The organism is Paenibacillus sp. FSL R5-0490, assembly GCF_001956215.1.
Taxonomy (GTDB): domain Bacteria; phylum Bacillota; class Bacilli; order Bacillales; family Cytobacillaceae; genus Cytobacillus.
This window is the reverse complement of the sequence record NZ_MRTQ01000014.1, coordinates 57,672-115,342: the sequence shown is the minus strand read 5'-3', so window position 1 is coordinate 115,342 and position 57,671 is coordinate 57,672. Positions and strand designations below refer to the sequence as shown.

General features: G+C 39.0%; 46 protein-coding genes and 2 pseudogenes (1 of these 48 only partly in view). 4 read left to right on the top strand and 44 right to left on the bottom strand.

Annotated elements, in window-relative coordinates; genetic code table 11:
• Positions 1-107: 107 nt before the first annotated feature.
• From BK139_RS13325 to BK139_RS13120, 40 genes and pseudogenes are all read right to left on the bottom strand, one after another.
• Positions 108-587, bottom strand: a complete 480-nt coding sequence (locus tag BK139_RS13325; RefSeq protein WP_076259522.1) for a PAS domain-containing protein — start codon at positions 585-587, stop codon at positions 108-110.
• Positions 588-1,084: 497 nt separating this feature from the next.
• Positions 1,085-1,384 (bottom strand): VOC family protein, encoded by a 300-nt coding sequence (locus BK139_RS13320; RefSeq protein WP_286148762.1) that lies wholly within the window; start codon positions 1,382-1,384, stop codon positions 1,085-1,087.
• Positions 1,385-1,391: 7 nt separating this feature from the next.
• A complete protein-coding gene (gene istB / locus BK139_RS13315) occupies positions 1,392-2,156 on the bottom strand; it encodes an IS21-like element helper ATPase IstB (RefSeq protein WP_076259518.1) in 765 nt (254 codons plus the stop codon).
• Positions 2,156-3,700, bottom strand: coding sequence for an IS21 family transposase (istA, locus tag BK139_RS13310; RefSeq protein WP_139325630.1), 1,545 nt, complete (start codon positions 3,698-3,700; stop codon positions 2,156-2,158). Before istA ends, istB begins: the two co-directional genes overlap by 1 nt.
• A gap of 144 nt (positions 3,701-3,844) precedes the next feature.
• Positions 3,845-4,138, bottom strand: a pseudogene (locus BK139_RS13305) (ATP-binding protein); the annotation flags it as partial.
• A 230-nt stretch (positions 4,139-4,368) separates the two neighbouring features.
• Positions 4,369-5,484 carry a hypothetical protein gene (locus BK139_RS13300; protein WP_076259514.1) on the bottom strand — a complete coding sequence of 372 codons (1,116 nt, stop codon included), beginning with the start codon at positions 5,482-5,484 and terminating at the stop codon, positions 4,369-4,371.
• A 13-nt stretch (positions 5,485-5,497) separates the two neighbouring features.
• Positions 5,498-6,181: a hypothetical protein gene (locus BK139_RS13295; protein WP_076259512.1), complete on the bottom strand. Its 684-nt coding sequence runs from the start codon at positions 6,179-6,181 to the stop codon at positions 5,498-5,500.
• Between the two features lie 13 nt (positions 6,182-6,194).
• A complete protein-coding gene (locus tag BK139_RS13290; RefSeq protein WP_076259510.1) occupies positions 6,195-6,728 on the bottom strand; it encodes a hypothetical protein in 534 nt (177 codons plus the stop codon).
• A gap of 212 nt (positions 6,729-6,940) precedes the next feature.
• Positions 6,941-7,327: a hypothetical protein gene (locus BK139_RS24395; protein ID WP_286148759.1), complete on the bottom strand. Its 387-nt coding sequence runs from the start codon at positions 7,325-7,327 to the stop codon at positions 6,941-6,943.
• Positions 7,328-7,353: 26 nt separating this feature from the next.
• Positions 7,354-10,260 carry a recombinase family protein gene (locus BK139_RS24390; protein ID WP_286148757.1) on the bottom strand — a complete coding sequence of 969 codons (2,907 nt, stop codon included), beginning with the start codon at positions 10,258-10,260 and terminating at the stop codon, positions 7,354-7,356.
• A gap of 112 nt (positions 10,261-10,372) precedes the next feature.
• Positions 10,373-12,034 carry a recombinase family protein gene (locus BK139_RS13265; protein WP_076259508.1) on the bottom strand — a complete coding sequence of 554 codons (1,662 nt, stop codon included), beginning with the start codon at positions 12,032-12,034 and terminating at the stop codon, positions 10,373-10,375.
• A gap of 6 nt (positions 12,035-12,040) precedes the next feature.
• Entirely contained in the window at positions 12,041-13,318 is a 1,278-nt protein-coding gene (locus BK139_RS13260) for a recombinase family protein (RefSeq protein WP_286148776.1), read from the bottom strand.
• A gap of 141 nt (positions 13,319-13,459) precedes the next feature.
• Positions 13,460-14,449 (bottom strand): UDP-glucose 4-epimerase GalE, encoded by a 990-nt coding sequence (galE, locus tag BK139_RS13255; protein ID WP_076259504.1) that lies wholly within the window; start codon positions 14,447-14,449, stop codon positions 13,460-13,462.
• A gap of 15 nt (positions 14,450-14,464) precedes the next feature.
• The gene (wecB, locus tag BK139_RS13250) at positions 14,465-15,559 is read right to left on the bottom strand and encodes a non-hydrolyzing UDP-N-acetylglucosamine 2-epimerase (RefSeq protein ID WP_076259502.1); all 1,095 of its coding nucleotides are present in this window, start codon (positions 15,557-15,559) and stop codon (positions 14,465-14,467) included.
• A 176-nt stretch (positions 15,560-15,735) separates the two neighbouring features.
• Positions 15,736-16,899: a hypothetical protein gene (locus BK139_RS13245; RefSeq protein WP_076259501.1), complete on the bottom strand. Its 1,164-nt coding sequence runs from the start codon at positions 16,897-16,899 to the stop codon at positions 15,736-15,738.
• A 95-nt stretch (positions 16,900-16,994) separates the two neighbouring features.
• Positions 16,995-18,140: a polysaccharide pyruvyl transferase family protein gene (locus BK139_RS13240; protein ID WP_076259500.1), complete on the bottom strand. Its 1,146-nt coding sequence runs from the start codon at positions 18,138-18,140 to the stop codon at positions 16,995-16,997.
• A gap of 25 nt (positions 18,141-18,165) precedes the next feature.
• A complete protein-coding gene (locus tag BK139_RS13235; RefSeq protein ID WP_076259499.1) occupies positions 18,166-19,422 on the bottom strand; it encodes a flippase in 1,257 nt (418 codons plus the stop codon).
• 80 nt (positions 19,423-19,502) lie between these two features.
• Positions 19,503-20,618, bottom strand: coding sequence for a glycosyltransferase family protein (locus tag BK139_RS13230; protein WP_076259498.1), 1,116 nt, complete (start codon positions 20,616-20,618; stop codon positions 19,503-19,505).
• Positions 20,619-20,830: 212 nt separating this feature from the next.
• The gene (locus BK139_RS13225) at positions 20,831-21,958 is read right to left on the bottom strand and encodes a glycosyltransferase family 4 protein (protein ID WP_076259496.1); all 1,128 of its coding nucleotides are present in this window, start codon (positions 21,956-21,958) and stop codon (positions 20,831-20,833) included.
• Positions 21,959-21,990: 32 nt separating this feature from the next.
• A complete protein-coding gene (locus tag BK139_RS13220; RefSeq protein WP_076259494.1) occupies positions 21,991-22,611 on the bottom strand; it encodes an acetyltransferase in 621 nt (206 codons plus the stop codon).
• Positions 22,608-23,252: a sugar transferase gene (locus BK139_RS13215; protein WP_076259492.1), complete on the bottom strand. Its 645-nt coding sequence runs from the start codon at positions 23,250-23,252 to the stop codon at positions 22,608-22,610. Before BK139_RS13215 ends, BK139_RS13220 begins: the two co-directional genes overlap by 4 nt.
• Positions 23,252-24,367 carry a DegT/DnrJ/EryC1/StrS family aminotransferase gene (locus BK139_RS13210; RefSeq protein WP_076259563.1) on the bottom strand — a complete coding sequence of 372 codons (1,116 nt, stop codon included), beginning with the start codon at positions 24,365-24,367 and terminating at the stop codon, positions 23,252-23,254. Before BK139_RS13210 ends, BK139_RS13215 begins: the two co-directional genes overlap by 1 nt.
• A gap of 533 nt (positions 24,368-24,900) precedes the next feature.
• Positions 24,901-25,284, bottom strand: coding sequence for a prepilin-type N-terminal cleavage/methylation domain-containing protein (locus tag BK139_RS24605; protein ID WP_083675368.1), 384 nt, complete (start codon positions 25,282-25,284; stop codon positions 24,901-24,903).
• A 111-nt stretch (positions 25,285-25,395) separates the two neighbouring features.
• Positions 25,396-26,280 carry a UTP--glucose-1-phosphate uridylyltransferase GalU gene (galU, locus tag BK139_RS13200; protein WP_076259488.1) on the bottom strand — a complete coding sequence of 295 codons (885 nt, stop codon included), beginning with the start codon at positions 26,278-26,280 and terminating at the stop codon, positions 25,396-25,398.
• 186 nt (positions 26,281-26,466) lie between these two features.
• Positions 26,467-28,287: a polysaccharide biosynthesis protein gene (locus tag BK139_RS13195; protein WP_076259486.1), complete on the bottom strand. Its 1,821-nt coding sequence runs from the start codon at positions 28,285-28,287 to the stop codon at positions 26,467-26,469.
• A gap of 691 nt (positions 28,288-28,978) precedes the next feature.
• Entirely contained in the window at positions 28,979-29,746 is a 768-nt protein-coding gene (locus tag BK139_RS13190; protein WP_076259484.1) for a tyrosine-protein phosphatase, read from the bottom strand.
• 102 nt (positions 29,747-29,848) lie between these two features.
• Complete coding sequence (locus BK139_RS13185; protein ID WP_076259482.1) at positions 29,849-30,550, bottom strand: CpsD/CapB family tyrosine-protein kinase; 702 nt, start codon at positions 30,548-30,550, stop codon at positions 29,849-29,851.
• Positions 30,534-31,283: a YveK family protein gene (locus BK139_RS13180; protein WP_076259480.1), complete on the bottom strand. Its 750-nt coding sequence runs from the start codon at positions 31,281-31,283 to the stop codon at positions 30,534-30,536. The genes BK139_RS13185 and BK139_RS13180 overlap by 17 nt, the downstream gene beginning before the upstream one ends.
• Positions 31,284-31,626: 343 nt before the next feature.
• Positions 31,627-32,811, bottom strand: a complete 1,185-nt coding sequence (locus BK139_RS13175; RefSeq protein ID WP_076259478.1) for a M24 family metallopeptidase — start codon at positions 32,809-32,811, stop codon at positions 31,627-31,629.
• 17 nt (positions 32,812-32,828) lie between these two features.
• Positions 32,829-33,815, bottom strand: coding sequence for an ABC transporter ATP-binding protein (locus tag BK139_RS13170; protein WP_076259476.1), 987 nt, complete (start codon positions 33,813-33,815; stop codon positions 32,829-32,831).
• A complete protein-coding gene (locus BK139_RS13165) occupies positions 33,790-34,800 on the bottom strand; it encodes an ABC transporter ATP-binding protein (RefSeq protein ID WP_076259474.1) in 1,011 nt (336 codons plus the stop codon). Before BK139_RS13165 ends, BK139_RS13170 begins: the two co-directional genes overlap by 26 nt.
• A 13-nt stretch (positions 34,801-34,813) precedes the next feature.
• Positions 34,814-36,133 carry an aspartate aminotransferase family protein gene (locus BK139_RS13160; protein ID WP_076259472.1) on the bottom strand — a complete coding sequence of 440 codons (1,320 nt, stop codon included), beginning with the start codon at positions 36,131-36,133 and terminating at the stop codon, positions 34,814-34,816.
• Between the two features lie 11 nt (positions 36,134-36,144).
• Positions 36,145-37,344 (bottom strand): hypothetical protein, encoded by a 1,200-nt coding sequence (locus tag BK139_RS13155; protein WP_076259470.1) that lies wholly within the window; start codon positions 37,342-37,344, stop codon positions 36,145-36,147.
• Entirely contained in the window at positions 37,344-38,282 is a 939-nt protein-coding gene (locus tag BK139_RS13150) for a succinylglutamate desuccinylase/aspartoacylase family protein (protein WP_076259468.1), read from the bottom strand. The genes BK139_RS13155 and BK139_RS13150 overlap by 1 nt, the downstream gene beginning before the upstream one ends.
• Positions 38,283-38,299: 17 nt before the next feature.
• The gene (gene nikC, locus BK139_RS13145) at positions 38,300-39,202 is read right to left on the bottom strand and encodes a nickel transporter permease (RefSeq protein ID WP_076259466.1); all 903 of its coding nucleotides are present in this window, start codon (positions 39,200-39,202) and stop codon (positions 38,300-38,302) included.
• Between the two features lie 11 nt (positions 39,203-39,213).
• A complete protein-coding gene (locus BK139_RS13140) occupies positions 39,214-40,197 on the bottom strand; it encodes an ABC transporter permease (RefSeq protein ID WP_035331008.1) in 984 nt (327 codons plus the stop codon).
• A gap of 63 nt (positions 40,198-40,260) precedes the next feature.
• Entirely contained in the window at positions 40,261-41,865 is a 1,605-nt protein-coding gene (locus BK139_RS13135) for an ABC transporter substrate-binding protein (RefSeq protein ID WP_083675364.1), read from the bottom strand.
• A 46-nt stretch (positions 41,866-41,911) separates the two neighbouring features.
• Complete coding sequence (locus tag BK139_RS13130; protein ID WP_139325628.1) at positions 41,912-43,009, bottom strand: M24 family metallopeptidase; 1,098 nt, start codon at positions 43,007-43,009, stop codon at positions 41,912-41,914.
• A gap of 228 nt (positions 43,010-43,237) precedes the next feature.
• Entirely contained in the window at positions 43,238-43,570 is a 333-nt protein-coding gene (locus BK139_RS13125; RefSeq protein ID WP_035331011.1) for a DUF3870 domain-containing protein, read from the bottom strand.
• A 299-nt stretch (positions 43,571-43,869) separates the two neighbouring features.
• On the bottom strand, positions 43,870-48,534 hold the full coding sequence (locus tag BK139_RS13120; protein WP_076259462.1) for an Ig-like domain-containing protein: 4,665 nt from the start codon (positions 48,532-48,534) through the stop codon (positions 43,870-43,872).
• A gap of 262 nt (positions 48,535-48,796) precedes the next feature.
• Between BK139_RS13120 and BK139_RS24380 the strand changes: the two are divergent.
• Positions 48,797-49,513: pseudogene (locus BK139_RS24380) on the top strand (SGNH/GDSL hydrolase family protein); the annotation flags it as partial.
• The gene (locus BK139_RS24375) at positions 49,514-49,870 is read left to right on the top strand and encodes a hypothetical protein (protein ID WP_286148774.1); all 357 of its coding nucleotides are present in this window, start codon (positions 49,514-49,516) and stop codon (positions 49,868-49,870) included.
• A gap of 58 nt (positions 49,871-49,928) precedes the next feature.
• Here the strand turns inward: BK139_RS24375 and BK139_RS13110 are convergent, their stop codons facing one another.
• Positions 49,929-50,705, bottom strand: a complete 777-nt coding sequence (locus BK139_RS13110; protein WP_076259458.1) for a DUF4309 domain-containing protein — start codon at positions 50,703-50,705, stop codon at positions 49,929-49,931.
• Between the two features lie 162 nt (positions 50,706-50,867).
• On the opposite strand from BK139_RS13110, the gene BK139_RS24370 reads away from it, so the two are divergent.
• Positions 50,868-51,815: a L,D-transpeptidase family protein gene (locus tag BK139_RS24370; protein ID WP_286148743.1), complete on the top strand. Its 948-nt coding sequence runs from the start codon at positions 50,868-50,870 to the stop codon at positions 51,813-51,815.
• Between the two features lie 33 nt (positions 51,816-51,848).
• Here the strand turns inward: BK139_RS24370 and BK139_RS13100 are convergent, their stop codons facing one another.
• On the bottom strand, positions 51,849-52,622 hold the full coding sequence (locus BK139_RS13100; RefSeq protein ID WP_076259456.1) for a hypothetical protein: 774 nt from the start codon (positions 52,620-52,622) through the stop codon (positions 51,849-51,851).
• A 206-nt stretch (positions 52,623-52,828) separates the two neighbouring features.
• Between BK139_RS13100 and BK139_RS13095 the strand changes: the two genes are divergently transcribed.
• Positions 52,829-54,355: a polysaccharide deacetylase family protein gene (locus tag BK139_RS13095; RefSeq protein ID WP_076259454.1), complete on the top strand. Its 1,527-nt coding sequence runs from the start codon at positions 52,829-52,831 to the stop codon at positions 54,353-54,355.
• 44 nt (positions 54,356-54,399) lie between these two features.
• Here the strand turns inward: BK139_RS13095 and BK139_RS13090 are convergent, their stop codons facing one another.
• Positions 54,400-55,548, bottom strand: a complete 1,149-nt coding sequence (locus BK139_RS13090) for a glucosaminidase domain-containing protein (protein ID WP_076259452.1) — start codon at positions 55,546-55,548, stop codon at positions 54,400-54,402.
• 159 nt (positions 55,549-55,707) lie between these two features.
• Positions 55,708-57,671 carry the 3' portion of a hypothetical protein gene (locus BK139_RS23995; protein ID WP_076259450.1) on the bottom strand. Its footprint extends 274 nt past the window's final position, so 1,964 of the gene's 2,238 nt are visible here — the last part of the coding sequence; its start codon lies off the right edge, out of view; it ends in the stop codon at positions 55,708-55,710.

Below are 57,671 nucleotides of genomic sequence, written 5' to 3'. Positions count from 1 at the left end.
AACACTTCAAAGAGTCAAAGATTTGGAAGACCCTATACAAAGAAAAACACATTGAATTAGGGAATCCAGTGTGTTTTTCAGCGGCCTTTCAAATTGAAAAGATATTTTTATTCAGGCTTAACAGCTATAAATTCTTCAATAGTTTCAGGGGTATTTTTACCTTCTTTTCCTGTGAAAATGTCCAAATTAACGGTTACATCCATACAGCCAAGGTATTTTCCATTTTCATCACGTACCGCCATGAATTTTTGGTAGATCTGTCCAGTCTCTACGCCGGAGCGTTTTGGAAACCAAAATTCCCATTCATCGCGTGCTCCTGAACGGAAATCATTCAACAGCTTTTCAACGTGATGAGCCACTTTTGGGTGAAGCTCAAGCACATGGCGACCAATTGCTTCTTTACGGCGACCATGAACGCGGTCTGGATTATTAGAATACCACCGGAAAATATCGTTAGCGTCGCAAAAACCCATTTCAAATGGTAAGAGATTGATAATTGAATCCAAAGTGCTTGCTTTAATTGCACCAGTTTCAAAGTTAATGACAGCTTCAGGACTAATTAATTCTGACAATTTATCTACTGACATTTCTAACTCTCCTTTATGCGATCCCTCTTTATGAAAAAAATACAATAGTACAAATAATAAAGAGGAAAAATCGTCTTTTTTAGGTGATTATTATCTAACCTCATTAATAATGGTAGCATTAATCATTATCGTGCATTGTGATTTATCTCACAAAATTTATTTTAAATCATTCCCTGTATTTGAGGGACTGGCCAATTGCATATTAAAAAATAACCAAGCTGGGTGAAGGATGAACGTTTTTCAGGTATGACCCCGTTAGAGGAAGCGCGGGGACGGTTCCCACGCTACTCAATATTATTAAATATTCCTAACAGGATATTTCTGCCCGTTCTTTTCAATCTTCTGTTCTATTATCTCTTTTACATCCGGATACAGGTGCTTGACCTCAACTATACTATCGCTTTAAAGTGTCGGGGGTCAGGCGCCATTACTTCAAAAAAGGCTAATTAAAATTGAAGGAGACCGTTGGTTATTGAGACGGTCTCCTTTTGGTTTACTTATTCTTGTACTTCACTCATTAATGCATGAGTATTATCTTCTGTATCTTTAAAAAATGCCATCCATGTTTCTGTTTGTCCCATTTTCGCTACAACATGTGGTTCATCGATAAAGATAACTTCTTTAATTACTAATCGCTCATAAGTATCTTTAATATTAGTTACTTGAAAATAAATAACTGAACTTGAATGGGCGAATTCATCTTTTTCAGGTAGTGATAACATTAGCCGTAAGCCATTGCATTCAAAGAATGCCATACTATTGTAGACGTCAAGTCGAATTTTACACTTTTTGCTCATTTCCTTTTTACACTTCGGCTGAAAATATGCTTTTCCGATTTCTCATACGATGACTTTCCTCATCTTCTCTACCGTGAATGACTTCCACACGATGAAGTAATCTATCCAAAATTGCCGTCATAATGCCTTGATCCCCAATTAAATTGCCCCATTCATCCGGACTTTTATTTGAGGTCAGAATAATCGAACTTCGTTCGTATAAATGGTTAATTAAATGGAAGAATAGGTTCGCCTCTCTCTGATCCATCGCCATATACATCAAATCATCGATAATTACTAGGTCAGAACTTCTGATCCGTTTAAGTTGTACCTTTGATTTGTTCAGATATTCTTCCGTTTTTAAGAGTTGAATAAGTTCACCCATCGTGACGAAGTAAACATGGAATCCTCTGTGAACGGCTTCGAGCCCCAATCCAACTGCGATATACGTTTTACCAATACCGGGTGGGCCTAATAGTATTAAGTTGTACTGCTGCTCTAGCCAACTTAACTCTCTAAGTTGGGTTAACTGACGGGCAGTCAGAACGTTTTGGTCTTTTAGTTCAAATTCATCTAATGACTTCACGAAAGGGAAACGTGCCCATTTCATTCTTTTTTCTAGACTTTTCGCTTCACGTTTTGCTAATTCATACCGCGTAATAGACTCCAAAAACTCCAAGTATGTCCATGAAGCTTTTTCGGCTTCGCGAAGAAGCTGTGGTAGCTCCTCCGCGGTTTCTGCTAATCGTAACTGACGAAATTGATCCTGCAGTTCATTCACTGTTTTATGCATTATGCTCGCCCCCCTAAAATGCTAGTATACGTATTTAGGGATCGAGTAGAAGCCTTGATACTAGAATGTTTTGCTGGCTTGGCAGAAAGGGATTCTATCTCCTGTACTGGCTGTTGATTTGATGTATACAGGTGATGTGCAATGTCACGAAAATCGTTGGCACTAACCAATTTTTCTGTCATACACTTGGTCATAACCGAGTCAATAAACGCTGGATATTTTTGAACCACCTGCTGAATGATTGCGAACTGATCCCGTCGATATCTTGGGTATTCTTTACTGATCTTATCAAAATATGCAGCTGCCTGTTTCTGATCTTCAAAAGAGGAAATCAAACGTTGTTTAAACTCTTCAATTCCTTTTGATCGATCACGTGTATGATTGCGATTTTGAATTAGCTTTCCTTTCTCTACACTGATGTCATGCTCGGCGATGATTTCACCTTCTGCTTGTTTTCGAATCACGAGCGTCTGTTGTTCTCTACCTTTAACTTCAATCAAAACAAGATTTTCAGAATTTGTTTGATAAGTCCCAAGTGGAACGGAATAACGGTTTGACTTATAACGGATTGTGTTGTCCTTACTTACACTTCTTGTTATACTTTGATTATTGGTACTTTCATATGAAAGTAATGAAGAGACTGGCTGTAAGTGTTGCTTTTCGAGGAGAAACACTTCTGCTGGTCTTTTTTTCATTGTTTGATGAACCTGATGGTTCCCAGTTCGCTGGAGCCATTGTAATGCCCGATGATTCCAATCCCCTATGTCGCTAAACACTCGACTGTCTGCGAAATTACCTTTTATGTACTTCACCACATTTTCAATCATGCCCTTAGATTCCGGGTCAGCTCTTCTGCATAGGTGAATTTTAAACTTACGTTCATTCACATAACTTTGAAACTCAGCTGTTAAAAGCAGCTGGCCTGCATTCTCGCTGACTGTGATTAGATGATCCTGATCATATACGATTTCTTCGGTGCGTCCTCCATAAAATTGAAAAGCATTTTCATGACACCGGATTGCGTCTCTAGTAGTGAAAGGACGTGTCTGCCACTCCATGTATTTGTACCTTGAATGAGCCATGACAAACGCAATGAAGTACAGCTTAATCTCTTTGTTGTCAGTAGTCTTCTGCTTTGTTTCACCCCAATCTACCTGAAGTTGTTTGCCCATCGGTTGTTCGGGAACAGCTTCGTATTGACGAACAATTACTTTCTTCTCAATCTGATAAATTTCCCTGACTTCTTTTACATAAGATCTCACCGTACTTCCCCCGACTATCAGATCGGGGTATCTTTCAAGGAGCCAATCATGAATTTGTGCACCGCTCAGGTGCGGGTATTCTTCTAACCAAGCAAGTATCCAGTCTTTATGGCTATCTAATTTCTTTTGCCTCCCATGTGGGCGTTCAGTGTAAGCTTTTGCTTCCTCCAATGTCATATCTAAATATTTATAGACAGTTGGCCTTGAAATCTTAAGCTCCTTGGCTATTTGTGCTACTTTAAATTTCCGTTTGTGTAATTCCTGAATCTTTACATACAACACTAATTTCTCCTCCAAAATCCTAACCTCCAGTAAAATAACATCACAAACTATTTTACTAAAGTTTTAGGCTGATAGAGCAAAAGTGTAAAATCTAATCAAGCGAAAACTGTCAACTTTATTCTAGCGTTTACAATGGACAGGCAGCAATGATAAATTAATATCAAATCGGTCTCTTAATGGACCTGACAGCTTATTTTGATAGGCAATAATTTGTTTGGATGTACAGGTGCAGTAGTGGGAATTCGAGCCGGCATAACCGCACGGACAAGGGTTCATAGCACCTATCAGAATAAAAGAGGCTGGATATGTTACGGTTGCCTGTGTACGGCTAATGCTTACTTTGCCACTCTCTAAGGGCTGACGGAGCATATCAAGTGTTTTCTTTGTGAACTCCGCTATTTCATCTAGAAACAGCACCCCATGATTCGATAAAGATAAAAAACTATATATTGATTTAAAAACTACCACAAAACACTATATATTGTATCTAAAGCATCTTTTTTATCTTTATATAATGATGTTTTTGCAAAAATAGATACTATGCGTTATAGATGTATTTATAAATGAAGGCAAACAAAAAGCTCACCACCGCTTAAAGGTGATGAGCAATAAGTTTCTTCTATTATATATTGTGCTAAGACAATTGTATAAGGGAACAAAAGCATTCCCTACTTCACAGCAAACTTTCCTAGCCTTTTTTTAGATTCTTCTTGCTTTTTGAATAGTTCCTTGATATCTTCCAGGGTAATATTATTTTCTTCACATAATTCATTTATTACAAACAATCCCCATTTCTTTCTTTGGGATTCCTCTTCACTTGTTGTCCACGATCCACCAGAAATTTCACTATTATATGCTTTCTTTAAGGTTATAAGCAAAATTGCATAAATAGTTAATATACTACGTACATACTCAGTATCATCTTTTACCGATACTGATTCACCTTTATCATTCGTCGCGCTTGAATTGTCCAGGTTTATAAAGCACTCTGCATTTTCTGAAATTTTCAGGGTTAATGATAGCTTAGGCAGTTTAAAGGTAAAACCTGCCTCATAAACGCTCTGGTTACTTCCCAGTCCAGACAACGCTGGCAAGGAACCTAAAATATTTGTTCCGATGCTTGTACTATCATACTCTTCTTGATCAGTAGAATGTGCTACCGCCGAAACATCATAAAGGTTTAATTTATAGTCTTTTTTATCTTCATATTCGAATTCATTTCCGACTTTTGAAAGTAACCAGTAAAAGAACTTGCTATCGAATTTGAACTGTTTTACATCCTTATAGTTCACTTTCAGCCATTCTTCTTTTTTGTTTTCCTTTCTACCTTGTCCAAACAGAACGGAGCGTACCCTACCTGCTTCACTTGGAGAAACCTCAATAACCGTATAAACTTTACCGCTTAATTCAAAAAACACTGCCTCACAAGAACGATTAAAAACCCTTAAATGTCTAGGTATTATAATGTCCTTAGTGCCTTCACTTTTTATTACCGCTTTATTTTTAGATTCTGCTTTTTCATAATACCCGATAGCATGAATGTATCTTATTTTGTTATTGGCAATCGAAATTTCCTTTATATTAAAGCTATCCTCTCCATTGCCTGGGTGCCACCCATTTTGCAGTGTTTTCTCAGTTTCGTTTAGGTCCTTTCTATCCTTAAGGTAATCTATTGGCAAATTGTATTTTAATTGCAAGTTCTTAGTGACTTCTTCAAGTGTCAAGTCCTTGTCCAATTCCCAAACGGACAATCTCCATTCCTTAATTCTTTTCTTTTTAACCACTAGATCACACCTTCTATTTTTTGAAAAACTTTATCTCATGTTGATTTGTATCAAAATCAATTAATAAATGTAATAATTTTATTGGCTTTCCATTAACCGTTAACATTGGCTGAACAACTGAAGACATGTTTGATGGAATCGTGATATCTTCATGTTCAGTCACTGAATAAAGATAAGTTTTTTCAATTGATAATTTTCCAATCTGATTGCGTAGCTGAATTAAAAAATCTGATAGGTCAATATTAAAACCGTTCTCAGTAGATGTTACCTCACTTATTTGGAACCTGTCATGGGCTTGTAAAAGCATACCATGTGGTACCGGGGCTACTACTAATTGAACATCTTGCTTCTTAAGCCTCAACATTAATAGCCACCACCAAATACTTATCTTTCTATTAATTACCAATTCTAGCTTAACTGTTTTTAAATTTTGATCAGTCTTAGACTCTCCATTAACTTGAACTATTAGGGTTTGGTCAATACCGCTTCCCAATTGATTTGTCTGTTTAACCTCAATCTTAATGGGCCTTAGAATCCAAGTAAACCAACCAAGCATCAAAGAGAAAAGATATGTAACAACTACAAATAATATTTCTTTCTCCTTATTTTGATACCAAGTTGAATCACTCCAGAACCTAAAAATAAAGTACAGAGCAATGAATTGAACTGTTTGCATCAAAAAGAACTGTTTCAACAAAAAAGCCCCTCCTTTACATATATTCAGAGGAAGGGAATTTTTTCAAACCTGCTATAAGTGAAAGTGGAGATTTCACTATGATATCCGGTACATCATTTGATTCACCTAGAACCTCAGCTACAGCGTGTTTTGTCATTCTATAACTTTTCCCATCGTATAGGAACGTTATAGAAAAAATATCAACATGATCATCTCTTACTTCTTTAATTAATTTAAAAAGAACCTCATAATCCTTCAGTTCAATTGCTTCATCAATTTCTTCTTCCAAATCGAATTCAATTTCATTAGTGAATTGGATTTGTTTTATAGTAACATTTAACTGTTTTGATTTTCTTATAAATAAATCAAAGTGGTTTTGTATTATTTCAAACGGCTTTAAATTAAGACTTTCAACAATTGATTTTCTATTTGGTACGTCGATTGAATTATTAGATATAATACCTACCACAGGGAGGGGATCAAATGTAAATAGACCTTCACTATATTTATTTAATTCCAAATGGATATTGGAAACTTTTTCATATAGATAAACGACATAAGTTTGCACTTTACTCCCCTCCCTCATTTACCTTTTATTACTTATTATATACTAAACCCGGTTTTTATTTCGAGATTTTTAACTTTTTTCAAAAAAACTTTACTTGATGAATAAGCCTTAGTCCCTATAAGTCCATTTTACAAACATAAAAATAACCCACCAATTAGCAATATGGTCAATCCATACGCTAACTCAGTGGGTTGCGTTTTTTTTACCTTTATTCACTTTTTCTTCTTACGAGGCTTTCCTTTCTTCCTCAACCGCCAGGCCATCTTTTCATTACCAGTAGCGGTCAGCTGCATGCCAAATTTCAAATCGTAGACAATCCTTCCGTCTGGATGAATGACTCCCTTTTCAACAATTCGGCTGAAAATATCTGGCCGGAAGTCAATCCGCTCCTTATCTGGCTTGAAATCCTGAATGCCTTCTAATTCCTCTAGAAACCATGCTAGGTCTTTTTTTGCTTCATGACCCTTTTGTACTCTGTCCTCAAATTCATAAATCTGATTTTGCAACTCAACAATTTGGTCCGTTATAGCTTTTATTTGGCTTGGATCGCCACCATGTTTTTCACCTTCCTCTACCGTATCGTAGAGCTGATAATACAATTGCTGCATCTCTTCCTTAACTTGTTCTATCCTCTTTCGTTCGTCGTCATCAGGGGCATGGTCTTTGAACGCTTGCCTAATATCATCCTTAACCCTTCATTATTTTTCATTTCTTGTAAAAGTGCCATGAAGGTATGTTCCATTGATATTTCTCTAAACCCTCGAACTTCACATGTTTCTTCAACATACTTTTTCTCGGCAGTTCTGCACCTCCAATAATGAACCCCACCTCTTGAACTTCTCACATGAATTACTGGTGCTCCACATTCTGAGCAATGAAATATGTTAAAGAACTCTTGGCGGTCGTGAGGCCTTTTTTTACTTCCTTTTCTATTCTCACTTCGATTGTTCATAATTTGTTGAGCCGCTTCCCAATCTTCCCGACTCACGATTGCCGGATGGTGATCCCTTATTGTGTACTGAGGCAGTTCACCTCTGTTTTCAGCCTGTCTTCCCGCTAATGTGTCTGTTACGTAATATCGCTGATACACAAAGTCCCCACAGTATATCGGGTTAGTAATCATGCTATCCATCGAGGTACTATGCCACTTCTTTCTTCCTCTGGCTGTTTCAATGCCGTCTTCAGTCAATCCATTACATATTTGATTTGTCGTTTTTCCTGCTAAAAGCTCACGATAAATGCGGCGAATCACCTCAGCCTGTTCTGGATTGATTACCAGGTTCTCATCTTCATCGTACTCATATCCATATCTTGCATACTTTGTTTTAAACTGCCCTCGCTCTGCTAACCTGCGCTTTCCCCAAGCCACTGACTCTGCAAGACTTCTGCTTTCTTCTTGAGCTAGTCCACTATAAACCGTCAGCATTACCTCTCCATCTTCATCTAAGGTTCGTATGTTCTCTTTTTGAAACACAACCTCGACTGGTGGCTTCAGTGCTTTTAACATACGCACAGTCTCAAGGACATCAACCGTATTTCTTGCAAACCTTGAAACTGACTTGGTAATAATACGGTCAATTTTTCCTTTTTTACAATCCTCGATCAAACGTTGGAATTCTGCTCGATGTTCTGTATTCGTCCCGCTTACTCCTTTATCAGCGTACACTTTGACAAGCGATTGATTGGGGTCTTTTAAAATGTAATACGTGTAGTACGCAATCTGCGTTTCCAAACTGCCTAATTGATGCGGTACTTCTGTACTGATTCTGGCATAAGCAGCTGTCCGTATTTTAGGTTGGTCCTTTTTTCTCTCTACCTGTCGATAAAGCTGATTAGCGTAAAGATTAAATTCCTTTTTAACGTTATGAAAAAGGGTTGTTGGATTCGTTTCATGAACTGCAACTTCCTCTTCAATAGCCTGATTCAATTTTGGTACCCCCTTTTGTTTTGGGGCTTCAGACAATTCCTGTTTTGGAGTGGGCTGTTGTATTGATTCGGTCAATTTCTGAACATTCTCAGGTACCCTACAATCTCCAATTTTTGTTTCTTCTTGGTCAAACCATTTAATAATACACGCTTCTTTTGTAAAGACCGTAATACTAATAATCCATGCTCTCAAATAATCAATTGTAAGTTCTTTGAAAAACCGTTCAATACTCGTGACCTTTTCCAACCATTCGATAGCTTGATTACGGTATGTTCTATCTTCCTCTATTTTGGTCGCCCATTCCTCGAATTGCTGTAGCTCTTTTTCTATTTCATCCCTTCCTTTAATTGTTAAGTCATTCTTTGCTTGTCCTGCTTCCTGAAGCATCTCCAACTCCGAAAAGTACATCAGCCGTTTATATTCAAAATGGTCATTTCTATTCATATGTTTAACATCATCCAGTGCCCTTTTCAGATCCTTCATGTTGCTAAAACCATAGCGCCTTTCAATGGCCGTTTTCATCATTTCAAAAAGGTCTGTTTCTGGTACTTCTTCAGAAATACAAGATTTTTTGCTTACAATTCTCTTTCTACAAGACCAGGCTTTCTGCGTCCTGAAATTAAAGTTGTTATTGCAATAACCACAGATAACTCTTTTGGATAAAGAGAATTTTCTTGGAGGCTTAGCTGGCTGTTTACTTACCCTTTTATTTTTCTCTAAGTTAGCTTGGGCCTTTTGAAAGGTTTCTCTAGAAACAATTGCTGGATGGCTATTTTCAATTAGATATTGTTTTTCTGTTCCTATATTCCTTGTAGATTTACCCTCAAAAATGTTCCCTATCGTTTTATTTGTTAATTTATCACCCGTGTAGTTTTGATTGGTAAGGATTTTATCAACAGTTGATCCCGTCCAAACATCATTCCCTTTAGCTGTCTTTATGCCCCGCTCCATCATTAACCGTGCAATCTCTACCTTTGCCATTCCTCCTAGAAACCGTTCAAAAACTTCCCTAACTACGGCAGCTTCATCTTCATTAATTGTTACAACCGACGCATTTTTATTTTCAATTACGTTATAACCTAGTTGTGGTTGAAAATGAGGAATTCCCTTTTGGAACCTTTTTTCAAATCCCCATTTTGTTATTTCTGAAATCGTTCGACTCTCTTCTTGAGCGATAGCTGCAATGGCTGTTAAGAAGAATTTATTCTTCAAATCAGATGTATTAATATTCTCGCGTTCAAAATAAACAGAAATCCCGAGTTCCTTAAGGTGATCCACGATTTCAAGTAAATCTTTTGAATTCCTTGAAAACCTCGATACGCTTTTAGTAAGAATTAAATCAATTTTTTGTTCTTCACAATGCCGTAAGAGCCTCTGAAAACCAGGTCGTTTTTCTTTTGTCAACCCCGATTTTCCTCTGTCGTAATAGATACCAACCAATTTAAAGTTCTCTTGTTCTCGAATAAATCTTGTATAATGCCGTACCTGATTTTCAAGAGACTTTGTCATTTCATCGTGACTAGTACTTGTTCGGCAGTAGGCTGCAACACGAATCATTTCTTTTTCTTTACTCCCTGAAATCGAAGGAGCACTTATATTTCCCAACACAAAAACCCCTCTCTTTTATCCTGAGTAATCACCTTAAGTAATGCTTTAAGGTATGTTATCTATCACTCAACATCGATAAAAGTTCAAGGGGTTTTATCTTTCTTTCCTACTACTCTTCTTCTTTAACTCTTGTAGCTCTAACCTTTCTGGCTATCCCGCATTTAAATTCAATGGTAACATCATAATTCCAATAAATAATGCCTCGGTGAACCGTTTGCTTGAAAATATCAGCCTTAAATGGTTGATCCTCAGTCCGTTCTTCCAATTCATCTAGGTACATCAGTAACTTATTTAGTTGCTTGGCTAAATGGCGGCTTTCCTGTTGTTTTTCGTTAAGTTCTTCCAGTTCTGCCTGAAGCATTTCTTGTTCGTAATATAAATGTCTAATGGTTGCCTCATAAGCTCCACTTACCGAAGAGTTGTTGTTGTCAGTCAGTTCAACCAACCGTTCACTTATGGATTCAAGTTTTTCTTCCAATATTCCTAGCCGCTCCTTTTCCTTTGCACTTAAATCGTATTCGGCAATAACCTCGTTTGCTTCTTCAATGATTTGTTCTCGGCTCTCTTTTAATTCATAAATTAAATCCATGAATTCTCTTTCCAAGGCTTCCTCCCACACGTGTCGACCTGTGCATTCAATGTTATATTTTTTCGGGTGGACCTTGGCTCTGCATTGCCATGCCGTGTAGAGATATTTTTCTCCATTTCTTTCCGAGGTGAGCCTCCGCCTTACAACCGGGCTTCCGCACTCCCCGCAATAAAAGCTGTTGGAAAAATAGGCTGTGTTGGAATAGGTTTGTGCGTATTTCCCTTCGGGATCCCGTAGCATCTTGCTCCTTCGTTTCATCTCCTGCTGGGTGGCATTCCAATCTTCATCAGAAATAATGGCTGGGTGGTGGTCCCTAATAAAATACTGCCGTTCTGATCCATCATTTCGGATTCTCTTATGGGTAAGGAAGTCCACCGTTATAGACTTCTGCAGCAAAGCATGTCCTGCAAATTTCTCGTTAGTTAAGATTTTATAAACCGAATCCGATGTCCATGTTTTATTTCCCCTTGCAGTTAAAATGCCATCTTTCATAAGTCCCTTTGCGATGGAAACTGTTCCTTTTACATCAAGGAACTCTCTATAAATCCTTCGAATAATGGCTGCCTCATCTTCATTAATAACAAGGTTGCCATCTTCATCCGTATCGTACCCTAGAAAGTAGGTCGTTGGAATGTGAGCAATGCCTCGCTGGAACCGTTTCTGCACACCCCATTTCGTGTTTTCGGAAATCGATCTCGACTCTTCTTGGGCCATTGAGGAAAGGATGGTAAGAAACAATTCGCTCTTGGCATCAAGTGTATCAATGTTTTCTTTTTCAAAATAAAGGCCGATTCCCCGACTCTTTAACTCTCGAATATATCGAAGGCAATCAAGTGTGTTTCGGGCAAATCTACTAATTGATTTTGTGATGATGTAGTCGATTTTTCCATCATTGCAGTCTTGAATTAGTTGTTGAAATTCAACCCTGTTCTTAATCGATGTACCTGATATTCCGTAATCGGCATATACCTTAACCAATTCCCATGATGGATTGCTTTGGATGAAATCCGTATAATGGGCAACTTGAAGTTCATAACTTCCCGCTTGGGATTCTTCATTCGTTGAAATTCTGGCATAAGCAGCTACCCGCTTTTTATTTCCATCAGGGTTTAGTGCATTCCTGTCAGTTCTTACTTTTGCAGGTATCACCCTAACCCTTGGTGATGGTTTATTTCCACTCATGTTTTATCACTCCTCCAATAATTCAACTTCGATTTCTTCCCCGGTCACCCAGGTGATGGAAAATAAAATGGGTGATACCGCTTTGACACGTACCACCCATGCTCTTAAATATTCAATATTTTTAAGTTCGTCTAAAAGCTGACCCATTGATTTCTTAATAATGGAGCTACTCTCAAGTTTTGCTATTGAGCTCATTCTGTAAGTAAAATCTGCATCTAAAAGCTTCCACCAGTCTTCTTTTTCTTTTAATTCGGATTCAATTTGCACTCTCCTAGCCTTAAGTTCATCAAGAGCCTCATCCGTTCCATTCAGAATTGCTATATTTTCTTCGTGAAGTATGCTTTCAAGATCGACTCTTAGCTGGTTATATTCGATGTCACTTTTAGCATCCACATTCTTAAGTTCTCGCAGTATCTTTTGAATGGTCCGGCTATTGAGGACTTCTCCTGTCAAAGACTCAAACTTGTTGTCTAGTGCTGCCTCCATTACAGCCATGATAGTTTCCTCTCGAATTCCTTCCATGTCACAAAGTTCTTTACTCTTAATCCTTTTACCGCATCGCCAAGTGACAACTCCCCTGCACTCGAATCTCTGTAGGTTTCCACCACACTTTCCACACACTATTCTGCTAGAAAGCGGATACTGCTTTTTATCCCTTCTTTTATTTGGCTTTGCTCGTTTCTTCAGCATTAGTTGAGCCGTTTTAAAGGTCTGCTTATCAATGATTCCCTCGTGATGGTCCTCAATGAGATATTGACTTTTCTCTCCCCTGTTCCTTGTACTTTTGTGGCTAAGATGGTCTTTGCTATAACTTTTCTGACTGAGAACTTCACCAATATAGTTGTTGTTTCTTAGAATTTCCCTTATTGCTGTTCCCGACCACTCTTTATTTCCTTTGGCTGTTTTATAGCCTTTTTGAACGAAAATTCTAGCAATCTCTGCGGGGCTTTTCTCTTGCAAGCAAAGTTCAAATGCTTCTTTAACAATACTTGCTTCTTCAGGTTGAACAACCCATTTTCTATCCCCTTTCTGTATATATCCAAGTAGGCGGGTAAACCTTGCCTCCTCCCCTCTTTCTAGACGTTTTGTATTCGCCCATTTAACATTTTCTGAAATGCTTCGGCTTTCTTCTTGAGCGACAGCTGCCATCATGGTCAAAATAAACTCACTTTGCATACTGGCGGTATCAATGTCCTCTTTTTCAAAAATAAGTCTTACACCATGTTCTTTCAACATTCGCACCGTGTCGAGTGTATCCAGTACATTTCTTGCAAAGCGGGAAATGCATATTCCTTTTTGTGGTAAGTTAACATAGAATACTATTTCGTGAATTAACGTACTAAAGCGAAAAGGCGGAAAAAGATACCCGCCAAGCTGCCAAATAAGACAGTCCAGCGGATAAGACTTTAAAGTGATTATAAGAAGTTATTTTGATGAATAACCTTCTGGATTATTCTTGTGCCAATTCCATGCATCAGTAATGATTTTCTCTAATGAATCAAACTGCGGTTTCCAGCCTAAAACATGTTTTGCTTTTTCAGATGAAGCAATTAAGACTGCCGGATCTCCCGCTCTTCTCTCTTTTACTTCTGCTGGAATTGGGTGATTCGTCACTTTTCTTGCTACATCAATTACTTCTTTGACTGAGTAACCATTTCCGTTACCTAAATTAAAAATTTCACTTGGATTGCCTTTTCTTAAGTATTCTAATGATTGATAATGAGCAGAAGCCAAGTCCATTACATGAACATAATCCCTTATACATGTACCATCTTCTGTAGGATAATCATCTCCGAACATATAAATCCTATCTCTCTGACCAAGTGGTACTTGTAAAATCAAAGGAATAAGATGGGTTTCTGGATCATGATCCTCTCCAATATATCCACTTTCATGTGCTCCTGCAGCGTTAAAATATCTTAAAGATACATATTTAATTCCGTAACCTTGATCAAACCACTTCATCATCTTTTCCATTGCTAATTTTGTCTCACCATAAGTGTTCGTAGGATGGGTTTCATTTTCTTCAAGGATTGGGATGCTCTTAGGTTCACCATAAGTAGCTGCAGTTGATGAGAATACTATTCTGTTAACATTATTATCCTTCATTACATCTAATAGACACATTAGGCCATAAACATTGTTATGATAGTATTCATATGGTTTTTCCATGCTTTCTCCAACTAAGGAGTTAGCTGCAAAGTGAATCACCGCTTCTATATTATGAGTCTTAAAGACTTTATCTAAAGCTATTTTATCCCTAAGGTCAATTTCATAGAAATAGTCTACTTCAACTGACTCTTTATGACCACTCTGTAAATTATCAACAACAATAACATCTTCATTTTGTTCTAAAAAGTATCGGACTGTATGGGAACCAATATATCCTGCTCCCCCGGTTATCAATATAGACACTACTTTATTTGCCCCCTAAACTTCTAACACATCAGCAATTCTCTTACTTGCGAAACCATCACCATATGGATTGCTTGCTTGGCTCATTTTTTCATATTCTGTTCTATCTTCAAGGAGTAATTTAAAAGTCTTATAAATATTTTCTTCATCCGTTCCAACCAATTTTAATGTTCCAGCTGCTATGCCTTCAGGGCGCTCTGTTGTATCACGCATAACCAATACTGGCTTACCTAAGCTCGGGGCTTCCTCTTGTATGCCACCACTATCTGTTAATATTAAATATGATCTTGAAAGGAAGTTATGGAAATCCAAAACTTCCAGAGGCTCAATTATCCTTACCCTATCACAATTCCCCAGAATCTCATTAGCTGCTTCTCTTACTACTGGGTTCATATGAATTGGATAAATTGCCTTAATATCTGGATGCTCATCCACGATTCTTTTAATAGCTTTAAACATATTCCTCATTGGTTCACCTAGATTTTCCCTCCGATGAGCCGTAATCATAATAAGTCTGCTATCTGCTGCCCAATCTAGTTGCTTATGAGAGTAATCATTCCTAACAGTAGTTTTAAGTGCATCAATTGCCGTATTACCAGTTACATGTATTGTAGCAGGATCTTTACCCTCTTTTAGTAGATTTTCTTTAGACATGTCTGTCGGTGCAAAGTTATACTTGGCTACAATTCCTACAGCTTGCCGATTGAATTCTTCTGGATATGGAGAATAAATGTTATATGTTCTAAGTCCTGCCTCTACATGACCAATTGGAATTTGCAGATAAAAACATGCTAAGGACGTTACAAATGTTGTTGAAGTATCACCATGAACTAAAACTATGTCTGGTTTTACTTCTTCCAGCACAGCCTTCATTTTCTCTAGAATATTTATAGTCACATCGAAAAGAGTCTGTTTAGCTTTCATGATGGATAAGTCATAATCGGGAGTCACTTCAAATGCATCTAAGACTTGATCTAACATTTCTCTATGTTGTCCCGTAACGCAGACAACCGTATCTAATTTATCTCTTTTTTTTAACTCTTTAAATAAGGGACACATTTTAATAGCCTCTGGCCTCGTACCAAATACAACCATTACCTTTTTTTTCATATATTAAATACCAACCTTATCTCACTTTTTTAGGCAATTAACAACAATAACATTTTTTATCCAGCTACGGATAACCACATTAATAGACATTACAATTTTTTCCAATTTTATTAAAGATAGTAATGACATAATTTTTAGTAATTCATTATAATAATTTCAATCTAAATTCTAAACGATCATTTTATCTTTTTATTAGTAATATAAAAACCCATATATTTTGCAAACACTATTAGTAAAGGTATCCATCCTACCATTCTTAATCTGGCTGCGGTACCAATGTTATCATTTGTAATTCCAATTAACATGAACCAAACTATAGCATGTATTACCAATAACGTATCAGTTGCCGAAAAACTTTTTCTTTTTTTATAAAGGAGAAAACAAATCAATAAAAAAGGAATACCTTCTGAAATAAAAACAAGCACCATAGAAAGTCCACTTATTTGCCACGGAAAAGGGCCAAGAGCATTACTTAGTACACTATAAGAGTAATTAATTAAAAACAAAATAAAATTTGGTTGATTCAGGGATATATTTAGTTGGCTCCCTCCAGCAAATAATTCAATTGCAGTATTACGATACATTAATGCATCTTGCAAAGACATTCCAACTATAGGAAATGTATAAGTACGAAAAGCAGTATATATAAACGCAAATCCTATTAAAGAGATAAAAATGACTTTATTCCCACTGCGCACTTCTTTCTTATTTCTATGGAACAATAAAAAAATACATGACCCTATAATAAAACTTAATAACGCATAGGAACGGTAGCCCCCTAATAACGACATGGATAAAATTAAAATAATAGCATTAAATAATTTACTGGGTTTTCCTTTCTGAATAAAGAGGCTTATAAAGGCAAATACAGAAAGAATATAATAAACTGATATCCAAGTATCACGATATATTGATAGAGAAGAATTTATGAGATAACTTGGATAGCAAATAAAAAATATAAGCATAATAATTGCTGACACATTAAAAACATGAGGTACTTTAACCGTCTTTTTTAATATAAATAATGCAATAAAAGCCAACAATATATTACCAATATAGTTAAAGCCCTTCATTAAAAAAATACTATCTGAATTAAAGATTTTTAATATATAACCTAAAACAAGAGCATGAATAGACGTTAAAATAGCAGGTTGATTAGTTGCAATATTTCTGGCTTGTTCTGCATAAAATTCTCCATCGTCTCCTCCACCAAAAAAAGGAATACCAAGTCCATCATATCCAAGTGATATACTAATATAATATAATATTGATGTAATAATAAAATAAACAAGACAATATAAACTAAAAAACAAAGCCAGTAGACTATTCTGTTTACTCATTTTACCCTCCCTTTTCAAGTGCAGATAATATTTTAAATCGTTTTTAGAAAGTTTTAAATAAATTTCTTATTGGAGTATAAAGATTACTCATCCTATTATTTTGGATTTACCCAGGGTGCCTCAGTAAATGTCTTGATTGTATCTAGCGTATATTTGTTAGATGGGTATAAACCATCCATTACATTTCGTTCGAATAAAATTCTTTCAATAACTTTGTAAATATACTCAGAATCTTGTTCTTCTTTACTTATTCTTAAATAACTCGGTTGTGATATATCATCTAAAAAATCAGTGCATTTATTGTGATATTCTACAAGTGCAAATGGGATATCTAATAAATATGCACTTATTCCGCCATGTAGTCTAATGCTAAAAAATGCATCACACTCACTAATTTCATTCCACATCTTAATCGGATTAGATTCATGATATACTACTTTAACTTTTGAGGCGTCTTCTCCTAAAGAATTTAAAAGGTCAATAGATAAGTTCGTATCTCCCTTAATTGAATGAGTGTTGAGTATACAAATCTTTATTGTGACACTATCTTTATATGTTTCAGTTATTTTTCTTATAGCTTTAAAAATTGCTTCATTCCTATTCTTCTCAATTATTTCATCTTTACCTGTAAAACTCTCATAGTTACATACTGATATGCCCAGAACTTTATTATTCTTATCCTCTTTTTGTTTTTTGGGAGGGTATAAAAGTGGAATCATTCCGGCTAAATCTTTACCATAGACATAGGGGATTTGTACATCTAATTCTTTTAATAAGTTATATGAAGATTCATCCCTTACAGAAAGAAATGAAAAATTATTAATAAAAACTTTTGCATCTTCAATATCTTTTTTTGATGTGAAAGGTCCGATAGAAACACCTATAGCAGCAATTTTTGATATCCCTTTTTCCGCTAACTTATTCTGTAGTTTCCTCATCTTATTTGATGAATCAGAACTTATAGTTGAGCCACCAGATAATACAACCAAATCATTTTTAAAAAAGGAATTTACCATAACAGTTGCTCTATATATCTTGCTAATAATATTATGTCCAGCATAGAGTTTTTTAAAATTAGTAATAGAATAATTCACATCTAAATTACCAATAGGTGATCCTATTATTGAAATTTCAGGATACATATTCCAATACTTTTTCGCTCCCAAAGTTGAAGCAACAACAAACAAATCATCGCCATAATTTTGCATACCATAATAACCAGTAAATGCAATACTTTCCATTTTAAACACCTCAGATATTTTTTGGTTAAACTATTAATTTTATATATTTTCGACTGCCATTCCAAAGCAAAATAAAAAGGAATAACTCACAAAGTATTGTTGAGTATACAGCACCGTATACACCGATTAAAGGAATAAAAATAAAATTAAGAGTGATATTGAGAACTGCAGTCATTCCCTGTTGTTTCACTTTTGAATATATTCTATTTTCCGTCGACATTATAGCACCACTTACTGCGTAAAGAAATCTAAAAGGAATACATAAACTCAATATTATTAATAGTTGAGCAGACATTATATATTTTTCTCCAAAAACTACCGATATTAAAAACTCAGCAGAAACAATAATAAATATTACTGACAATAAACCAGTAAAAAGCATTATTAAATTACTTTTTTTGTATAGTTTTTTTACCATTTTTGGGTTATGATGCACCCAAAAGTGTAGTTTAGGTAAAAAAAGTTTTCCGAAAATTAAATTAGGGATTAAATAAACCAAGGAGATTAATGTGAAAGCAACGTTATAGTACCCAGCTATCTCCTCTCCTTTAAAAAAACTTAATAAAATAATATCACTTTGATAATAGATAAAATAAAATATTGCAGCTAATCCATATGGAGCGCTATTCCTAAGTGTATTGAAAAAACTAGGGTTTTCTTTACGTTTTTTATACTCAAAACTTGGAAGCAGTATACTTTTAGTATTAAGTCGGTAAAGAATCTTAATAAATAGGTAAATTGAAATAAACGATAATATACATGTGAGTAATCCGATATAGATGATATGATCAAAAAAAATAATTGCTATAAATACTCCAAGAAATCTAACAAGATAGATTACAAAGTTATATAATGCAACCTTTTTATAATTTTGCTCAATTTGAAATACGGCTATAACTAGTGGTAATAAACCTTGTAGGATAATATTAGGTATCAAAAACAATAATAAGTATTTAGTATCTCCGTTAAATTGACTGAATAATATTAAAATTATTACAATAATTAAAGAAAAAACTAAGGTGTAGGATAAAAGTAGAAAGTTAGGTTTTATCCACCTATAAGCAAACCTGCCTTCCTCTCCAAATATCTTTACTAGAAAATCTCCTGCACCAAAACTAACAAAAACTGCTAATAAGTTAATTAAATTCATTGCTGTTATATAAGAACCATATTCTTCTACATTAAAACTTCTTGTTAAAAGAACTTGAGTAAGAAACGTTAAAAGAGTACCTAATGCAGTTCCAAATACCAGCCAAAAACTATCTTTAAAAATTTTATTCATTTTTTATTGCACCATCTTTTTAATATTAGAAGTTTTTAAAAATTCTTACTCAAAATTTCTGTATTTAAACTAACGTGATACTAAATATTAGACTCCTTATTAAGAATACTAATATAGTCCTTATTCATAAATTCATTGATATAGTTAAAATAGTGATTATCCCAAACATACTTACAATTGTCTTTTTTGGTTGTACATAAATCCTTAATATCTTTTAATTTTAACAAATCGCTGATACCTTCGTATCCTTCCTCAATAACAAAACCTGTATTATACCTCTCGGTTTTAGCTCCGACCAACGTATTCTTTGTAGTTATTAAAGGGATTCCAAGCATTAGTCCTTCATAGAATTTATTTGGTGCCGCATATTTATGCAAAGGATTACTATTATAGTATAAAGCAAGTATTAAATCTGAATTTTTCATTATATTTAACCCTTTATTATAATCTACTTTCCCCCAGTAAACTATATTTTTATAACGCTTTGAATACTCAATTACTAAATCTTGCAAATAACCAAAACCAGCAATATTAAATAACACATTTTGTTTTTCAGAGACTTTTTTTAAAAAATCCTCTAAACCTCTATTACTATCAAAAACACCTACATAACTGACTACAATATCGTAGTCACTTTTTTGTAATTCTATCTGATTTAAAAGTGATTTATCCTCAACCATACCAATGTTTGGTATATTTGGCATTACCATTATATCTTCTCTTTTACTCTTTAGCTGTTCTTTTCTTTCCTCTTCACAAATAATTACGTAGTCAGCTTTACGTACTGTATACCTTTCTAAAAAACCTATAGTTTTATATATAAGGTTTTTTTCATGGTCATTACTCATCCAATCAAAGATATCAAAGACTACTTTTTTACGAGTAATAATTGATGCTAAAACTGCAGGAAAAGCCGTATCAAAATCACATGCATGGACAATCTTATACTCATTTTTATTTTCAAATAAATATTTAAAGATAAAAACAAACCATAATAATTTATTTTTAATATTTAATAGTTTTTTCCCAAATTCAGCTCTCCGATTATAGTAAGTATACTCCTTTTTATTTAGTGCATTTCCAAGCCTATCCCACCCCAAAACATTATATTCGATATTTTCCTTTTCAAAAAAGTCTATATATTTTTGAGCCCTAGGATCGGGATTTAAATCATTACTTCTTATTAATAGAATCATAAGTATCACATCCTTATAATTTCCATAGCCCATAATCTACTATTTACATTTCATTGATAGAAATTTATACAAATTTACTATTAATATTTTAAATAATACAACTCCAGATAAATGGTATGAGTTTAAAATATTTATTTTTAAAAATATTGTGTTTAACTAAATATAAATTCTAGGCTGAAAATTTATTTAAACAAAAACTAAATTCATTTTTATTATTTGTAATCATATTTAAAATAAATGCTATTGATTTCATCCAAGGCTTTTTCAATCGAGTAATTACGAACTATTTCCAAGCTTTTTTCGGAGAATTTTTCTCGTAAATTTACATCCATATAAAGTTTAAATATTGCGTTTGCAAACTGTTCATAATCGTTTAATCCAACTACAAAACCGTTTTCCTCATTACTAACAAGATCATGGTTCCCTCTACAATCCGTTACAATTAATGGTAATCCTGTTGCCATTGCTTCCATAACGTTTACTGGTAAACCCTCTTGCCTCGATGACGAAACAGCAACATCAGACAATAACATAAGTTTATTTACATCATTTCGATATCCTAGAAATTTCACATTATCTTCTAGCTTTAATTGTTCTACTCTTTGATTGTACTCATCTAAAAGAGGGCCTGTACCAGCAAGCAATAATTTTATATTTGGTATTTTACTTTTTAATAAATTAAGTGCATTAATAATTAAATCTTGATGTTTTCTATAACTTAACTCACCAGCGTATATTAAAATAAAGTCATCTTTTTTAAAGTTATAGCTTTTTCTAATTTCATCCTTTATCTCAGAAGTTTGAGGAGAAAACTTTTTTAAATCTATCCCAACACCATGAACTTTAAAAACCGATTTTTTATTCCCCATTATTTTCTTAGATATTAAATAATCTTCATCATTCATAGTAATTAATATATCTGTCCATTTTGCTGCTATCATCTCCATAGGATAAAATAACAACCAATTTTTCAATGGTGCACCTTTAAAAAAATGAAATCCATGCGCCGTATAAACTTTTTTTATATTTGGTATATTTCTGCAAGCAAGTCTAGTAATAAAGGAAGCAACAGGAGTATGAAGATGTAATAATTCGTACTTTTCATCCTGGACTAATTTCTTTACTTTTTTCCAGGCTAAGAAATTTTCTTTTTTAAACGGTGTCCTTTGAAACTCAATATTGTGTATTTGACATCCAAGTTTCTTTAATTCTGGATTTACTTCTTGCACTATATTAAAAGCTACATCGACTTTATGTCCTTGTTCAATTAACATTTTGATGTGTGGTATTAAAAAGGCATTTACAGTATTTGATATAGTCGTAACATACAGTATTTTCAAATAAAGCTCCCCTGTTCATTTGTTTAATTGACCTATTTTATCTTCCTTATCGGAACACCGGCATATGTCCCAGGATAATTTACATCCTTAACAACGACTGAACCTGCTCCAAATTGGCAACCACTAGTAATATTTATATTATTACTTACAACACTACCAATACCTAACCATGACCCTTCACCAATTTTAACTGTCCCCGCTAAATGAACTCCCGGAGATATATGGACATAATCCCCAATACAGTTATCATGGTCAATTGTAGTACCAGTGTTGATAACGCAACCTTTACCTATATCAGTACAGCAGTTAATGATTGAACCTGCCATCACAACTGTTCCATTTCCTATATTCACTTGTCCTCCAACTACCGCATCAGGATGAACTAACACTGGAATACTAGCACCAACTGTTTCAACCATTTCATGAATCCTTTGCCTCGTAGTGTTATTACCAATACCAACAAATATTTCATACTCATCGATATGTGTAAAAACATCATCTGAAGTCCCGATAACTTCTAAACCCATTGATGTTTCGATGCCTTTATTGTCGTCTAAAAAAGCAATGCTCTGCCACCTATTCATTTTCAATGCGATGTCCGCAACAACTTTCCCGTGACCGCTAGCACCGATTATTAAAAGTTTGTTTTTCATATTTCCATTCTTTCCTTTTTGGTTCCCTTAAAAGGCTCAATTGTTGCAGCAGTTTCTGAATTAATACCTTCCCTAATGAAAACCTTTTTTATGGTCAAAAATATTATCTTCCAATCTTCAATGAATCTTACATTGTCCACATACTCAACATCGAGATTAAATTTATCTTCCCAACTAATCGCATTTCTACCACTAATCTGCGCCAAACCAGATAGTCCTGGTCTGACTTCATGACGTCGTTTTTGATGATAGTTATACAACGGTAAATACTGCACCAATAATGGTCTAGGGCCAATAATAGACATATCACCCTTCAAAATATTAAAAAGCTCCGGTAGTTCATCAAGAGATGTAGAGCGTAGTAACCTACCAAACTTTGTCAGCCTAATACTATCAGGCAGTAACTCCCCTTTATCATCTCTTTCATCCGTCATAGTCCTAAACTTATACATCATAAAAATCTCTTCATTATGCCCAGGTCTCTTTTGCTTGAATAGAACAGGGCTACCTAATTTCGTTCTCACAAGAATTGCAACTACTAGAAGTATCGGACTAAGAACAATAATGGCGATTAATGATAGCGTGAAATCCATCGGTCTTTTTATAAATCTTCTATAAATGCCACCTTTGGAATTATTCATTATTTAAACCACAACCCCTTAATAGTCTCCACAACTCTTTCTAAGTCCTCATCCGTCATCTTTGTATCAGATGGCAAACAAACACCGTTCTCAAACAATTTCTCAGATACACTTTCACCAACAAAGTCATATTTCTCAAAGAACGGCTGTATATGCATTGGTTTCCATACTGGTCTTGATTCGATATTTTCAGCTTCCAATGCTTCAAATATATCAATAGGCCTTACTTTACCAGACAAAGTTATCGAGCTTAACCAATAATTTGGTTCGTCCCAATCATTACTAGGCATGAATTCAACACCCTCAAGCCCACCGAGTTCTCTCTTATAAAACTCAAAAATGTTATTCTTTTTTGCAACTCTCTGATCTAACACTTTAAGCTGTCCTCTTCCAATCCCAGCCACAACATTACTCATACGATAATTAAACCCTAATTCACTATGTTGAAAATGTCTTGCTTGATCTCGGGATTGAGTGGCCCAAAATCTCACCTTAGCAATTCTCTCTTCATTATTAGAAACAAGCATTCCACCCCCGGAAGTTGTGATAATCTTATTTCCATTAAAAGAGAAGATACCATAGTCACCAAAAGTTCCAGTATGCTTACCTTTATAGTGAGTACCTAGAGACTCAGCAGCATCTTCTATAACTGCTACATTATGTTTATTACAAATCTCCATAATTTTGTCCATATCAGCGGACAAACCATATAAGTGAACAACAATAACAGCTTTCACTTCTGGATACTTCTCAAATGCTTCTTCCAACGCTTTTGGACTCATGTTCCACGTTTCATAATCACTATCTATAAAAACTGGAATAGCATTTTGATAGATGATCGGATTAGCAGTAGCTGAGAAGGTAAGTGTTGGACAGAATACAATATCCCCTTCTCCTACTCCTGCTGCCTTAAGCGCTAAATGGATAGCTGCAGTTCCAGAAGAAAGTGCAGCAGCAGCTTTAGAACCAACCTTCTCAGCAAGCTCTCTTTCAAATCCATTTACATTTTCACCAAGGGGTGCAATCCAGTTTGTATCAAAAGCTTCCTTTATATATTGCATTTCATAACCTTCATCACTCATATGAGGTGAAGAAAGGAATATTCTTTCTTTCACTTTTGTCGATTCCATTTTCAAGACTTCCTTCCATTGATAAGTTAAATTTAGTAAAATAGGACTTAATTGGAATCTACTATTCTTTCATTCCAACCAACTACTAAACCACTAAATCTTATCTATATCTGATACCCACCTCGCATTTTATATGCAATATGCGAAATAGATGAAAAAATCAACATAAAGTATGTTTTTTATCAAAACATCAATTTTATACACTATATATTGTGTTTTGTTATCTGATTACGATACTCACCTCGTAATATCTATTCAATCTACCAAGCAAATACGAAATAGATATTCTCGCATTTACCACCCTAAACCGAGTTTCTTCCTATCATATATACCATTCAATCAATCTATAATTCTCACTAAAAACGCCTCCAACCCTTATCCCGCAAGACTTCCAGCATCTTATCTGATTACGATAGTCAGTTCCCCTCCACCATTCAAAAAAGTCAGCCAGCACCAGCTTCAAGTCCTAAAACGCTCCCCATCCACCTAGCACCAGCCAACCCAATTAGATTTGTTACTCATAAAAAAGGTACATCCTCTTCGTCTTCGTCATCCCCCGGTGATTCCTCAGAATGAACACTGCAACGCACCTCACTATCAACATAGTGAATAACCCCATCAACAGGACAAACTTCTTCACCAAAATCCAATAAAAACTGGCCAAACGCAGCCTTCGAGTGCTCTACTCCCTCCAAATGAAGATGCCGTTCATACTGTCTCTCAACCTCTGCTGTATTCGCATCACAAACATCCCGCCTGGTTTTCTCAATAACACCGCCTATCGACAAAACCGCAATGGCAGCAATAATCCCCAAAACAGCAATCACAGCCAACAACTCCACAAGCGTAAAGCCTTTTGAATTAATAGAAATCCCTCCAATTAAGAAGCTCGAAGAGCTCATCAATAAAAATCAAAAGATCATTTATATCCGAGTTTCTTCCTATTATATATCCGCAATTTCTAACCCCGAATATCAATCCAAAAAACAGCTCGAAGAGCTGAACTACAGCCTCTACCCATTAACCATCCTAACCCCCTCCAATTTCTCCGCCAAAAACCCAACCAACTCATCCCTCAGCCCCTCATCCTTGAGTGCCATCTCAATCGTCGTCTTAATAAACCCAAACTTCTCACCAACATCATACCGAACACCCTCAAAATCATAAGCAAAAACCCGCTGGATCTGATTCAGCTTCTGAATCGCATCCGTCAGCTGAATCTCACCGCCTGCTCCCAGCTCCTGCTGCTCTAAAAACATAAAAATCTCCGGATTTAAAATATACCGGCCCATAATCGCCAGATTGGAAGGCGCAGTCCCCTGCTTCGGCTTCTCCACAAAGTGATTAACCTGATACCTCCTGCCAATCTGATCCGAAGGATCAATCACCCCATAACGATGCGTCTCCTCAGGACTCACACTCTGCACTCCGATAATCGAAGCCTGGGTACCCTCATACTCATCCATGAGCTGACGCAGACAAGGCTTCTCCGCCTGAACAATATCATCCCCAAGCAGCACCGCAAACGGCTCATCCCCGATAAATTTCCGTGCACACCACACCGCATGCCCAAGTCCCTTCGGCTCCTTCTGCCGGATATAATGAATATCCACCTTCGAAGGCTCCTTCACCTTCTCAAGCAAATCAAACTTCTCCTTTTGAATAAGGCTTTCCTCAAGCTCAAAAGAATGATCAAAATGATCCTCGATCGAACGCTTTCCTTTACCGGTCACAATAATAATATCCTCAATCCCCGAAGCTACAGCTTCTTCAACAATATATTGAATCGTCGGCTTATCGACAATCGGCAGCATCTCTTTCGGCATCGCTTTCGTTGCCGGCAGAAACCTCGTACCTAACCCCGCTGCCGGTATAATCGCCTTTCTCACTTTCTTCATATTATTACCTCCTCGTAAAACTCAAAAATACATCTATTAACCCGAAAGGGTTAATCACCCCTGCACACACAACCCGAAGGGTGGAAATTGCTAAGATTAAAATTGCGCTTTTCCCCAAACAAAAGCCCTAAGGGCGCCATCAAACTCCAATGGCCCCGAAGGGGACAGAAATCAAACTTAATGCCCCTACTCCACCCCAGCTACCATCCTATTCCCCCGCCGGTTCGCCAAATTCAGCACAAACTCACTAATCTCCTCACTACTCATATCCCCAAACTTCTCAATCAGGTAATGAACCTCATCCTCCTGATCCAAAACAGCCTTCCCAATAAAAATCTTTGGAAACACCGCTTCTTTATGAACTTCATTCTCCCCAAGCAGTTCCTCGTACATCTTCTCCCCAGGACGAATGCCAGAGAATTGGATTCCAATTTCCTCTTCCGAATAACCCGAAAGGGTTATAAGGTTCCTAGCCAAATCAACAATCTTCACAGGCTCACCCATATCCAAAACAAAAACCTCTCCACCACGGGCCAATGCACCCGCCTGCATCACAAGCCGCGAAGCTTCCGGTATCGTCATAAAATACCTCGTCATATCCGGGTGCGTAACCGTCACCGGCCCGCCAGCCTGAATCTGCTTTTTAAAGAGCGGAATCACACTTCCCCGGCTTCCAAGCACATTCCCAAACCTTACAGCCACAAACTTCGTCGCACTATGCTTGTCCAGCTCCTGAATCACCATCTCCGCAATCCGCTTCGTAGATCCCATCACATTCGTAGGGTTAACCGCCTTATCAGAAGAAACCAGAACAAACGTCCCAACCCCGAAGGTGTCCGCAGCTTCAGCTACATTTTTCGTTCCAATGACATTGTTCTTCACAGCTTCTTTCGGGTTATATTCCATCAGCGGCACATGCTTATGGGCTGCAGCATGATACACCACATCTGGCCGATGAATATCCATTACCTCAAAAATTCTGCTTCCGTCCTGAATATCCGCAATAACAGGCAGTATTTCGATTTCCATGCGGTATTGATTCCTCAGTTCCATGTCAATCTGGTAAATCGAATTCTCCCCATGTCCTAAGAGAAGCAGCTTTTTCGGCTTGAATTTGCACACCTGACGGCAGATTTCGGAGCCGATTGAGCCGCCCGCACCTGTAACAAGGATTGTTTTTCCTGTCAGTTTCTTTGAAATACTGTTAATATCCAGCTCCACCGGATCGCGCCCAAGCAGGTCTTCCACTTGAACATCCCGGAATTGGTTAAAGGACACATTCCCGAGCATAACGTCTTCGATCAGCGGCATAATGACCGTTTTTGCCCTTGTACCTGCACATTCTTCATAAATCCGCTTCATTTCATCCTTGCTGAGCGAAGGAATAGCAATCACAATATGGTCGATATCCAGGGTTTCAGCCATCTTCTTGATACGTTTCGAATTGCCGACAACTGGAAGGCCCAGGATATGCAATTTATATTTCTTCGGATCATCATCAATAAAGGCAACCGGCTTGATTTCAGCATCTTTATTTTTCAGCAGCTGCCTTGCCAGCATTGTCCCGGCTGCGCCTGCTCCAACGATCAGGGCCCGCTTTTGTTCCACTGCCGGCTTAATGTACCGGTCCCGGTACACTCGCCAGGAAAAACGGGATCCGCCTATCAATAAGATATGCATCATCCAGGCAAGCATCAATGCCCTGAAATAAATATCGCCAATCAGCACCAGCTGAACGGCTCCCGTAGTCATAATCGATAAGCTGACCGCTTTTGCGATCGCAACCAGTTCCCCTACACTCGCATACTCCCAGGCCTTGTTATACAAACGGTACACAGACGCAAAAAAATGATGACTCACCAGCAAAGAAATCGAACTGACCAGGATCAGTTCAGACTTAAAAATCTCAAGCGTCGGCTGCAGCATCAGCACACTTACATAAATCGCAGACAAAACAATCAATGAATCCAATAAAACCAAAAAAGTTAACCTCTTACCGTATGTCAAATTATGACCCCCTTTAATCCTTTATCATTATAGAAATTGAATACATTATTTTGTTTTTCCAGGGATGTATTAAAGAATAATGATTGATATATTTTCATAAAGATATGTCTATATTCCAGCCGCTGAGTTGTTTGGAACGGAGGGCACTTGACTCCAGCGGGAGGTGCGGGAACAGGTGAGACCCCACAGGCGCTAGCCGAGGAGGCTCACCGCCCGCCCCGCGGAAAGCAAGTGCCCGCAGCGGAAGTCAACGGACAAAGATGATAAGCCAAAACAAATGGTCTTTCAAAAAAAAACATATAATTTTTACAAAATAAATACTTAATGAAAACACACGTGTCATGACACATACTTTCATTAAGCATCTATTTTTTATATTAAAAATCGGGCATCTAACCCGCCCTCACACCATACCACCGACAACAGGTGTCTAAGGAAAAGACGATGATCTCATCCCACAGTATGGCCGAGTGCCTCCATTGATATTGGTTGGGAGACATCACCACAAATTAAAAACTATATTTTCCATTTAAAGAAAATTATGTATTACGCTTACTAATAGTTTAAATCAGCACCCTTATAAAAATTTTGAAGGGTGCTACAAACCTAAATAGTCACATGTATTTAGTACATAATACCTATATAGATGCTAAAAATAATACAATAGCTAACCAAGCTATTATACATATAGTTAAAATAGCCCTAAAAATTTCTTTGTCTTAACCTTCTCCGGCGGCTCTTTATATACATTCTGCCCCTGCACAAGCAGCTCTGCATTTTCCGTAAACAGAAATACCGTATCAATTCCATACGATTGATCAATTTCATCATATGCTTCCCTTAGCCGATAAGGCCGATTGGTAAGATTATGGGCATCCGATGAAATAAAATGAGTCAGATTAGCTTCTATGAGCTGACAGGAAAATTTCTTTATCTTCTTTCCGAAATGCCCGGTGAGGCTTGAAGCAGTCACTTGTGTTAATGCACCATTATTCACAAGCCTGTAAAGAATGTCCGGTTCCTGAATGATTTCCTGATTTCGCTCAGGATGGACAATGATCGGGGTCAGTCCTTCCATCTGGATCTCATAGAGCAGTTTTTCCGTATAACGGGGAACATGAGAGGATGGAAGTTCAATGAATAAATACTGCCCGCCATTATTCAAGGTAAGAATTTCACCTTTGCGGTAGTCCTCCAGGATTTCACCGTAAATTCTGGGCTCCTGTCCGGGAAGAACCGTAAGCGGAATCTGCTTCTCTTTCAGCACTTCGTTTAACTCGCCAGTTTTCAGCAAGATGGCGTCTTTGCTATTTTCATAGCGGCTATTTTTATGATGCGGCGTTGCGATGATGGTATGAATGCCCTCCTTTACAGCCGCTTCTGCCATTGCGAGCGTGTCATTGAGGCTTTCACATCCATCATCGATCCCAAATAAAAGGTGGGTATGAATGTCAATCATGCCACGCCCCTCCTTTTTCCCTAAAATTAGACAGCGTTGTCAAAATAAATATCATCCAATATTTCCTTTTTATTGAAAATAGGTGAATTTTGTCGAATTAATTTATTTTCCACCGTAGTAATAGTAGTATTGATTATCTTTCACTTTCTTCTGGTTCAGCACCACACCAAGAAGCTTGCCTTTTGCATTCAGCAGCAATTCCTTAGATTTTAAAGAAGCTTCCACTTCCGTATTCTCACTCTTGACGACCAGGATGGCTCCATCGCATTTATTCGCCAGAATCTGTGCATCCGTTACGGCCAATACAGGCGGTGTATCAAAAATCACCAGATCATATTCGCTAAGCGCCTCTTCGATCATTCCATCCATTGACTGTGATCCAAGAATTTCAGCCGGATTCGGAGGGATCGGTCCGCTCGTCAGGATGGACAGGTTTTCAATATCCGTTTCCACACTCGCATCCTTCAGGTTTGCCTGCTTCGTTAAAATATTGGTTAACCCTTTGTGGTTATTCTGGTGAAAGGTGTAATGCATCGTTGGCTTGCGGAGATCCGCATCAATCAGCAGCACGCGCTTCCCCTGCTGTGCGAAGACTACCGCAAGATTGGCTGCTGTCGTAGATTTCCCTTCCCCCGGTCCGGCTGATGTCACCATAATCGTACGGAGATCTTCATCCACCGCAGAATATTGGATGTTGGTGCGGATTGTCCGATATTGTTCTGAAATGGGTGAACGGGAATCCGAATGGGTAATTAATGAACGTTTGCTGTTTTGCTTATTTGTCTTTTTAGCCTTGAGTACCAACCGTCTCACCTCTTACTTTTTTCTGTTTTCGCTGCTTTGGGGAACCAGTTTTATCATCATTGATGGTTGTAATAATACCTAATACAGGAAGCTCGAGCAGTTTTTCCACATCCTGTTCCGTCTTGATGGTGTTATTCATATACTCGAGCAGGAACGCGAGACCCACACCAGCCATTAACCCGACCACAAGGGCAATCGCAATGTTCAAAACCGGCTGAGGTTTTACAGGCACAGGTATTTCCGGAAGCTCTGCCGGAGAAAGAATGTGGATGTTATCAATTCGCATCAGACTTGAAATTTCACGCTGGAATACCTTCGCAATCTCATTGGCAATGATTACAGCCTCCGCCGGGTCCTCATTCTGCACACTGATTGTCACGACTTGCGACTGGCCTTCCTGGGCTACGCTCACGCTTCCATTCAGCGCTTCAGGAGTCGTATCCAATTTCAGCTCTTCAATGACCTGATCCAGAATATAAGGACTCTTCATAATGACATTATAGGTTTCGATGTATTTGGCATCCGCATCAAACGAAAGTCCTGCCAGGGAAGCCAATTCGCCGGCCGCTGCCTGGCTGACCAAAATCTGTGTGGAAGATTTATAGATTGGCTTAATCACAAAATAACTGACAGCACCACTGATGGCGGCCGCCAGGATGGTTATCACAAGTATTAACGTCATTCTCTTTTTCAGCGTATCAAACAACTCACGCAGGCTAATTGTCTCTTCCATAATATCCTCCAAAAGTCATGTTTTTTCGACATTTCCAGGAAATATTATATCATACAAATATTTCAATTAGTTCATTATTATAGAAAAAGATGGTGTTGGAATTATTTTCTAATAATTATTTAAATTCATAATTTCCTATACTTACAATACAGAAAAGCCTCCAGCCGCAATGGCTGGAGACCCTTAAAATATTTTTTGAATTAAATGAGTGTCTTGATTCCATTTTTGACCGTAAATGATTATTCTTAAATTCAGGATAGCAGATACTCCACCTATTTTCCTTCCGATGCTCCCAAGACTATTGACTTATTTTAAACTATTTTCAGTCGTAAGCATTGTGCCACTAAGAGCAAATCATTGACTCCAAATCCCTCGGATAGTATGTTAACATTTCCATTCCGTCTCCTGTTACTAGTACTGTATCTGAGTGGCGGAAACCTCCTACCCCGTTTACATATATGCCTGGCTCGACTGTAAAAACCATACCCGGCTCCATGATGGTGTGATCACCTAAGTCAAAAAAAGGTGATTCATGAAATAGCAAGCCGATTGCGTGGCCAGTGTGATGTCTAGTTAATTCGGTAATATTATTTTCTTTAAAATATCTTTGAACCTCTACTTCTACTGATGATAAAGGCTTCCCAGGTTTGATATGCTGAAAAGCCACTTCCTGCGCATTATACATATGCTGGAAGTATGTTTTTTGTTCACTGTTTGCCTCCTCAACAAACATTGTTCTTTCTAACTCGCTTTTATAGCCCCATATACTCGCAGCAGCTGCAGTGACTAATGTATCTCCTTTCTTTAAAGTTACATTTTGAGCAACTGCATGAGGATAAGCTGACAGCTCCCCGACCTGCCCTCTAAACAGGGCAAAGGCTGTTTCCCCATGAGGTTTGTACTCCGGACCTAAGGTTTCAATCATGGCCAAGGTTGATTCTGTACTGGCTCTGCTTGTAATCTCCAGCTCACTTATTCCTGCCTTAGAGTATTTTTGCAATAAACGATGGGCAAGATTTCCCCAGCGGCAGGACTCTTTAATCAATTCGATCTCTTCGTCCGATTTAATCATCCTTAACGCTGGAACCATATCCTTTATTGATTGATACCCCTTAGCCTCCAGTAATTGGTCAATTGACGGTCCTCTATATCCTGATGCTGAAGCATATCCAAGGCTATCAGCTCCTACTCGTTTCCCCTGAAACCCAGCTGCTATTAAATCTTCCTTAAAATACTCCATCGGATGCCTGATTCCGGGATATTCAGGGTAGGAGTGTACAAAGTTTATAGCACCTGAAAATTCTTCAGCATGTTCTTTTTCTAAAAATGGAACAAATAAGTGGGTATTCTGATTGGAGTCCACAAAAAAGGCGATCGGCCGCTCTGTCGGGTGAAAAAAGAAACCGGTTAAATAGAATATATCAATGGGGCTAAAAATGATTGCACAGTCCAGGTCCTGCTGCTGCAGATTTTCCCAGAACCTTTTCTGCCTGGTCTTAATTTCTTTTTTTGAAATGGATAATCTCATAGAAACTCCCTCTATCCTTATTGATATAGATGACAGGCTACAAACTGTCCTGGTTCTTTTTCAGTCAGCGCTGGTGTTTCTGCCTTGCATATTTCCATACAGCTTGGGCATCTAGTGTGAAAAGCACATCCGGATGGAGGATTGGCCGGGCTTGGAACATCCCCTTTTAGAATGATTCTTTCTCTTTTATGGTCTGCATTCACCTCTGGTGCAGCAGAAATTAAGGCTAGCGTGTAAGGGTGGAGGGGATTTGAGAAAAGCTGATCTTTACTTGCCAGCTCTACAATTTTTCCAAGATACATCACAGCCACGCGATCGGATATATGTTCACACACGGATAAATCATGGGTAATGAACATATAAGTGAGATTATATTGTTCCTGAAGATCCTGCATAAGATTAATGACCTGTGCCTGAACGGAAATATCAAGTGCTGAAACGGGTTCATCCGCAATGATCACTTTTGGGTTGAGAACCAATGCTCTGGCAATTCCGATTCTCTGGCGCTGTCCGCCGCTGAATTCATGGGGATGGCGTTTAGCATAACTTGGATCAAGGCCTACTTTGTTCAGCAAGTCGGCTACCTTCTCTTTTCTTTCGCTTTTGGTGCCAATATTGTATACCTTCATTGGTTCTAATAGCGTTTTTTCCACTGTCCATCTTGGATTGAGGGATGCATAAGGATCCTGGAAAACCATTTGAATATCTCTTCTGGTTGCTCGGAGTTCTTCCTTTGAGATGGCTGTTAGATCTTTTCCTTCAAGCTTAATGCGGCCCTCCGTTGCTTTCAATAACTGGATAATCAGCCTTGCCATGGTCGATTTGCCGCAGCCGCTTTCGCCTACAACCCCTAAGGTCTCTCCTCTTCGCAACTGAAAAGAAACATTATCAACTGCTTTCACCGCGCCCACCTGTTTAGAAAATATCCCCTTTTTTATAGGGAAGTACTTTTTTACATTTTCCACTTCTAAAATATAGTCATCTTGTAGCTTCGATAATGCCATTGTGAGTACTCCCCTCTTCATCAGGTATTAGCCAACAGGCAGATTCTTGCGCTTCACCGGCTTTCAAAAGCGGAGGAAGACTTGTTTCGCATTGGCTCATTGCATACGGACAGCGATCAGAAAAACGGCAGCCTTTTCCCCAATTGGCTGGTGCAGGGACTTGACCGGGAATAAAATGTAACCGTTTTTCTTTATGGCCCTTTTTTGGCAATGAAGCCAATAAGCCTTTTGTATAGGGATGGGATGGATTATTCAATACCTCTTTTACAGGTCCTGTCTCTACAATTTTACCGGCATACATAACAATCAAACGGTCACAAACTTCTGATACCACACCAAGGTCATGGGTGATGAGGATCATGGACATCCCTTTTTTGCTTTGCAGATCCTTCATAAGCTCAAGGATCTGGGCCTGAATCGTAACATCCAAAGCAGTCGTCGGTTCATCCGCAATAATCAGCTGAGGGTCACAAGCCATTGCCATGGCAATCATGACCCGTTGCCGCATTCCCCCTGATAATTGATGCGGGTAATTATCATAAATTTCATCAGCCCGAGGGATCCCAACCTGTTTTAATAAATCAACAACTTTTCTTCTTCTCTCTTCACCTTTAAGCTTTTTGTGGATTTTTAACGTTTCTCCGATTTGTTCTCCTACACTGTAGACAGGATTGAGCGAAGTCATGGGTTCCTGAAAAATCATACTGATTTTATTGCCGCGAAGATTTCTCATCTCTCTTTTGGGCAAATTCAGGAGGTTGACACCGTTAAAATCAATTTGATCTCCCGATACTTTTCCAGGAGATTTAACAAGGCCCATTATAGATAGTGAAGTTACACTTTTTCCGCAGCCTGATTCTCCAACTATGCCGAGGGTCTCTCCTTTCGCGACATGAAAGGAGATGCCATCGACTGCGTTAAAAGAAGCCTTTCTAGAGGAGAAGGTGGTTTTTAAATTTTTGACTTCCAGGATGTTCGAATTCACGAATCATTCCCCCTTATGAACCTGCTTTAACCCCAGCAGTTTGCTGCAGGCTTGCATCCATATACTCCACTAACTGTTGAATAATCTCATCTGTATGTGCAACTGATATGGCATGGTGGAGCAGATAGTTTGGTGAACAATAAACACCTTTCTGTGTAAATGCTGCAATAAACGCTGCATATTTTTCCTTTTCACTATGTGTAGCACTGCGATAGTCTGTTATTTCCTGGTCGGTGAAGTACCAATGAAAATGCCCGCCTCTTCCTTGCATTCTAGCTTTCACCTGATATTTTTCTGCTGATTTTGCGAATTCAGCGATCAGTTTTTCTGTTCTATTTTGCAATGTACGAAAAACCTGTTTTTCTTCATAGATTTCCATAAAGGCCAATGAAGCAGCTAATGACACCTGATGGCCATTATAAGTCCCCACAAAAGAACATGTTCCTTTCCCGGGGGTGACCGTTTCGAAAATGGATGCTTTTCCAGCCAAGGCCGCCAGCATATAGCCATTGCTAATCGCCTTGCCGAATGTAGAAAGATCAGGTGTCACGCCGTAATACCCTTGAGCACCCCCAGGAGAATCTCTAAACCCGGTTAATAATTCATCAAACACCAGGACAATATTTAATTGATCACAGATCCTTCTTAGCCCTTGCAAGTAATCTTTTTTGGCCGGGATATAACCAATATCTATCATAGTTGGTTCAATAATTAATGCAGCAATCCGGTGTTTATTTTCTGTCAGCAGGCGTTCAGCCGTTTCCAGGTCGTTAAATGGCAGGACGAGGGTGCTTTTCACTACATCCTCTATAAGCCCCGATGCACCAGGAAGTGACTTTGGCTCTGACTTTTCACCTGCCTTTTGCAGATCAGGCCAGGTACTGACAAATACAGCGTCGTGCCAGCCGTTATATGCTCCTTCAATTACGGCAATATCCGGTTTTTGTGTATACGTTCTGGACATAGCCATTGCATGCATAACCGCTTCTGTTCCTGTATTGGTATAACGGATTTGTTCAGCTGTCGGAACCATGGATAAAAACTTTTCAGCCGTTTTAACACTAAGTTCCGTCTCCACACCAGTCACGATTCCTGAAGTACTATAGAATTGCATCCGTTCATTGAAATCCGGATCATTGTGACCAAGAATGACAGCCCCGTTCCCCATAATGCAATCAATATATCGATTGCCGTCCACATCAGTCAGGTAAGCCCCCTCTGCTTTTTGGTAATAGATGGGGTGTGGATTGCGGAAACGGGAATTCGAGTGCACCCCTCCAGGCACTGATTTTACCGCTCTTGTAAATAATTCTTCTGATCTAGTTAGTTCCATCCTGTCACATCCTATCTGAATTGTTTAACTGTATCTGCAGATAACATATTTTTATATAAAAACTCATAGAAAGCTGGTTTTCTATCCTCAGACAGCCGCTTATAGATCTCTTTTACCGCTTCATTTCCTCTCCAGTAAGAATAAATAAACGGAGCTCTTAAGGTATGTTTGAAAAAGCGGAGCCTGGAATGAATCCAATTTTCTTCACCAAATGCAAAGTCTCTTAGAAATGCAGTAATTTCTTCATCTGACTTTCCCTCTGCATGGATCATATGTGCAGCATTTATTCCGGAAATTGATTTGATTTCCTGATAAACTTTGTAGATTTCATCATTCAGGGAATCCGCCCAATCAATGAAATCGATCCCATTATCTCCAATCCCCTCAAATACAGAACTGCTTGCTGTATTGGTGATGACTAACCCGGCATCAAGCGGGATATCACCCGATTGGACACCTAATTCTCTTATTCTCATATGTGTAGTATGGCCCGGAAAAGATTCATGCGTGACTAAATGTTTTAAAGATTCATAGGTATAGGACAGATCGCCATTTATATACATTTTCCCGCCAACATAGTCACAATAGGCACTATACGGGACACCGTTCACGACCACTGGAGTTACCTCCACATCTTCCATCTCTTTAAACATTTTTTGAACAACACGCTCTTTTCCTTGAGAAAGTAAATCTTTTAATACAGATTCCACCTGTTGTGAAGGGACATGCTGTGCTTGTTCCCACTTCTTTACTTTCTCTTTCAGCGTTCCTGAGAATCCCTTTTGGATTAATAAAGATTCGAGTCTATAATGAAGCTCTTTTCTTTCTGCCTCTGAAAAGGGATTTTCATTTACATATAACAGACCTCTAACATTCTCCCTGAAGGGAATCTCCTCACCGCTCCGCCATCTTGCCAGCCTTAGGAGTGAACCGATTTGCTGCTGCATATAGTTTCTGCGAACCTCGGATTGTATAGCTGAATAGCTGCTTCTTAAATCCTCGAAATCTGCAAAAATCTCATTCCAGCTGCTGTAGGAATTTGGTGTTTCTCTCGTTAAGTTAATGGGTACTAATCCTTCTTGATCAAGTGAAGCTTCTGAGCCGGATGGGAGGTTTTTCCGATAAAAATCATCCATCCCCAGTACAATTTGCGTATATTCCTGTGACAATTTGTGGTCCAAGGACTCGAAATGGACCGTTTCAGTTCTCATTATTCTTCCTCCGCACTATCAAGATTACCAAGCATAAATCCATAATCTCCCGGACTTACTTTATTAAAGAGTCCTCTTGTTAAAATCACCACGTTATTCTGGAATGGGGCCCGAATGACTTCCAGCTCTTCAAATGTTCTTGGGTTATAAGTTCTTGCCAGAACCTGATTTCCTTCAATGACGGTGCCTACAGCACTAAAGTCAAATTCCGGCACCATGATTCCGCCGTGCTTCGGACGAATAATCGTAATTTCAGTCATAACCTTTTGTTTTGGAGGAGGCGTGACCTCTCCGGGAATCATTTTCAGCTTTCGCATCACATTGAAAATCCCTTCTACTCCTCTTTCAATGTCTTTATTGTGGTTGGGTCCTCCTCCTACCTCGACTGTAATGCTTGGGATGCCTTTTTCTAATGTATAAGTAGCTGTAGTGCCTTCATATGGATGCGAAGGACGGTATAAAATCGGGAAGTTAAATGCCCGTGATAATTCTTCATTATTTTGAATGTATACATAATCAACAACCGGGGTTGCACCGCCAGCATGCAGGTCAATATAGACATCAATGTGATCTAAAAAGTTTTCCACCATTGAATTGGCAAGCTGCTCTGTTACCCAGCCGTTTTTGTTTCCCGGAAACACCCTGTTTAAATTATTCATATCAAGAGGTGTATTTCTAGTCATACTTTCAAATGCCAGCGGATTGGAAACAGGGAGAAGCTTAATCGTGCCCGATAGTTCAGATTCATCTAAGCGGTTATATACTCGCCTGATGATTTCCGCTCCAATGATTTCATCACCATGTACAAGGGCAGAAATACCAAGAACCGGTCCCTCTTTTACCCCTTGAATGGTATGGATTGGCAAAGAAAGCGGTGTTCCATTGGATAAATGTGTAACAACAACCTCTTTATATTCGCGTGTAGATGTAACTGTCATGATAATTCCTCCTTTAATTAATTCCTTTTTAATTTCGAATCGGTTAAATCCCTGATTCCGTCTCCCAATAAATTAAAGCCTAATACTGTGAACATGATCGCTAAGCCTGGATAGACCGATAAATGCGGGGCCTCCCTGATAAATTTCATTCCAAATGCCAGTGTCCAGCCCCAGCTGGATTCCGGCGGCTGAATGCCAAGACCAAGAAAGCTTAGTGTCGCTTCAGAAACAATAGCGGTCCCGAGCCCAAGTGTGGCTACAACAACAATCGGAGCCAGGCAATTGGGCAAAATATTTAAAAAGATGATGCGAAAATCATTCGAACCAATCGTCTTTGCCGCCTGAATATATTCCTCTTCCTTAATAGCCAGAACATTTGCCCGTACAATCCTCGCATAATTGGTCCAGTATACAAAGCCGAGGGCCAAAATCACATTTTCTATACCCGGTCCGAGAGCCGCAACTAGGGCAATGGCTAAGAGCAATACAGGAAATGAAAGGAAGATATCAACGACGCGCATAATCAGCGTATCAACCCAGCCTCCGTAATATCCAGATACCAAACCGAGCGTAACACCAATAACCATGGCCAGCACCACTGAAACTAATCCCACTTCAAGAGAAACCCTTGCCCCGTATATGATTCTGGAAAACAAATCCCGGCCATACTGGTCGGTTCCTAAAATATGACCATCTTCCATTGGTGCGAGCAGCCGTTCACTCATATTCATTTCATATGGATCATGAGTAGAAATGACAGGAGCAAAAATGGCGCAAATCACAACCACTAATATAAAAGCACCGCCAATTAAAACGGACTTACTCTGGGTGATAAGCTGGAAAAAGTCTTTAAAGTCAAAGCCCTTCTTGGGGAGAGTTCCTGTTTGGTTCTCTGTTTGGTATTGTTTCGATAGTTCCATCATCTCCCTCCTTATCCTTGTTGAATTTTTGGATTGATAATGGCGTACAAAATATCCACAATCAAGTTAATTAAAGCGAAAATAAGCGCAATCATTAAGACACAGCCTTGAACCACCGGGAAATCCCTCTGGCTGATCGCCGTTATGACTAACCGGCCGATTCCCGGCCAAGCAAATACGGTCTCCGTGACAATGGCACCGCCTAATAAATTTCCAAATTGAAGGCCAACGATGGTTACTACCGGAATTAAGGCATTGCGAAAAGCATGTTTCATGATGACAACAATACCTCTAACCCCTTTTGCTTCGGCTGTTCGGATATAATCTTCTTTCAATACTTCAAGCATGGCTGATCTGACCATTCGGGTAATGAGTGCAGCACTCATTACGCCTAAAGTGAAGGCAGGAAGAATAATATGCTGTAAACTATCGACTAAATAGAAGAGATTTCCGGTCTGAATCGTTTGCACGAACGCATCCAATAGCGGCTCTCCTCTTCCAAAGGAAGGAAGGATATTCAAATTTACAGAAAAGCCAATTATCAATAACAGTCCCATCCAGAAAACCGGCATCGATACACCAATCTGCGCAAAAAACATGCTGCCGTAATCAAGCCAGGAAAATTGTTTTACTGCAGATATGATCCCTAGAGGAATCGCAATTAAAAGTGCTATGATCATAGCTACAACTGCAAGCTCCAGAGTAGCAGGGAGATGAGTGGAAATCAGTGTAATAACAGGTGTGTCTTGAAATATAGAAATTCCTAAGTCTCCTTGAAAGAGATTTTTAAGAAAAACCATTAACTGAATATAAAGAGGCTCATTTAACCCAAGAACATTTCTCAATCGTTCGAGATCCTCTTTTGTTGCATCTTGCCCGAGCAGAGTAAGGGCAGGGTCACCAGGAATAAGATGCAGCAGGAAGAAGACTAAGATTGAAATCCCTAATAATACAGGAATAAATTGAAAGAACCTCTTTACAATAAATGTTGCCATTTAAATCACTCCTGACTTTAAGGCAAGAGGAGGGAAACCTCCCCTTCCCTGCTTCAGTCTTCCTTAATTTGTTATTTCAGCATCTTTAAGTCCATAGAAACTACCCGCCGGATGCTCACTAAAGCCTTTAAGGTTCTTGTTAAACATAGCAATATAGCCTTGGTATAATAGGACATCATATGCTACTTCTTCTGTAACAATTTTTGCAGCTTCCTGATAGAAGGATTTACGTTCAGCTTGTTCCAGAGTAGTTCTTCCCTTCTCAATTAATTCGTCAACCGTTGCATTCCTGTATTTGCCATAGTTGCTTCCTCCATTTGTATGGAAAGGGTTATAGAAGGATCGATCCGGATCAACCAGGTTTAGCCATCCAACTAATGCAATATCGAAGTTACCTTCCGTCAGACCTGTACTGAAAGTTGGCCATTCACTAGTTTTCACTTCAGTTTCTACCCCATTCTTAGTGAATTCGTTTTGCAGATATTCAACTGCCTGCATACGGTTTGGATCTTCACTATGAGTGGAGAGAGTAATTTTTAATTTTTCTCCATCTTTGTCCAGAATGCTATCGCCATCGCTATCTTCCCAGCCAGCTTCTTTAAATAACGCCGCCGCTTTAGCCGGGTCGTAAGAAAAGCCGGAAATGGACTCATCATATGCCCATGAAGCTGGGATAAGTGGTGACTTACCAGGTGTATCCATTCCCTGATAAATATCAGAAGAGATAACCTCTTTGTTGACCAAATGGGCAATTGCCTGACGCACTTTTAGATCCGATAATATTGGGTGTTTTTGATTAAAGTTCAAATAAGTAAATCCAAGTCCTTCTGTTTCAATAACTTCAAATTGATCATTTTCTTTTATTCTTTTGATATCCTGAGGGGATAGAGGAGAATGTACGATATCAATATCTCCTGATTCTAATGAGGCAACACGAGTGGAGTTATCAGGAATAATAAAGTAGGTTAACTTGTTTGTCTTAGGTGAGCCGCCCCAGTATTTTTCATTTGCTTCAAATGAGATTTTGCTGTTCTTATCCCACTTCACCATCTTATAAGGACCTGTCCCGATTGGATTATTGGATAAAGTATTATCATTCTTTTCACCAATATGTTTAGGTACAATCCCAATGTCCAGATAGCTTAATAGTGGTGCGGATGGCTCTTTTAAAATAAATTTCACTTGATAATCGTCTACTACTTCAACAGACTTTATCGGCTCATAAAGTGAAGCGTAGGGTGCCTGAAAATCTGGATCAATTAAACTATCAAATGTATACTTTACGTCCTCTGCCGTGAATGGTTCACCATCATGAAAGGTTACATCTTGGCGAAGGGTAAAAATCCAGGTTGTTGGATCAGGACTTTCCCATTTCTCTGCAAGTCCAGGTTCAGGCTCCAGATTAGCCGATAGTCGAATGAGGCCATCATAGACTAACTCGGAAACCCTTTTGGCAGATGTATCTTTTGATAGCCGAGGGTCCATCGTGCCTGCATCCACATCCAGCCCGACCTTAATTTCATCCCTTGCAGCGCCAGCATCTCCATCATCAGATCCTGCGGAACCTGTATTATTGCTGGCTGGTTTTTCATAGGAACAGCCGGCTAGAAAAGCAGAGAAAATGAACATCATAACAAACAAAATGGAAAACCAGCTTTTCTTATTCATTCTAATATTCCTCCCTTTTATCAATTAATTTGAATCATACAACCTTTTAAACTCCGATTAACTCCAAATATTGCACCTCCTTGGAACTATTGTTCAGCACTTCGCAGCCATCATCTGTAACAACCACTATATCTTCAATCCGAATTCCAAATTGATTCGGAAAGTATAGCCCTGGTTCGATACTAAAAGCCATTCCTGGGGAAACTAAATCATGATTGTTTTTATGAATTGATACACCTTCATGCAGCTCAAGTCCAATCCCATGCCCTGTTCTATGGATAAAATTTTCTTCATATCCCCACTTCTCAAATGAACTCCTCACAAACATGTCAATTTCTGAAAAAGCAATGCCTGGTTTGACCCTATCGATTGCTTGCAGCTGCGTATCATGAACGATTTTGTATATGTCCTCAAATTTATGATCTCTCCTGCCCAAATAAAAGGTTCTCGTGATATCGGAGCAGTAATTCTTAAACAGTCCTCCCATATCAATTAAGATTGGCTGGTCCAGCTGACAGACTTGATCAGAAATCGTATGATGAGGGTTCGCAGAATTTTTTCCAAAACCAATGATCGGTTTGAAAGATAATTCATTTACACCGTTTTCAGCGAAGAAGCTCTTAATGGTTGCCGCAACATCCCGCTCAGTACAGGGGAAATGCTGCAGCTGAAGAATTTGATACATAACAGCATCGGCAATCTTTGCGGATTGGCGAAGTGTATCAATCTCTTGTGCGTCTTTTATTTCTCTTAACTTTTCTACAATCGTACTTTTCTCGAATTTTATTTCTGGAAGATGCTTTAATAAATCAATAAAGTAGGAACAGAGCCACGTCTGATCAATTCCTAACCTTTCCTTGTTTAAAAAATGGGAAGCTAATGTTTTTACAGGATCCATATCATCACTGTAGTACACGATTTCAATTCCATTTAATTCAGGGATTTGATCGGAGAACATTTGGTGTATAAAGAGTTTTGTCTTTTTCCCCGGTGTTAAAAGCAGCACAGTCATCCGTTCCCCAGTATCAAAATTAGCTCCTAAAAGATACTTTAGGTTATAGGTTGACGAGACAACTAAATGATCATATCCATTTAACTCTGTCTCCTGCATACTCCTAATTATTCTTGATGGATTTGATCTCAATCACCTTCACTCCTTTTCCTATAAAAATATAAAAGACCAAGCCATGTCGAAATACACCTTACAAAAAGGGTATTTTCGAACAGCTTGGTCTTAAAATCCTTTGTATGAATAGGGGCTGCCTATCCACCGAACTTCAGGCTCGCTGGAAAAATTAAATTATTTTAATTATTCTATATATTTAAATTATACAGATTATTGATTGTAAATCAATAGCTATTTTTAAATTTTTTATACTGGAACATTCATTGACTTATAAATAGAATATTGATTGTATGCATCCCGCATTGCAGCTACAATTGCTTTCTTTCCCAGACCAAAATACCTTCTTTCAAATCTTTCAATTGGGCCCTCTATACCTTCTTTTAAATCGTGGCCGGTAAAAATACTTTTAATAAAATCAGTACACATATTTGTGACAAAGGTACTAGAAGCATTCAAAATACAATCCGTTTTTGGGTCAACCTCAAATCCAACACCCATGACACCATAAAGATTTTTAGCAGTCATTCCATCAGGCAATCGAGAATAACCCGTACAAATTATCGTATCATCAAAAGTCATACACAGTACCCCCCTCTATTTACTTTTTTATATTAAATCTTTTTAACTATTATGCCAAAATTTATTCGGTAACGGAAGGATATTTTTTGTTATTTTTAGAAAATTACAATAGATTAATAATAGATCCATTCTTTCTCTCAGGGTAAAATAAAACTATAACTGCCTTTTTTTTAATTTATTAAGTAAAATTTGTAACGTTCATAACGGAATTTAATCAAACGTTTGATTGAAGTGATAATGCTCTTTATAGTAAAGCCCCCAACCGCAATGGCTGGGGGCTTTGTAATTGCCTTTCCAATTTAGCTCAATGTTACAATCCCATCTTTAACAGTAAATGTTTCTCCTAAATTTAGGATAGCAGATACTCCACCATCTATCGTTTGTGTTCCTTGCGGCGCTTCGAAGACTATTGACTCATCCATGATTTCACCGCTTGTGATAGTTATGATCACTTTCCCCGCTTGATCTTCTGTTCCTTCTGAAGCTATAGCTGTTACATCTTCATTTAAATTTAAGCCTGCTATTTCAGTATTTATTGCTGCAATAGTTGTGTTGATATCAGTATCCCATCCAAGTTCGAGATTCCGAATAAGCTCTTTTGCTTCAGCAACCTTATCAGCATCTGTGGGTTCAGAAGGTGCAGCCGATCCGCTATCTTCTGAATTGCCAATTGTAATGGTTTGTTTCCATGGTTCGATCGGAATTGGGGAATCTACCACGGAAAATTCTAATTCCGCCTGGCCGGATACTACTTCTCCACCGGTTAGGTCTGATAACTTAACCATGTTAAAGTCAAGACGGTCTATTTCCTTTGTAAAAACTTTTCCGCTTACTCTTAATGTAACTTTTCCCTTTACTGCATCTCTGCGTATATACCCTTCATTCTCTGGTATCAACTTACTGAAATTCTCTATACGCTGCCCCTGAGAATTTACTACAGAGTTGTTAAAGTAATTCATAAATTCGGTATTCACATCTAAAACATGGTTAGTAATATGAGAATGCCAATCCCCTTTAATGCTAATATTATCATCTACTTTTATCGTTGTATCTTCTGTAACACTCATCGGGCCAGTTCTGAATGTAATTTCCCAAGCTTGCTGATTCTTTTCAAGAGAATAAACTGGATTAATGCTTTGATATTTCTCTTTAGTCAGATAAAGGGTGTTAACATTGTTTTCAAATTTCGGATGAAGAATTGTATTATATTTATTTCCCAAAGAGTAAAGCGGTCCTGCATGTTCTAATCGGTAATTGAGAGCATTTGCTGTTTCCATTTCAAATACGATTTTTGCCATATCACTCTCTGTAAATTGAAGTGTATGATTGGTTTCAGAAACTGTATAACCATCCTTAAATAAACTATATGATTCATTATCCCTTTCACCATTAAAGTGAATGTTATAGGTTCCAGAAGGAATATAAGTACCTGGGCTAACCCGTACAGTGAGTATGCCTTTTTCACTTTCTTTTGTTAGATTCATGCTTAAAGAATCCTCATGGCTCACATCAATGTTTGGTATATTCACCTTTAATGGAACATGATTCCCGTTCGGTGCAATTTGCTTCGTACGCCCTTCCCTTAACTCAGCACGTGTTACTTCTTCAATAAATAAATAATTATTCGTTTGAATTACAATGTAGAATGTCTCAGCAACCGTTTCATCGATTTCTGTCACATTGATTTTTAATCCGGATTCAACTGGTTCTGTATTAATCGTCGGACGAGTTTCCATATGAGATCCGCCATTTTCAGTTATAGGGATTACCTCAACATCAACCCAGCCAGGAGTAAACTGTTCGCCCTGAATGACAAAGGATATACCTGTTCCCATGCTTGGATCCTCATCATTCCCATCTTCAATTCTGGTTTTCAGGAAATCCTCTATAAAGTTTTGGATTTCGGACACTTTTGCATCCACTTCCTGCTGTGAATGTCCAAATCCTTCATACATTTCCTTTGCTTCCGCTATTAGAGCCACCAATTTGTCATACTCTTCTTGCGGATACTGCCCCGGTTCTGTACCTGTTTCAACTCTATTAGCAAGACGCTGGGCTCTTTGCCATTCGTAATGCAAGTCTGTTAGATCCAGAGTTATGATAGATTTTCTAAATTGGGAAATGGCTTCCTTAAGTATAGCGGACTCTTCATCAATGAGAATCTGGACTTCAGACTCAACATCTGTATTTTCCTCTTTCACACTTTTAGCATTGTCTATTGCAGCTTGCAGTTCAGAAACAGCTTCGGCAGATACATCTCCTTCTCCATCACCCTGTGGGGTATGCTGAATAAGATTTTCAGCATCTAATATATATCTTTCCAACTCAAAAGTATCCAAAATGACCTCGAAGTCAATTGAAGGAATGGCAGGACGAGTCACACCAACACGCAGTTTGGCATTTATAATGCTGGCACCTTCGCCTAATTCAATATTGGCATTGCTTCTAAGAATAAGCTGATCCACCTGGTTATTAATAATAACCTTATCATTCTCTGTATTGACAACTACATTCGATACCGGAGCAGCAATTTTGGTCGCCGCACCAGACTCAATCCAAATTGTTCCGTCAATTTTTGATTCTGCGCCCTCCGCACGGACCTGGATGGCAGTGCCTGAGGTGATCTTTATACTTCCCTTAAAGATTGTATTCCCGGTGAGGACAATGGAATTTTCGCCGCCCCCATCAAAGTTATGGGTGGAATTCTCTCCGTCTTTTACATCCTGCAGTGTCAGATCGTAAACAGTTTCTGCTATGTTCAGTGTATTTATGGTTGCATTCTTTATTAGAATATTGTCTCCATAAACTGATACCTTTGGTAAATTCAAACCATTGAAATCTATGGTTTCATCCTGAATATCTTCCGGAATCACGATTTCCTGGCGTACTTTCCCGCTGTTAGCCGCATTGAATCCATCCACTATTTCTATTTTTGTAATTCCCGGCTGTTCAGCAGCGTAGGAGAATGCAGCACTTGTGGAAACTGCGGCTGTTTGCCCATTATCTTTGAGTGCAAACCCGGCTGGAAGCACTTTTACTACAAGTACAACCTGCTTATCATACCCCTCAACTGTTCCAAAGAACTCATGCTCACCTGCAGCTGATGTGTCCAAATTGGTCCTGTCCCATGTAACGGCAACGGAGCTTGTTGAGCCATCGCTTAATTTCACTGTTACTTCACTCGGCAATGAGTATTGTTCGTTAATTGTCACCGTTTTGGTGATAGTTGAAATTGACTCAATGACAGCTGGTACAGGTTCTTCAGTGTCGTTTCCTCCGCCATTGGAAGGAGGCGGACTGGATGGTGTGCCCGGTACAGCCGGCGGCTGAGTCTGCACTGGCGGATTATTTGTCAGTTCCACTCCTGTTGATTTCTCCACCTTGCCATTATTCTTAATGGCCACATTTCCAGTTACACTGCTGTCTTTTTTCACTTCTTTAATATGCGTGTCTTCTTTTACGGTAATTTCCGCATTGGCATTCATGATGTTTACAACAGTATTTTTCAAATCACCGCCAAGCTCAATGGTTTGCCCTTTTTCTTCTGCAGCTAGATTAATAGACTGCACCTGGGCCCCCGTTTCAGCTGACAGCTTCATAGATGATTTAACATCTACCGATTTTATTTTCGTGTCTTTGTTAACATTAAGTTTAGTGTCTTTCCCGCTCACAGATACAAGAGTTTCTGAGAAATCACCTTTTAGGGAAACTCCTTCAGATTCTTTAGTCCCTGAAGAGTCGATCGATATGTTTCCAAAAGCACCTTTATCTTTTGACTCGATATGAATATTGCCAGAGACACCTGCTGCATCTGAAACTGTAACGGATTCAATCTTTGTCCCTTTATCCCCAACAATATTGGCGCCATTTGCATCATTAATCACTAATTTTTCAGCAGTGACATTATATTGATATAAGCTATGCTCCGCTACATCATCGACAATGATGGATCCGCCTTTGTTTACTTCTATATTTTCGAGATAAACCGTACCTGCGCCAGTTTCGTTTCCTTTAATAATAATATTTCCATCCACTTCGGCATTGGCCAGTTTGATATATTGCCCCTTGCCTGCAACTAACACGATAGATTCTTTGTATGTTTTCACTTCTTTTGAATTTCCGCCTGCTGTTGTGGGCTGATCAGCATTTGTGGAATGGGATTCAATAATTGAAACAAATGCTTTGATCTTCTCCTGATAGGATTCATAATTTGTTTTTAATTTAGTATACAGTTTTGACTTTTTATCAAGTAAATCCAGTTTCGTCCCATCTTTAAACAGCTTGTCAATTCTGCTGGTATGATAGATTACTTGATCTGTATCTTTATTTTTCAACGCGGAATCCAGCCGGTCCATCTCCATTTTAAGAGATATAGGATATAAAGCACTTTCTTTAATTTCATAGGCTTTCTGCTGATATGTATCAAGTAATGCATCACGGGTGGTTTTTCCGTAAGCTTTATAAATGAACGGAGACCTTCTTTTAATTTCAAGTGACAGATCATGGTATGCTTTTTCAGCTGCATCATCGATCTGGTGATTAACCAGGTAATTTTCTAAAACTTCTGCTTTAGCCGTAATTTTCTTCCCTGCAGATACAGCATCAATATATTTTACTGCCCGGTCGAAGTACACTCTGACATGCTGGTTCAGCCTTGCTTCCAAGAGTTCCTTATCTTTGCCTTTCACTTCTTTAACGGCTTTTTCTGCCTCTCTTAAAGCAGCTTTTGTCTCATTGAATAATTTCATATCCGGGTAATCTGCTGCATGTTTGGGATTTGCTGCTTTTCGATATTCGTATGACACTTCCCACTTTAATGCCCCTGCTAATTTCTCAGCCTTTTCTACATGCTGGTCAGCTGTTATGCTGGCCTCCGCCTGTACCGGATTTCCGGCTGCCAATCCAGCCACTGCCGCAGCAGACGTAATTCCCCAAATTAAACCTTTGCTTTTTCTCTTCCCCATCTTTTCCTCCTTAAATTCTTAGGAATTTAATACCACCAAAAACCATATAAAGTAACTTTAGGTAATATTACCCATACTATTATACTTTTCTGACACTTTCCATTCAAGGCATAACTACATTATTTTGAGGGTTTTACTCGGTTTTTATACGACTAATTTCTTCAGAATTTGTCGGAATTTCAATTACGGAATCTATAGTTATAGTTCTAAAAGTCTAGTAACATAGTTATATATTCCATTTTTACTAAAAGGAGGATTTTAATTGGTAAAGCTTTTAACGAAGATCTGTCTTGTTTCCGTTCTTATTTTAGGATTGGCCAGTCCGGCCTCCGCATTCTGGGAGAGCAGCAGGAATGTTTATTATGTAGCGCTCGGTGACTCATTAGCAGCCGGCCGGACCCCATTTGGTGCGAATGGGAAGGGCTATCCCGACTATATCGCAGCCAGCTTTAAAGAAGCTGGTGTATTAAAGGGATTTGTCAAGAATTATGCAGAGTCCGGCTATACTTCCGGACAGGTCCTCGCTGATATCCGGAATAATGTCACGATTGGCAATAATGCCGGAATTCAGGCCGAGCTTAAGAAAGCGACTCATATCACATTAAATGCCGGCGCCAATGATCTTCTTCGCCAGCTTAAGATTGACCGCACAACCGGAGCGGTTACATTTGATGAAGCAGAAATACAAAAAGCGATGGCGGGTGTCCAGCAGAATTTGACGGATACCATTTTAGCGATTAAAGCCATTAACCCGACTGCACAGATTTACATAATGGGTTATTACAATCCATTGCCGCATCTTCCGGCCCAATATCAGCCGATGCTTAATCAGTCCCTGGCTGTGCTGAACACAATCATCGAGAAGATCGCGGAAGCATCCGGCTCTGCTTATATCTCCACTGCCCAAACCATCGCTGCCGATATCGGCTACCTTCCGAACCCTCAGGATGTGCATCTGAGTGAAGAAGGCTATAAAGCGGTGGCAGAACTGTTCTGGACATTTATGAAGCCTGAATTGGCGGAGGAGCCAGCTCCTGAGGAACCGAAGGAAGAGGATCAAGATATTCCAGTTGTCCACTGGGAAGGCATGGTTCTGAAAAAAGGTCAAATTGGGAAACTGACCGTTGAAAAGCCGATTAATCTGTGGACGCGCGCTGATGGGAAACTTAAAGCCGTTCGAGTTCTGAAAGCCGGAGAAACCTATCGTGTCTATGGATATGATGGAGGATTTGGCGGGCAGTACAGCGTTGGCGGAGGGTATTTTGTAACGAAGATCGATGGCTATGTGAAGTATAAGACGCCATCGAAAGAGAAACTGAAATTGGTTAATCCGTAAATTGGGAAAGGAGATGCTGCGGGGCATCTCCTTTTGTTTTTTATCAAAAATAATCCTGCTATCTGTAACTCCGCTTCAGCAAAATACCAGACAAATCAGAGCGATTATCTCCGGCAAATGAAAAATAAACCTCATAATAGCCAAGATAATAATACATCATCCAATGTCCATCCATTTCGCTGATGCCTTCCCAGGATGGCTTTCCAACTGTATTTTTTATAATATAGGGCGTTAAAGGCGTCAAACCATCATTAGCCCACATGAATGCTGTAAATTCCGGATCATCTTCCCATCCAGTGAAATAAATATAGTTCCCAAATTGCCTGCCATATCCTCCCTCATAATACCCTTCCCAAGATGGAGTGTTTCCGAAGTGATCATATACATCATTCAAATCATCATGTTTAAGTGAAAACGGCTGCCCCTTCATAATGCCTTGTTTGGCCAGCTTCAGAAAATCTCCTTCATCAAAAAATACAATTCTGGCAAGCTGGCTGCGTTTTGTTTTAGAAGGTGTTTCGTATTTGATAGATGAGGATTTTTTGACAAAAGCCCCTCCGCCTAATCCGTATACACCGCCATTTTGATCCTTATAAGAATATACCCGATAGATATTTCCCTTGCGGAGCGTTTTTATCGTCATTAATTTGCCTTTTTCATATTTGTAAAGAGCGGTATCCTTAAGGATGGTGACCCTTCCTATCTGGCCCTGAATAAGAATGGAGTTATCCCACTTTACACCGATTGGGGCAGATCCCGCCTGAGCCTCCTGATTGGAGAACAGCAGTAAAGCCATTGCAAGGGAAAACATAACTAGTAATTTTCCTATCTTCATCATCAAACCTCCTGCTTTTAACCTGATTCCTACTGTTATGCATATGTTTATGTGAAGATAAAAATGCAGGAAAAGATGCCTAAAAATATATTGAATACGCCAAATGATAGATGCCTATGTATGGTTCTTCGTGTATGATTATGACTAAAACGAGGTGAATATATGTCAAAATATGTGAAGCTATTGCTGGTTCTGATTGGAATGGCCGCTCTGCTATACGGCAATCCCGCTCAGGCTGCAGATATAGACTGCAGTGATACCAGAACCGGCACAAAGGTCTGGTGGGATGGCGCTGAGCTCCGGCCGGGACAAATCGGCAGAATCACGGTCCTTAAGGATACGCCGCTCTATAAGTTAAATGGAGATCAGCTGGGCTACAGCCGCACTTTAAAAGCAGGAGAGGTTTACCGGGTATACGCCTTTAAACCGGGGCTTTTAAGTGTGGGAGGCGGATTGTATGTAAAGCGTGATACCCTGATCAGCTACCAGACTCCTTCTAAAGCCAAGCTGCAGATCGTGGCATGTGTCTACCAGAAAGATACACAGCTGAAAAATGAGGCACAGCAGATGATTATCGTGAAGAAATCATCTGTGAAGACAGCTGCCACTCTGCAAACCTATCAAAAACAAAATGGAAAATGGGTGCAGGCTTCCTCCCCTATTTCAGCAGTGATCGGAAAAGAAGGCATGGGAAAAACCAAAGAAGGAGATGCCAGGACCCCTTATGGAACCTATAGGCTAGGAACCTCTTTTGGGTGGGGCCCGAAGCCCTCAGGCATGAGCTATCCATTTAAGGCTGCAACGTCTAATGATTACTGGATCGATGATGCTTCATCAGCGGATTATAACAAATGGATCACATACTCCGGAAATCCGAATACGCGCTGGAAATCTTTCGAAAGAATGAATCATCCTCTTTATAAATATGGGGTTGTTATTAGATATAATGAAGATCCCATTATTAAGGGAGAAGGCAGCGCTATCTTTTTGCATATCAGAACTTCCGGCACTGCTTACACTTTAGGCTGTGTCGCTATTGAGGAAAAGGAAATGGCAAAAATTCTGCAGTGGCTGAAACCTGATAAGAAGCCGATTATTGTGATGGAATAAAAAAGGAGAGCTCTCACGCTCTCCTTTTTCCTATTATTTAAGTCTTACAAAATCCAGGTTGGATCGGTTTCCATCTTCAAATAGGAAGTACAGATCGTAGTCACCGCAGTCGTAATACATGTACCATGTCTGCTCCATCTCATCAATGCCCTCTGAAGTCGGTACACCGACGGTCTTTTTAATGATGTAAGGTGTCAGGAAAACGAGATCGTCATTCCACCAGTCGATGCCTGACAGTTCAGCATCATCTTCCCCGCCAGTATAATAGATATAATTGCTGTCATCTCCAAATGCTCTTCCAAGACCGCCATCCACGTAGCCTTCCCATGTCGGATACATGCCATAATAATCATACACATCATACAAATCTTCATATCCGCCTACTGCAATTGGCTGGCCCTTGAGGATTCCTTTCTTTGCAGATGCCAGGAAGCCCTCCTGGAACATGCTCAGGCGTGCAATCTGGTTCTTTTTTGTCTGGGAAGGCGTCTCATATTTAACAGAAGCCGTTTTCTTTACAAAAGCGCCACCGCCTAGACCGTAAATTCCGCCATCACGGTCTTTATAGGAATAGACGCGGAATTCGCTTCCTTTTTTAAGCTTGCGGATTACACTAAGCTTTCCTTTTTCTTCTTTTACAAGATCTGTATCTTTTAAGATGGTTACTTTTCCGATTTGACCTTTAATCAAGATGGAATTTCCCCATTTTACACCGATTGGCGCTTCAGCTGCTTCTGCATCGACATTAAAGCCGAACATAAGCACTAGTACAAACGGAATACTTAATACCCATTTTTTTAAATTCATTTCTCTTTCCTCCACCCTATTGATGCCTCAGCAAATCTAGTAATCTGCTTTGGTAATTAAGCTGATTATACCTATAAAATGATTCTTCCACAATCAATTTTCCCTCATTATCTAGTAATAAAAGACTATATTTTTGTAATTTTTTATTTAATATAGTAAATTTTACCTATAAAGTACTTTTATATGAATATAGTAAGGAGATAACTATGAGGAAAATACGGCTAATCTTATTCTTAATTTGCGCTTTCCTGTTCATGCCATTTACAGGCAGCACTATGGCTTCAGATCTTAGTCCAGCAGCTGAGTCTCAAGCTGATATCACTATGTATTCAGGAGCAAGCAATCAATACCTATCAAAGGCACTCATTTCTAAGAGCAAGAAATTTATTATCATAGGAGAAATCACCAATTCCTTAAATGAACATTGGCTTCATATTAATTATGGCGGAAAAAGCGGCTGGATCAAAGATTCAGGGATTAAGAGATTGGATCTGCAGGTTCAGTATGTCACCAGCTCAGCAGCTGAAACTCTAATCAGAAGAGGAGCTTCCGAATCCTATCAGCAGACAGGCAGTCTGAAGAATGGCGAAATGGTGAAAATCATGGACACCTTCACCCATAAAAATGGTTCCATTTGGGTTCGTTTATCCAACGGAAATGTGACTGGCTGGTCTGAGCTTCAGGATCTGGAGCTGTTCGATGGAACGAGAAACTATTTTAATAAAACGGTATTCGCGAAGACTGATACCCAAGTTAAAAGAGGAGCTTCCTCCAATACGCTACCTGTTTATACTCTTAAAAAAGGGCAGCAGGTAATACTTCAAAGCACTGTCATTAATGGGAAAGAGATTTGGCATCGGATTGTGGACGGCCGGAAAAGCGGATGGATTGCGGACGGAACGATTACAAACCAGGTAACTCTCTCTGGTAATATGTATGTGAAAGATGAAAATGCTGTTATTCGGCGCGGCGCTTCTTCCCATTACAAAACAGCAGGCAAACTCAGCTATGGGCAAAAGGTGAGCATCATCTCAGGATTCACAAGCAGCTCTGGAGACATCTGGTATAAAGTTGCTGCAGGAAAGGGACTGGAAGGATGGATCCCTGCAGGATCCGTATCCAGCCAGCCAATGAAGGTCGCTTACCTGACGATTGATGACGGACCGACCATCTATTCAAATAAACTGCTGGATACTCTAAGCCAATACGATGCCAAGGCCACCTTCTTTATGGTAAATGGCAACATCAATGCATACCCGAAAGCTGTTAAACGTATGGTGACTGATGGGCACGCGGTCGGGTCGCATAGTGTGACTCATGATAAAAATAAATTCTATCGCTCACCGGCAACAGCAGTTGATGAAATGAAAATAACCAGAAATACCATTAAGAAAGTAACCGGCGTCACCAGCAACCTGATCAGGACACCTTATGGCAGCATCCCTTATATGAAGCAAAACTACAGAAACGCGATGACCAAAGAGCATTTCATCATGTGGGATTGGAATGTGGACAGCATGGATTGGAAGTTTAACAGTTCCAGCTATGTGAACTACACACTTCATTATGTGGATATGCAGGAGGCAAAAGGACAAGCGCCGATTATTCTTATTCACGACCGCAAAGCGACCGTTGAGGCTCTGCCGTCACTATTATCGGAATTAAAGAAGCGCGGCTATGCTTTGGCACCTTTGAATGAAAGCATGAAACCTCACCAATTTAAGCTGAAATAAGAAGAAAGCCGGCAAAAAGTTTGCCGGCTGTTTGTTCTTCTGCTTTAATTCACATAGTCTATCATCTTTTTATCATAGTTAATATAAAATCCGCCGCCAAGATCGAGCCTGCTGCTGTCTATTTTATATACACGGTAGGATTCATTCTTTTTAAGCGTGCGGACTGCCTTTCCGCTCTTGTCATAAAGAACGGTATTTTGCTTAAGTGAGGCTGTACCTAAATAATAGGTCTGTTTGCTTCCTTTTTTAATGTAATAGCCGCCCCCTACGTCATAGCTTTTATTATCATAGCTGTATACGCGGGCGGTTTCTCCCCTTTTCAGATATCGTTTGATTTTATGATCCGGACCATAAAGGGGAATATTTGTATCCTTTATGTAGACTCTTCCGATATAGATACCCACTTTGCCGCTGTCACCCTTAACAAGGTAGCCCCCGCCTACATCGTAATAGCTTCCCTTTACCCCGTATACACGATAATGAACATCTTTCTGCAGTGTATTATACGGCCTGCCATCCGGAGTATACATCGCCACATTTCTGCGCGGAACCAGTTTCGCTACCGGTAGCTTATGATTGGAAGGCAATGATACATTCGGAATTTGGATGGTCATTTTCTCCATATTATTGTAGATTTCCAGAATTTCCTGGCCATAATTATTCCCCGGCACAGCCCAGCGGCCATTCAGATCTGTCCATTTTGGGGCAATCCCCCGTGTAACGAGATGAAAACGAGGATCAACATTCTCCGTAACTAACGGTTCTTTTGAAGCATATGCCTTTAAATGCTGAATTTGGGCACGAGCCCCTTCTTCAGCAGTCTTAAAAAATGCACCTTTCACACCGCCGCCAGTTGTGCCAATACCTGCATAATTATTCTGTTCAGGAATGACATCTCCTCCAAATTTAAAGTAACCGGTCTCTTTAATCGCCTGGGCAAACGCAATATCACCGCGAATTCCCTCAATCCGTCCAATGTTCAAATAATAATCAGCCAGCTGATAGATCGTTACTCCCTGCAGCAATGGAGATGGATTATGCATCAAAACAAAATCCCCCATCTGGCTTGATGTCAGCACCGGGGAACCAGCAATATTTTCATTTTGACTCTGCGCAAAAGAACTGGAAGAAAAACTGCTAAGCACGAAAGTCAAAATTATGACAAAAGTAATAGATTTAATTCCTTTATGCACCAAAAATCCTCCTTAATTTACATATTATGACTTTCCTATTATAGCAGAATCTGAGAATTATTGGTGACATATTTCATAGGTCTTTAGATTTAAAAAGACTCATTGTCTCCATAAGAGAAATGAGCCTTCAAATAAATCTGTTATTAAGAGAGAGTAACTTTACCTAAACATCCATAACTCTGCACCATTTTTAAAATAAACATTCCCGCTGTTATCCATTGTAATGTCGGAAGCAGCTGCACCCGTATATATCGTCTTTTTCATCGTCTTCGGATTCGCCATAAACAGGTTTTCCTCAACAGTCCCATATACCATGCCGTCTTTTCCAATCACAAGTGTTCCATTTTTGAATCGGCCGCTCGTGGCTGGGGTGATGTTCATTGTTTTTGTTTTTTTCGTCCTTGGATCGTAAGCAAACAAGTTTCCGTCCGATAATCCCCAAATCGTGCCATCAGGAGCAGCAGCCAGGCTATGAATCATTCTTGGCTTTGTTAGCGGAAGCGGTATTTGTTCGATTTTTCCGTTCGGATTCTTGCTGTTTAAACGGAAGAATACAGCTGTTTTCTGGGATTCATTTTTGCCATTGCTGAAGATAGTGGTTCCTCCGTAAATATAGCCGCCGCTTGACGCGAGGGATACAACACTTTGTTCAGGAACTATATTCCTCCGGATCGTTTTGCTATTTGAAGCCGGATTGTATACTGCCAATGCTCCGCCGGTTTCGCCGTTTTTCGGATGTGTTCCCATGAACAGACTCCTGGTTGTTTCATCAGCAGCCATTGCCACAATGCGATCCTGCCCGTTGCCTATACTAAAGAGCGGAGGCAGCTTTCCGCCGGAAACAGGCTGTGATGGATCGTATTCATAAACATCAGCTCCCGGGTAAACCCCCAGATACAGCTTGTCATTTAATGTTGCCATCGATTCAGCCTGGCCTACTTTTAAAAGCTCTTTCGTTTCCTTGGTCTGCGGATTGTATGCACTTACCTGCCCTGAGACAAAACCATTTGAAATTATCTGTCCCCGGGGTCCCCGCTCTATGTTGTAGATCGGAATGGACTGGTTTGGCAGATTCAGCTTGTTGACCTGCAGTTCATTCTTAGCCGGGTTGTACAGTAAATAAGTGCCGGAATTCCCTAAAAGACCAACCACTGAGCCGCCCGGGTAATCTTTTTGCTTCAAATTTATCAAATCAATCGAAACAGCTTCGGTTCCTTTTAGTGTTCCCGGTATGCTGCTGGTCTCACCGCTGCTCAGGTTATACTTGCGAAGAGCATAGCCATGTGTATAGTAGACAGAATCCTCATCTGCACTAACCTGTGAAACTCCGCGGGAGCTTGCCGGAATTTCCTCTTTAAAGGCAAAGGTGCGGCTGTCAAAGACAAGGATCTTTTTGCTCGGTTCCAGCTTGGCAAAAAGCAGGCCATTTTCTTCATCTAAATCGTAAACAGATGTTTCACCCTGATATTTATCCGGAAGAATGCTCTGCTTTTTATTAGTAGTTAGGTTCCATGCCACCAGCTGGGCTTTTGCCCCGACCCCGGCGAATAATGTATTCGTTTCTTCGTTATACGCCAGGCTCCTCGCTAATGTTTTTCCGGATAAAACCTGTCCCAGGTCTGTGAATCCTTTGCCGGTTTCATATTTGAAAACACCGCCATTGGGAGAACTACTTCCAAAAACAACTCCAGCACCCGCTGCTTCAAGGTCATGAATGGATGTACCTTTTGCGGCTGCCCTTCCCTTGTCTGATAACGTTTTTGTCTTAGAGTTATAGTGGTATAAATGCCCATTCGGTGTACCGCCAATCCAGACATTCCCGCTGCTGTCTGCAGATACGGCCCATGCACTGGTAGCGCCATTTAACGTCTTTTCATCCCATACTTTATTTCTGACGATATCAATCGCCACAAATTTGGCCGGCTCCCCCTGCAGCAGCACATACATGAGAGCTGTCCCATCCGGCGCATAGCCCGCCGCACCAGTAATAGCAATCGTATTATGTATCTGCGAGCCCAAATTTACAAAACGATTATGTATACATTCCGCTCCTTTTAATTTTGCTTTACTTGGCGTTTCATAAGTCACCCGCGCATCACGATCCACATAATACCCGCCACCGA

What these genes read in the sequence shown, in the direction of transcription:
- BK139_RS13325 (WP_076259522.1), bottom strand. Translation starts at nt 587, where the DNA reads ATGTCAGTAGATAAATTGTCAGAATTAATTAGTCCTGAAGCTGTCATT.
- BK139_RS13320 (WP_286148762.1), bottom strand. Translation starts at nt 1,384, where the DNA reads ATGAGCAAAAAGTGTAAAATTCGACTTGACGTCTACAATAGTATGGCA.
- istB (WP_076259518.1), bottom strand. Translation starts at nt 2,156, where the DNA reads ATGCATAAAACAGTGAATGAACTGCAGGATCAATTTCGTCAGTTACGA.
- BK139_RS13265 (WP_076259508.1), bottom strand. Translation starts at nt 12,034, where the DNA reads ATGAGTGGAAATAAACCATCACCAAGGGTTAGGGTGATACCTGCAAAA.
- wecB (WP_076259502.1), bottom strand. Translation starts at nt 15,559, where the DNA reads ATGAAAAAAAAGGTAATGGTTGTATTTGGTACGAGGCCAGAGGCTATT.
- BK139_RS13245 (WP_076259501.1), bottom strand. Translation starts at nt 16,899, where the DNA reads ATGAGTAAACAGAATAGTCTACTGGCTTTGTTTTTTAGTTTATATTGT.
- BK139_RS13240 (WP_076259500.1), bottom strand. Translation starts at nt 18,140, where the DNA reads ATGGAAAGTATTGCATTTACTGGTTATTATGGTATGCAAAATTATGGC.
- BK139_RS13235 (WP_076259499.1), bottom strand. Translation starts at nt 19,422, where the DNA reads ATGAATAAAATTTTTAAAGATAGTTTTTGGCTGGTATTTGGAACTGCA.
- BK139_RS13230 (WP_076259498.1), bottom strand. Translation starts at nt 20,618, where the DNA reads ATGATTCTATTAATAAGAAGTAATGATTTAAATCCCGATCCTAGGGCT.
- BK139_RS13220 (WP_076259494.1), bottom strand. Translation starts at nt 22,611, where the DNA reads ATGAAAAACAAACTTTTAATAATCGGTGCTAGCGGTCACGGGAAAGTT.
- BK139_RS13215 (WP_076259492.1), bottom strand. Translation starts at nt 23,252, where the DNA reads ATGAATAATTCCAAAGGTGGCATTTATAGAAGATTTATAAAAAGACCG.
- BK139_RS24605 (WP_083675368.1), bottom strand. Translation starts at nt 25,284, where the DNA reads ATGAGCTCTTCGAGCTTCTTAATTGGAGGGATTTCTATTAATTCAAAA.
- galU (WP_076259488.1), bottom strand. Translation starts at nt 26,280, where the DNA reads ATGAAGAAAGTGAGAAAGGCGATTATACCGGCAGCGGGGTTAGGTACG.
- BK139_RS13190 (WP_076259484.1), bottom strand. Translation starts at nt 29,746, where the DNA reads ATGATTGACATTCATACCCACCTTTTATTTGGGATCGATGATGGATGT.
- BK139_RS13180 (WP_076259480.1), bottom strand. Translation starts at nt 31,283, where the DNA reads ATGGAAGAGACAATTAGCCTGCGTGAGTTGTTTGATACGCTGAAAAAG.
- BK139_RS13175 (WP_076259478.1), bottom strand. Translation starts at nt 32,811, where the DNA reads ATGAGATTATCCATTTCAAAAAAAGAAATTAAGACCAGGCAGAAAAGG.
- BK139_RS13170 (WP_076259476.1), bottom strand. Translation starts at nt 33,815, where the DNA reads ATGGCATTATCGAAGCTACAAGATGACTATATTTTAGAAGTGGAAAAT.
- BK139_RS13160 (WP_076259472.1), bottom strand. Translation starts at nt 36,133, where the DNA reads ATGGAACTAACTAGATCAGAAGAATTATTTACAAGAGCGGTAAAATCA.
- BK139_RS13155 (WP_076259470.1), bottom strand. Translation starts at nt 37,344, where the DNA reads ATGAGAACTGAAACGGTCCATTTCGAGTCCTTGGACCACAAATTGTCA.
- BK139_RS13150 (WP_076259468.1), bottom strand. Translation starts at nt 38,282, where the DNA reads ATGACAGTTACATCTACACGCGAATATAAAGAGGTTGTTGTTACACAT.
- nikC (WP_076259466.1), bottom strand. Translation starts at nt 39,202, where the DNA reads ATGGAACTATCGAAACAATACCAAACAGAGAACCAAACAGGAACTCTC.
- BK139_RS13140 (WP_035331008.1), bottom strand. Translation starts at nt 40,197, where the DNA reads ATGGCAACATTTATTGTAAAGAGGTTCTTTCAATTTATTCCTGTATTA.
- BK139_RS13135 (WP_083675364.1), bottom strand. Translation starts at nt 41,865, where the DNA reads ATGAATAAGAAAAGCTGGTTTTCCATTTTGTTTGTTATGATGTTCATT.
- BK139_RS13125 (WP_035331011.1), bottom strand. Translation starts at nt 43,570, where the DNA reads ATGACTTTTGATGATACGATAATTTGTACGGGTTATTCTCGATTGCCT.
- BK139_RS13120 (WP_076259462.1), bottom strand. Translation starts at nt 48,534, where the DNA reads ATGGGGAAGAGAAAAAGCAAAGGTTTAATTTGGGGAATTACGTCTGCT.
- BK139_RS13110 (WP_076259458.1), bottom strand. Translation starts at nt 50,705, where the DNA reads ATGAAGATAGGAAAATTACTAGTTATGTTTTCCCTTGCAATGGCTTTA.
- BK139_RS24370 (WP_286148743.1), top strand. Translation starts at nt 50,868, where the DNA reads ATGTCAAAATATGTGAAGCTATTGCTGGTTCTGATTGGAATGGCCGCT.
- BK139_RS13100 (WP_076259456.1), bottom strand. Translation starts at nt 52,622, where the DNA reads ATGAATTTAAAAAAATGGGTATTAAGTATTCCGTTTGTACTAGTGCTT.
- BK139_RS13095 (WP_076259454.1), top strand. Translation starts at nt 52,829, where the DNA reads ATGAGGAAAATACGGCTAATCTTATTCTTAATTTGCGCTTTCCTGTTC.